Origin of the sequence: Klebsiella sp. 64 (assembly GCF_018223915.1) — a bacterium.
In the GTDB taxonomy this organism is placed as follows: Bacteria; Pseudomonadota; Gammaproteobacteria; order Enterobacterales; family Enterobacteriaceae; genus Klebsiella; species Klebsiella pneumoniae.
The window spans coordinates 1-57318 of record NZ_JAGRQZ010000007.1; the positions used below are offsets into that span (position 1 = coordinate 1).

Below are 57318 nucleotides of genomic sequence, written 5' to 3' on the forward strand. Positions count from 1 at the left end.
TTTATATAATATTTACCCCATAATTAAATACGGGCATACAGAGAAACATTTAGTTACAAAGTCAGTGCTGATATAAGAATTGGCTTAATCTTTTATGATGAACCGTTAAATGCATCAATAACAAAAACAGGGAATAGCCGATAGCTATTCCTCTCCTCAATATTTATTAACATTCACTCTGGCGATAATGTTAAAACAGCAGCCAGCGGACGACCGGCGCAGCCAGCACCACTACTACGCCTGACAGCATCATCACCAGGCTGGCCACCACGCCCTCCTGCTGGCCCAGCTCATACGAGCGCGCCGTTCCCGCACCATGGGAAGCCGCGCCGAACCCGGCTCCTTTCGCCATCCCCTCCCGGATAGCAAGACGTAAGAACAGCATATCTCCCACCGCCATGCCAAACACGCCGGTGATCACCACAAACAGCGCCACCAGATCGGGTTGTCCGCCGAGCGGTTTCGCCGCCGCCAGCGCAAAGGGCGTGGTCACCGAGCGCACCGCCAGGCTACGCTGAATTTCATCAGACAACATAAACCCGCGCGCCAGCCATACGGAACTGGTGACAGCCACCACTACCGCCGTCACCACCCCGGCGCTGAGCGACATCCAGTGGCGTTTAATCACCGCGACATTTTCATACACCGGAACGGCAAAGGCGATGGTCGCCGGGCCCAGCAGCCACAGCAGCCAGTGGGTCTCTCCCATATAGCTCTGATAAGAGATGTGGCCTACCACCAGAATCAGCACCAGCAGGATCGGCGTGAACACCAGCGGCATCAGAGGGAGTTTATGAAAACGGCGATACAGTTTTTTGTTGGCGTAATAGAGGACCAGCGTCGCCACCAGGCACAGGATACTCAGTACGGCATCGCTCATTTTTTTAACCTGCCCACTTCGTAACGATAGACCTTGTCAACGACCCAGGCGGTGGCGCCTAGCACCATCAGCGTGCTTAAGGCAATCACCAGAAAAATCCGCCAACCATCGACCATCAACAGCTGGGCGTAGTTCACCACCGCGACCACTGCCGGGACGAAAAACAGCAGCATCTCCGCCAGCAGCCAGCGGGCGCCGGCGCGCACCCAGCTTACCGGTATCACCCGGCAGACGATCAGCAGCAGGAGCATCACCATGCCGACCAGGTTAGCCGGCAGCGGTACCTGCCACCTGTTCACCAGATATTGTGCGAAGATGAATAACCCGACGTAGAGAAGTACCTGTACCGGGATCTGAAGTCGTTGCGCCACGGCGGGGGCAACGCGAGCTGGCGCGAAGGCCATGTGCGATAGTCCTGAAAAAAAGAAGTCAGGCGAGCAGTATAGAGAGCCGCCGAAGCGGACAGAAATGAATTAAAATCATCGCAGGTATAGTCTCAGGGAATAATTATGGATATCCGAACGCTGCGCTATTTCGTTGAAGTGGTTCGTCAGCAGAGTTTTACTCGCGCGGCGGAAAAGCTGTTTGTCACACAGCCCACCATCAGCAAGATGCTCAAGAATCTCGAAGATGAGCTGAACTGCACGCTGTTGATCCGCGACGGCCGCAAACTACTGCTCACCGATACCGGGCGCGTCGTTTTTGAACGCGGCCAGGCGATCTTGGGCGAGTTCAGCCAGCTGGAGTCAGAGCTGAGCGATATCAACCACCTGCATAAAGGGGTGCTGCGGCTTGGCATTCCGCCGATGGTCGGGATGCTGATGGCCGAGCCGATCAGTCGCTTCCGCCAGCGCTATCCGGGCGTCGAGCTGAAGATCGCCGAGTTTGGCGGCCTGACGGTCCAGCAGGCGGTCAGCAATGGCGAACTTGATATGGCGATGACCGCCCTGCCTGTCGAGGAGGATAGCAGCCTCACCATTCTGCCGTTGTTCAATCACCCGCTGTGCGTCCTGACGCCAAGGACCGCGGAGTGGGAAGGTAAAACCTCGCTCTCGCCGGCCGAGCTGGCGTCGCATCCGCTGGTTATCTACAACGAGGAATTTGCCCTTAGCCAGCAGCTGATGCGGCTGTTTGCCGAGCATGACGTGAAGCCACGTATCGCGGTGCGCAGCGGCCAGTGGGATTTTCTCGCCGCCATGGTGCAGGCGGGCATTGGCGTAGCGATCCTGCCGGAACCGATTTGCCAGCGTCTCGACCGGCAGAATTTTTGCTGGATCCCGTTGCAAAGCGAGCTGCGCTGGGAGCTGGGGATGATTTGGCGGGAAGGCGTATATATGTCGCGCAGCGCTGAGGCCTGGCTGGCGTGCAGCAAAGCGTTCTGGCTGGAATAATTCCCTGGTGACAACGCGTTCCGCAAGGGAAGGGGTAGCCCGGGTCAGGCGCTTGCGCCGCTGCCCGGGTTTCCCCCGGTCGCGCTAACGCTTACCGGGGCTACACATTTACTGCAGTCTCGCCAGTAGTCCGAATAAGCGTCGCGCTATCCGGATTACAGGTTATTGATCTTCGATTAACAGCGCTTCCAGCAGGTCGAGATCGTGGAGCAGCTTCTGTAGCGTCTCGTTACTGATCTGCCGGGTGGCGCGCAGATGATACAGCTCGCCGCGCTCAGAGCGCAGCGCCGCCAGGCGGAAGCGGCGTTCCAGACTCTCTTCGAGCATAGAGGTTTCCACGTCGTTACGCCCATCGGCGCGCCGGCGCAGGTTACCGATCACCCGCGAACTGACTTCGGTCAGCAGCTGGGTATCGATATTCTCTTTGGTATCCGCCGCCAGACGCTCTTCCATCTTCTGGATCGCCACAATCGCCACGTCAGCCGTTGCCGCGCGCGCCAGACGCTCCTCTTTCCGCTGCTGCACATTATCGCTCGATTCAATGTGACGTAGCAGGATCGGCAGCGCAATCACCCCGACGAACAGCGAGAACAGGATCACCCCGGCGGCGAGGAAAATCAGCTCATAGCGCGCCGGAAAGACATTCCCGTCAGGCAGCAGCAGAGGAATGGAGAGCACACCGGCGAGGGTAATCGCCCCGCGCACCCCGGCAACGGAGGAGATCAGCAGCTCGCGCGTAGTCCAGGAGCCAAACTCCATCGGCTTCTTCTTCAGGAAGCGCTGACTGAGCTTACGCATCGACCACAGCCAGCCAAAACGCACCAGCATCAGCGCGGCATAGATCAGGATAATGTCGGTAAACAGCATCCAGGTCTCAACGTTGGGGTCGGCCTCCGCCGCCACCAGCGAACTGGAGAGGATATCCGGCAGCTGCAGGCCCAACAACAGGAAGACCATGCCGTTGAAGACAAACTCCAACATTGCCCAGGTGCTGTTGGCGCGCAGGCGCATGGCCAAGGGCGCGGTGCGCATCACGCCGGAACGGGTGATGGTCATCCCCGCCGCCACCGCCGCCAGGATGCCGGAGACACCGATATGTTCGGCAATCAGATAGGAGGCAAACGGCAGCAGGAACAGCAGGACAATCTGCGTGGCGGGTTCATCCCCGCCCCAGCGGCTGAGGAAGCGCATCGAGCGGCCATACGACCAGCTCACCACAAACCCGGCCAGCACGCCGCCAATCGCCACCTTCAGAAATTCTACGGTGGCGCCGCCAACGGTAAAGACCATGGTGCCCATCGCCACCGCGACGGCAAACTTGAGCGAGACCAGGCCGGAGGCGTCGTTCATTAGCGCCTCCCCCTGCAGAATGCCCATGATTTTCTTCGGTATCCGCCCTTCCCCAACGATGCCCGAAAGCGCCACGGCGTCGGTCGGCGACAGCACGGCCGCCAGCGCGAACGCCGGGATCAGCGGAATGCCCGGTACAATCCAGTAGATCAGAAAGCCGATGCCGACCACCGTCACGACCACCAGCGCTAGCGCCAGGCCGAGGATCTCGCGCCCGTGTTCAATAAATTCGCGGGTTGGCGTTTTCCAGCCGTCGGCGAATAGCAGCGGCGGGATAAACAGTACCAGAAACAGCTCTGGATCAAATTCAACGTGCAAACCAAAGGTCGGCCACGCCAGAAGCGCGCCAATGGCGATTTGCATCAGTGGAAGTGGAACCTGAAAGGGCAGTACGCGCGTCACTACCCCGGAGAGTGAGACCACAAGGGTCATGATGAGGATGGTAAAGAATATTTCCATGTGTTCCCTGTTTGCTGCGTTTTCTTTTATACCTGTAAGGCGTCGTGCCTGTGAATCATACGCTACCCAGATTAACGCAAATGGAAACAGGATGTGGCTTAAAAATAAAACGGGCGGCCTGAGCCGCCCGTGAGGAGCACGAAGGGTTTAAATCGCCCAGCCGCCGGCGTAGAACACCACCAGCGCCACAGCGATAATCACCGTGCCGAGGTTCAGTTTGCGCCACTCGCCGGAGACCAGACGGCCAATAACCAGGGTCGCGAAACCGATCATGATGCCCGTCACGATGTTACAGGTCAGCACGATAAACACCGCGGTGATCAGGCCAGCCATCGCGTCAACAAAGTCATTGAAATCGATTTTCGCCACGTTGCTCAGCATCAGCAGGCCAACGTACATCAGCGCCGGCGCGGTCGCGTAGGCCGGCACCAGATAAGAGAGCGGGGAGAGGAACAGGATCAGCAGGAACAGGACACCGACCGTCACCGCGGTCAGACCGGTTTTACCACCGGCCGCGGTACCCGCCGCCGATTCGATATAAACCGCCGCCGGCGCCGCCCCGACTAAACCGGAGAAGACGCTGCTCAGGGAGTCGGTGGTCAGCGCTTTACCGCCGTTGATGATCTGTCCGTCCTTATCCAGCAGGTTCGCCTGGCCAGCCACCGCGCGGATGGTACCGGTGGCGTCAAAGACCGCCGTCATCACCAGCGCCAGCACGCTTGGCAGCACGACCGGGTTGAGCGCGCCGACGATATCCAGGCTGCCGATCAGGGAATTACCCTGGCCATCGCTCAGGGATGGCATAGCGAAAATGCCGGAGAAATGGACGTTGGGATCGAAAATCAGGCCGACAATCGACACGCCGATAATGGTCAGCAGAATGCCGCCCGGCACCTTCATTTTTTCCAGACCAATGATCACCGCGAGGCCAATCAGCGACATCACCACCGGGAAACTGTCAAAGTTGCCCAACGCCACCGGCAAACCGTCCAGCGGGTTTTTGATCACCAGACCAACGCCGTTGGCGGCGATCAGCAGCAGGAACAGGCCAATGCCGATCCCGGTACCGTGCGCCACGCCCTGCGGCAGGTTACGCAAGATCCAGCTGCGGATGCCGGTTGCCGAGATCACCGTAAACAGGACCCCCATCAGGAATACTGCGCCGAGGGCTACCGGAATACTGATCTGCTGCCCCAGCACCAGGCTGAAGGCGGTGAAGGCGGTCAACGAGATAGCGCAACCGATCGCCATCGGCAGATTCGCCCATAATCCCATCGCCAGCGAGCCAACGCCCGCTACCAGACAGGTCGAGACAAACACCGCGGCCGGCGGGAAGCCCGCTTTACCGAGCATGCCCGGCACCACGATGACGGAGTACACCATCGCCAGAAAGGTAGTAAGACCTGCAACAATCTCCTGACGCACGGTGCTGCCGCGCGCCGAAATTTTAAACCAGGCGTCCAATGAACCGCCGGTACGCGCTGAAGGCGTAGACATAGAAAACTTCCCCTGAAAATTTTTATCGTTCGTTGATATGCGTGGTGGACCGTCCACTGCCAGTTAAACGCGATCTCCATGTACCGAATCGCAGCGCCAGGGGGGCCGCAAAAAAGCAAACGTTTAACTCCGCGCATACACTACGGTGGTCAACCTTATCGCCTCCCCCGGACAGCAGAAAAAAGGGGGAGCGAAACAGAAAGGCAAACGATTATCCGGCCTTTAGATAACCCTTTTCAACCGATGTTTATCGTATTTCGCTAAATTTCGCTTATGACGAACAGAAAATAACCAGACGATGCGCAAACGTTATCGTCCATGCGCAATCCGCTAACAATTTTTTAGTGAGTTGCTTTCATTTATTGACGTCATCGGATCCGCTGATATCTCAGGCGCCGGGTAAGGTGAAGGGGCCGCCGCGCTCGATGGCGCGTTGCCAGGCCGGTCGCTGTTCCACTCGCTGACGCCAGGCCTCGATATGGACAAGGTCATGCATGCCGCCGCGCGCCAACAATGCCATCACCGGGAAGCTCATCTGGATATCGGCCATGCTCAGCCGCTCGCCAGCGAACCATGGCCGCGCGGCAAGATGGTCGTCAATGAACCGCGCATGGGTGGCCAGCTGCGGATCGAGCCACGTTTTCTGTATCCCCTTGCCCAGCAGCGAACCCAGCGAGCGAATGCCAAAGGGCACAGGGGGTTTGCCAAGGCTGGCGAACACCAGCTTCATTAACAACAGCGGCATCAGCGAGCCTTCGGCATAGTGCAGCCAGAAGCGGTACTGCAGTTTGTCGTCAATTCCCTGCGGCTTCAACAACCCGCCGCTGTCCCAGGTTTCCTGCAAATACTCGAGGATCGCCCCGGACTCCGCCAGCACATAGCCGTTGTCTTCCAGTACCGGTGATTTGCCCAACGGATGGATTTTTTTCAGCGCCGCCGGCGCCAGCATCGTTTTCTCCCGCTGATAGCGGACTATCTGATAAGGCAGCTGCAGCTCTTCCAGTGCCCACAGTACGCGTTGCGATCGTGATTGATTAAGATGATGAACCGTCAGCATGAGCCTCTCCCGTAGTTTGTTCAAATTAACTATAGGAACAGGCGCTCATTGCCGGGAAAATTTCAGCAAAATAGTGAGGAAAAAGCGACGGCAGATGCCATAGTTAAAGTGTCGACGCAAACCGGAACCTCCATCAACAGATTGCGCAATACTGAGGGACGTCGACGTCGGGGGAAACCCTCTCGCGAACCAGCGAGATAATGCGAAAGACCAAGACCGGAAAACAACTAAAGCGCCCAGTTGTGGCGCTTTAGTTTTATCACTCGTCTTCCAGCAACCGGGCGCCGGTTCCCTCTTCCCCCAGTTTATCGCCCGGGTTGCGCAGCGGGCAGTCGCGTCGCGATAAACAGCCGCAGCCGATACAGCCGTCGAGCTGGTCGCGTAGCGCCGTCAGGGTATGAATGCGCCGATCCAGCTCCTCACGCCACTGCGATGACAGCATCTTCCACTCTTTTGCGCTGAGATTGTGCCCTTCCGGCAGCACGCCAAACGCGTCGCCGATAGTGGCCAGCGGGATGCCAATACGTTGCGCAATTTTGATAATCGCCACCGCGCGCAGAACGTCACGCCGGTAGCGCCGCTGATTGCCGGCATTCCGCTGACTGTGGATCAATCCTTTACTCTCATAAAAATGGAGGGCCGAGACCGCCACGCCGGTTCGTTTTGCCACTTCTCCAGGCGTCAACAGCATTTTGATGCGGGGTGATTTCTTTTCCATAAAGCGCTTTACCTCAAGTTAACTTGAGGAATTATACTCGCCTGCAGACAAAACGACGAATCGAGAATTGAGAGAGGCCGCTTTATGTCCCATCAGGATATTATTCAAACTTTGATTGAATGGATTGATGAACATATCGATCAACCACTTAACATTGATATAGTCGCCAGAAAGTCAGGATACTCGAAGTGGTACCTGCAGCGGATGTTCCGTACCGTGATGCATCAGACGCTGGGGGACTATATTCGCCAGCGCCGCCTGCTGCTGGCGGCGGAAGCGTTGCGAACCACCCAGCGGCCGATCTTTGATATCGCCATGGATCTGGGCTACGTCTCGCAGCAAACCTTCTCCCGAGTGTTCCGCCGCGAGTTTGACCGCACTCCCAGCGACTATCGCCATCAGATCTCCGCGTGACGCGGCGGCTGAGGCACGTTCGCGGGCGCGGGAGCATTGGCTAACCACTGCATAAACTCCCGCGCCGGCATCGCTTTCGCAAACAGCCAGCCCTGGCAATACTGTACGCCGCGCTTGTAGAGCCAGCTTACCTGCTCTGGCGTCTCCACGCCTTCTGCAATCGTCTTTAACCGCAACCCGCGCGCCATCTCGATGATATGTTCAGCAATCAGGTGGCTGGTGTTGTTGGTGGTGAGCGTATCGACGAAGGTTTTATCGATTTTAAGGATATCGACGTTCAGCGCGTGCAGATTATGCAGATTCGAGTAGCCGGTGCCGAAATCGTCGATGGCAATTTCATAGCCTGCTTCGCGGAACGCCTGGATCACCGGCGTGGTCTTCGGTACGTCGATAAACCCGCGCTCGGTCACTTCGATTTTGATTTGTCCGATACAGACCGCGTAGCTGTGCGCTTTCTCACTGATCTGTGAAATCAGCCGCGCCGAATGGAAATCCGACGCAGAGAGATTGATGGCTATATACAACTGTGGATGGCTGGCCAGAAACTCACCCATTTCATAAAACAGTTCATCCACCACGTAGTCCGTGACCTGGGCAATCATGCCTTCATTTTCCGCCAGCGGAATAAACTCCGCCGGGTTCATCACCGGACCGTCAAACCCAGGCCAGCGCAGCAGCGCTTCCGCCCCAACGCAGCGGTTATTTTTAATATCGATAATCGGCTGGTAGTGCAGGCGCAGTTGGCGGCAGCTCAGAGCCCGCTGCAGCATATTGCGCGGCGAGTGATACTGTCGGCGGGTGCGCGACCACACCAGCACCAGTAAAATACTGCAAATTATCCCCAGCGGCAGCGTCAGACTGGCCTGGTCACAAAAGTTGTGATAGTAGCTGGCCCGCGAGGTGGACATAATGACGGCGATGGGGCGAATAGCGGAGCGGGCGATCGTATACACCCGGCCATTCTGATTAAAAAAGGTATCGCCTTCGCGAATTAACGCATGGAGTTCCGCGGGCTCGACATTGTTACTTACCGAGAAAAAGAGGTTGGTTTTGGTATCGAAAACGCCATAGGCTAAATCGCGGTCGCTGGCGATCACCGAGCTGTACGAGAAGGGATTAACCACCACAACATAGGGCCCCTTCTGCATATAATTCATGGCAAAGCCCGGATAAAACGGCGTGTCCCGGTAATAGTAAATCGCGACATCCGGCTTTTTGGTGTAATTAGCCGCCGGCATCCGCCAGCCGGTTTGCTGATGAACGGACGTTGAACAGATAAAGCGCTGGCCGTTAGCGTAGATCAGATCTTCCACATACAGCAGGCCGCGCACAATATGCAGTAAATAACGCTGGTGCTCCGCTGAACACAACTCACCGCGATACTGGCTGGCTTTAGCCCGAGCCTGATCCGCTTCCCGGATGACCATTTCCGTTTTTTGCAGCGCCAACTGCGAAAATGAGTGTAATTGATCAATGGTTTCGGCTTTAGCCCGCAGCTGGGCAAACCACAATGCCAGCACCACTGGCAATAAAATAACCAAACCTGTTCCGATGAGTCTTAGCGCCTTATGCGGCGCACTGTCACCCATTTACGCTTACATCCATGCGATATGCCTTAATTAAGGTAGCCCGAACACGTTAGCAATCGCGATTGCGATAGACATCAGCTGACATCCGACAGCCCTCACGAGCGTCAGTTTTACCTCTGATGGTGATGAATAATACTTATTTATCAGGTATTCGGAAGATATTCCGGCAAGATTAAGAATAGACGCGCATCTGACTCGGTTTCTCCGTGTAATAAACAAGAACAGGTAATAAAACCCGCAGAATAATAATCATTAGGCAGTGAATGAAAATATGCTTCCCGGGGTTGCCCACCAATATCCACACAAACTTCATAGTTATTAAACGCAGCAAAAGCTCATTTTTTGACTGGTGAATAAAGCGCCAAGTGTGATATAGTTCACACAAGTTGATGAAACAGAAATGGCGTTTCATCACTCTCTAGTACGCCAGTTGAGACCAGAGCGCTATGCCATCGTCAGTCGCGCCAGGTCGTCCATGGCTCCCGACTTTCTTTGAGGATAGGTTAATGGCTTCCATTACTACCAGTGTCGTATTATTGCGCTGGCCCCTGGTGAGCGCGGTGCTGATGTTTCTCGCCAGCTCACTGAATATTCAGCTTCGCAAAAGCGATTACGCCGGTCTGGCGGTGATCTGCAGCTGCCTCGGCCTGGCCGCCGCCTGCTGGTTCGCCACCGGTTTGCTCGGTATCACCCTGCTTGATATGGCCAAAATCTGGGGCAATATCAAAGATGTGATGATTGAAGTCATGAGTCAGACACCGCCAGAATGGCCAATGATGATGACCTGAGGTTAAAAAGCTTCCCGACGGGAAGCTTTTTCGTTTTCTGCAGCCCTTATTTCCCTAATTTGGCCATCATCTCCGGACGCATAAATTTATGGATCACCACCATAAAGAGCAGCGATGGGGCCAGCAAAATCAGCGCGGTAATCGACGAGACCTGATAGTTACCCGACATGCTGGCGTTATAGAGCAGCAGCGGCAGCGTGGTGATATCCGGCGCCCCGACGAAGAAAGTGCCGGTAAACTCATCCAGCGACTCCAGAAAAACAAAGATGCTGGCGGCAACGATCCCCGGCGCCGCCTGCGGCAGCACAATGTGCCAGAAGGTATACACCGGCCCGGCGCCAAGGTTACGCGATGCCCGCGCCAGCAGCGGGTCGATGGCTGAAAACGCGGCCACACAGATCCACACCGAGTACATCAGACCGTGGACGCTATGCACCAGCACCACCCCTGCGATACTGCCGTTCAATCCCCACTGATAAAACAATCGGGCAACATTCATGTATACCGTCAGGTTAGGAAAGGCCTGCGGGATAAGAAATAGCAGCATGAACAGCATCCGTAATGGCATTTTCCGCCGGGAAAGCGCATAGCCGGCGGGTACGGAAATCAGCAAACAGACCCCCACCGATAACAGAGCGATCAGCACGCTGGTTAACAGCGAGCTGGAGACATCGCTGTATGGATTGAAAACCTGATACCAGTACTTCAGCCCCCACCGGCTGGGCAGCGAATGGGGAAAATACCAGCTTTCCGCTACGGTCCAGATCAACAGGTTCAGCAGCGGACCAAACATCGCCAGCAGCATAAACAGCAGCAGCAGGGTCTGTAGCACCGGACTGGCGCGCACTTTACGGCGCCCTTTCACCCACCATGCCGAGGTTGATACGAGGGCCAGCGCTTTCATGATTCACCGCCTTTTTGCTGCAGGCTGTGGCGCAGGTAAAACCACGACAGCGCGCCGCAGATCGCCAGCGACACCACGCCAAGCGCATTCGCTACCGCGTAATCACCATAGGAATTGACGCGAAATGCCATATCCACGGTTAGCATCGTCGGGGTCCCCACGCCGATCATCAACGGTACCGACAGCACCGACATCATGGTCACCGTCGACAGCACCAGCGCCACGCCGATAGTCGGCAGGACCTGCGGCAGCATGATATCGAACAGGATCCGCGGCCGGGAGGCGCCAAGATTACGTGCAGCAAGGATCTGCGACGACTCCAGCGCCGCCATCGCCCCGCAGATCAGCAGCGTGGCAAAGGCCAGTTGCTTCCAGACAAAGGTGATCACTATCCCTTTCCATCCCAGCCAGGAGAGCGTCTCCAGCGGCGTGACCAGGTCGGCCGCCACCAGCGCATTGTTCATCAGGCCATTTTTGGCGAGAAAAGTGCGCATCATCTGGGCAACAACGATAAAAGGAATAAACAGCGGCAGGCGATACAAAAAACCCAGCAAACGCACAACGGGTCGGCAGGGTGACAGCGCAATCACTGCCGACAGGGTAATGGCGAGCAGCGCTAACAGCGCCACTGAGATCAGCACGATAAGCAGCGAAAAGAGCACATCGCTGGCGTAGAGCGCATAGACCTTGCGGAAGTGATCGAGGGTGAACGGCTGTCCCGGCGCGGTAAACGCCGAGACCAGCGAAAACCCCAGCGGATACAAAAACAGGATCGCGATCATCAGCGCCGCCGGGGCAACCAGCAGCAGATATTTTAATGAACTGGACATAATAAACCTGGCGTCAGCACAAGCAAGCGCCCGGGACGGCGGCCCGGGCTGGAAAAAGGTTTAATTAGCCACCTGGCTTTCGTAACCCTCTTTGATATCGTCAAAGTAGGGGGCGATCGGGAAGCTTTTGCCATACTTCGCCAGCGCTTCCGGCGAGATTTCGGCAAACAGCTTTTGCCAGGTCGCCGCATCCAGCTTCGGCTTCACCTGCCCGGCGTCGATGCCCGGATACCAGTTGAACTGCTTGACGATCCCCTGCGCCTGCACTTCCGGGCTGGTGGCCAGCGCGATAAAGTCGCGCGCCAGCTGCGGATTCGCCGCCTTCGCCGGGATGACGTAATACATCGGCTGGCCCGGCATGCCCGGCGCCAGTAAAGCAAGCTTGATCGACGGCGGCAGCTTGCCCTGATCTTTCCAGCTATAGAACATATCGACCCACACCGGGCCCATGGCGATTTCCCCCCGGCTCAGCATATCGAGCGTCCCGGCGTTGCCCGGGGTGAAAGTTACGTTTTTATTGAACGCCTTTAGCTTCTCATAGGCCTGCTGCCAGCCTTTTTCGACGCTTTTATCATAGGGCCCGGCGGAGAGACGCTGGGCGTCGGTCCCGTAGGCGTAGATCCAGCCCACCACAAAGCTGACGCCGGACATGCCGTTCTTGATGCCGTTATAGCCAAAAGCCTGCGGGTGTTTCTGCGTCCAGGCCACCAGCTCGTCATACGACGTCGGCGGGGTAGTGACCAGATCGCTGTTCCAGGCGATAGCGGTCTGGCTTAAGAACATCGGCATCACGTATCCGTCAACGTTAACGCCCAGCGCCTGGATGGCGCTCGGCGAACTCACCATGCCGCCGGTCTGAATATCCTGACGGTATTTTTGCAGCAATCCCTTTGCCACCTGCTCACCGCCCGCCTTCTGGTGCACTACCGCGACGTCGATATCCCACCGCTGCGCGCCGCTCTCCTGCTGGGCCGTTAGCTTCTCGCTAATTTTATTCGACCCGGCGTCGCCGGGGCCGGTACCGATCACCCGCACCTTGACGCCGGGATGAGCGGCTTCAAATTTTGGCCCCAGCCAGGTTTTTACATAATCCACCATATTCTGATCGCCCGCGGTGGCGACGTTGAGAATGGTGTCGGCCTGTGCGCCAAGGCTCAGGAAGAGGGTCGTTACGATCGCTGCTTTCGTCTTAGTCAACATGGATTGTCCCCAGAATGAACACGCTGATATCACTGTGATAGTGGTAAAGGAAAAATATGCAGGGCCGGCGTTGGCACATGGAGCCGAACGCGGCTTTTTGTCGGCCAGCACTGCGCGGCATCCGCCAGCAGCAGGCGGTCATGGCAGCGCACGCTGTGACGATACAGATTGCCCAGAAACGCGCTTTGCTCCACCACGCCTTCCAGAGCCAGTCCCTCCTGCGGCGCAGGCTGCGTTAATTCAGCGAGCGCGGCATCGGCGCTGCGAAAATAAATAACGTTGTCACCCTGCTGAGCGGCAGATAAACCGGATATTGCGGCAGCGGATAATTCACCGGAAATTATTTTATTATCGGCCCCCATAAAATCAGCGACGAAGGGCGTCGCGGGGCGTTGATATATTTCTTCCGGCGTGCCGGTTTGTTCAATACGCCCCTGATTTAATACCGCAATGCGGTCCGCCATCACTAAGGCTTCCTGCTGATCGTGGGTGACAATTAATGACGTGAACCCCAGTCTCTTTTGCAGAGATTTAATTTCATGGCGCACATTCAGGCGCACTTTGGCATCCAGATTAGATAACGGCTCATCCAACACCAGCACCTGGGGCTCTATGGCCAGGGCTCTCGCCAGCGCCACCCGCTGCCGCTGGCCGCCCGACAGTTCGGTCACTTTCACCTCGCCAAGCCCTTCGAGATTGACTATTCGCAGCAGCTCCGCCACCCGCCGCGCGATATCCGCCCCCCGCCATTTGCGCAGCTTCAGGCCATAGCCGATATTGCGCGCTACCGTCAGGTGCGGCCACAGGGCGTAGCTTTGAAATACCATGGTGATATTGCGCTGCTCCGGCGCAAGATGAGTGATCGTTCGGCTGGCAATAGCCACCTCGCCGCTTTGCACCGGAATAAAGCCGCAGAGGGCGTTCAGCAGCGTGGTTTTTCCGCATCCCGACGGGCCCAGTAGAGCAATCATCTCTCCCTGCTCTACCGCCAGATCGATATTATGTAAAACCACCTTATCGCCATAACTAATTTTAAGGCCGGAGATCTGTAAATAACTCATATTCGCTACCTGAAAGCGCTGCTGCGGCATTTTTTTTAGCAAGGTGAACACGTGTTCATTTGGCTGTAAAAAAAATGCAACGTTGAATCGACATGATGTGAGCCTACTTTGTCGGGTATTTATGACAATTTAATTAAGCGGCAAAAAATTTTGGCGAGGGTAAATGAAAATAGATGTGCTTGGCTGCGGGAGCGCCTTTTCCTGCACGCAAAATACCTCCGCGCTGCGGGTGATCGATGCGGACAACAAACAGTGGTTAATCGACTGCGGCCCCACCGTTCCCCGCGCGCTCTGGCAGCGCGGCGGCGAGGTCAACGATATCGACGCGATCTACTTCACCCACGTTCACCCGGACCACTGCACCGGCCTGACGGCGCTACTGAACCACTGGAAAAGTTATTCCCGTCAGAAGCCAGTCATTATCTACTGCCAGCCGGCGCAGCAGCCGGTGCTCATGCAGCTGGCCGCGCTGGCGAACTGGCCGCAGGCGGACCTTGGTTTCACCATCGACTGGCAGGAATGCCGCGAAGCCTGGACGTGGCAGGACTGGCAGATCCGCACTGCCCCCACCCAGCATGAGCTGAGTAATCGCGCCATCCGCATCACCATTGCCGGGCAGACGCTGTTTTACAGCGGCGATGGCCGACCGACCGCCGACTCGATAGCCCTGATGGCCGGCGCCGGGCTGGCGTTTCAGGAGTGCGCCTCGGTAGCAGCCCTGGACGATGACGCCTCGCATGGCGATTTCCCCTCCTGCCTGATGCTGTTCAGAACGCTGCAGCTCCCGGCGCTGGGGCTCTGTCACTGCGAGGATGCTTCCCTGTCGGCGCTAAAGCAGGCCTGTCAGCCGTGGCCGGGCTTATTCGTTTCCCGGGATGGACTCACCTTAACGCTGCCGCGTCCCACGCCCACTGACGAGACGTACCTCCTATGAACCCACGCAAACCCAGCGTCACCGCCCAGGATGTTGCCCGGCGAGCGGGCGTCTCCCGGGCAGTGGTGTCCCGGGCGTTGAGCAACAACGGCAGCATCTCTCCCGACGCCCGGGCGCGGGTACTGCGCGCCGCCGAAGAGCTGGGGTATCAGGTTAACTTCCTCGCCCAGGGGCTGAACCGTCAGCGCAGCCACTTAATCGGCGTGATCGTCTCGCGCATCAGCGATCCTTTTCGCAGTACCCTGCTTGATGCGCTGCTTAACGAGATCCAGCGCCAGGGCTTTCAGGCGCTGGTGAGCGAGATCCACAGCGAGCAGGATCTGGCGCAGACCTTGCGCCGTTTCGCTCAGTTTCGCGTCTCCGGCGTTATCGTCACCTCCGGCCAGCCGCCGGAGGCGCTGGTGAACGAGTGCGTCCAGCAGCATATTCCGGTCGTGGGCATTAATCGTCAGCCGACGATCCCCGGTGTGGATTACGTTTGTTCTGACAACGCCGCCGGCGCCGAACTGGCCGCCGACCAGCTGCTGCGCAGCGGCTGTCAGCGCTTTGGCTGGCTCAACCACCATCCTTCCACCTGGGCCGGCCGCATGCGCGGGGAAGCGTTCGGCCGGGCGCTGCAAACGCGCGGAGTGGACGTCGAACGCCACCTGGCGATCCTCGCCTGTCAGCAAGAAGGTTACGCGGGCGGGTTACAGGCTGCGGCGCTCGCCGACGAGGCGCTGGAGGGGATCTTCTGCGCCAACGCCCAGCTTGCCTGTGGCTTTCTCGATGGAATGCGCCAGCGCGGCAGAGAGGCTCCGGCGGATTTTCAGCTGATTGGTTTTGATAACACGCCGACGACCGCGCAATATAGCTATCAGCTCACCACGCTACATCAGGATGTGGCGGCGATCGCCCGCCAGGCGCTCGCCCGGCTTCTGGAGCGCGCCGCCGACCCTTCGCAACCTTCACGCACCACCTGGGTGGAGGTAACCTTAATTCACCGGCGCACGTCGCCCTTTGTTATCTGAGAGCAGGACTATGACGGAAGCACAACGAGAGTCATTATGCGCCTTGGTTCGCCAGGCAGGCGCCCACGCCCAGGCGCTGCGCGATGCGGGATTACAGGTCGATAAAAAAGCGCGCCAGGACTTTGTGTCGCAGGCGGATCTCGCGGTAGAACAAGAGATTAAAGGCTGGCTGCAGGCCCACTTTCCCGAGGAGGGTTTCCTCGGCGAGGAGAGCGGTTTTGAAGGCGACGACCAGACCGTCTGGGTGCTGGATCCTGTCGATGGCACCACCAACTTTATCCTCGGCATGGATTACTGGTGCATCTCACTGGCGCGAGTGTGCCAGGGCGAGCTGTCGCTCGGCATCATTTACGCCCCCGATCGCGATGAATTTTTCTTCGCCGCCCGCGGCGAAGGCGCGTATCTCAACGGTCGGCGCCTGACGCTACGCGAGCCGGAGCCCGATGCGGTGGTGATCGGCATGGGGCGCTCCAGCCGGGCCCCGGCCAGCGACTACGCCCGGGCCATCGACACGCTGCTCGACGCCGGTCTGGAGTATCGCCGTTTTGGCGCGGGCGCCCTGATGCTGGCGCATGTCGCCGCCGGTCAGCTCCACGCCTATTATGAAGCGCATATGAACAGCTGGGATGCGCTGGCAGGCATGCTATTGATTGAGGAGGCGGGCGGAACGTGCAATGCGTTTCTCGCCAATGCGGGCCTGCGGCGAGGCAACCTCGTGCTGGCCGGCTGCGCAAGCGTCCAGCCTCGACTGGCCGCCCTGCTGGCGAAATGACGTCACGCCGCCGGTGTCTGACCGGCGGCGTGGACTGGCTAACGCCAGGGTTCACTGCGGGGAATATTATTCGGGCAACGCTTAATCGTGCAAAAGGACTGGTAAAAACAGGAGTCAGACCGCTCGCCACCGGCATGGTAAGGGCACGATGGTCGCTCACGTAATTTTTCCCACTGCGCCTCGTCGTACACCGTAATATTATAGATTTTTAATGAATGATACTGGTCATTAATTAAAACTCTCGAGGAATAGAGTCTTATCGACTCACCGGGCAACAGGATTACATCAGCCTCGTACCACATGATAAATTTCAAGAAACGCAGACTGGATATAGCCGAGAAGGCGATACCAGATTGCGGGCAGATCAGGGTATTAAGAATAGTCCATTTCATATTCCTTCCTTATAAAGATGCTACAAATTATTGCAATATATAGTGATAGCATTCATTGTTATAAATCGCAAGCGCCCCTGGCAATTATGTGACTTAAGACAATTCCTAACGACATACTCCATTATTAGTAACGTTTCATTTCCCTCTCTAAATTTATGGTTAGGCCTGATGAAAAACAGCCAAATTACCCTTAAAAAAGAAAATATAATAAAAAATAAGATAATATAAACTTAATTTACAATACGTCTTAGTCCCTCTGGATGAGGCCTCAGTCATTGGTATTAGATGATGCAGCACTGAGTATTACCCGCGGTTTGGCAAGAAGAGAGGATAGTAGCAGGCAGCTATTTATTGCGCGGTTACCTCGTCGTACGCCACCAGGTCCGCGAGGCCCTCAGACCGCGCTCGGGTAAATGTCGCGGGTGTCCCGCCAGATCGTATTCCTTAGCGATAATATCGACATAGCGGTTGAGTATATTCTGCTCAATCGCTATGTCGGAGGACAGTCCACAGAATATAGCCACGCCGGTCTATCAGGCCCCGTTGGAGCCCTACCAGGTTTTGCCGATATTAAACTGAAACTGTTCTGCTTTATCACCATCGTACTTTTTAAACGGCTCTGCCCAGGAGAAGACCAGTGGACCGAGGGGAGACATCCACTGCACGGCAATCCCCGCGGAGAGACGAATATGACTCGGATCGCCGTAGTCAGGGATCCCTGCCGCCAGCGTCTGCGCGGTGTTGTGCCAGGATGTACTCCAGACCGTCCCCGCGTCAACAAACAGCGAGGTTCGCAGACTATCGGCGTACTTATCATTCACAAAGGGGGTTGGAATGATAAATTCGCTGTTCAGCACCGCCATGGCATTCCCGCCGACCGCATCAGACGAGGCGTCCAGCGGGCAGGCGCTATAGCTGCTTTCGCTACCGTTACAGCGGTAATAGGCCGCTTTAGGCCCAATGGTGTTAGAAGAAAATCCGCGCACTGACGACGAACCGCCAGCGTAAAAGTTATCGTAGAACGGCACACTTTTGCCGTCTAACCCGCCGGCATAGCCTGCGCGCAGGCGTTCCATCCAGACCCAGCGCTTGTTCTCGCTCAGCGGCAGATACTGGGCGGTGTCAAAAGAGAGTTTGTAGTAGCTATTATCCGAACCGGGGAGCGTCACTTTACCGCTCAGGCTGCTCTTGTTTCCCGCACGCGGGAAGAAGCCGCGATCGAGATCGTTGTAGCCCCATCCAAGACTCACAAAATAATCGTTGGCGCTATATTTTGCGCCGCTGTCGCCATCTTTCGTCACCACGCTGGGCTCGATTCCCCGAGAGCTGAGGTAGCGCCAGGTCGTCAGCTCCGGATCCATATTGGTCAGGCGATTATGGACATAATCCAGTCCCAGGTTCAGGGAGTTATTTTCGCTAATGGGAAACCCTAGCGTACTACCTAAACCATAGCTCTGCTGGTTATAGCTCCCGGCATCCGCATCAGAAGCATCATAGCTGTTATAAAAAATCTTTCCGCCCAGGCTGATGCCATCTACGGTAAACCACGGGTTCGTCGCCCCCAGTTCAAGATAAGACTGGTAGCTGTTGCGCGTCCCGTTGAAGCTAACGCTATTACCCGTTCCCAGCCAGTTATCCTGCGTCACGCCAAGCTGATAGCTCACGCCGCTGTCCGTACCAAATCCCAGGCCCACATTGAATGAGCCGGTGTTGCGCTCCTTCACCTTGTAGACCACATCGACCTGATCCGCCGTTCCATTGACCGGAACGATCTGCTGTTCAACGTTCTCAAAAAAACCCGTTCGATCAAGACGTACCTTCCCTTGATCGACTTTTTCGTTGTTGAGCCACGCCCCTTCCATTTGGCGCATTTCACGACGCAGCACCGCGTCCCGGGAGGTGTCGTTACCGGAAAAGCGGATCTGGCGTACCGAGTAGCGGCGGCCCGCGTTGACCTGAATATGCAGCACCACGCGGTGATGCGCATCATCGATTTCCGGCGTGGACGTCACCTGCGGCCAGGCATAACCATACTTACCAAAGTGCTTTTTGATCTCATTTTCAACCGTGGTGACTTGCGCCCCGCTATACCATGCCCCCGCCAGCGGCTGGGCAAGCGCCTCGATCTCCGGCCCATGCTGAGCCAGATCGCCTGTCACCTGAGTTCGGTCGACCCGATAACGTTCGCCTTCATTGAGGGCGATAGTGATATACAGGGATTTTTTATCTGGCGTCATACTGACCTGCGTGGACTCGATAGCAAAGCGCGCATAGCCGCGATCGAGATAAAAACTGCGCAGCGTTTCCAGATCGGCTTCCAGCTTCTGCTTCTGGTATTTTTTATCGGCTACCACGTTCCACCACGGCACATTATCACGTAGCTGAAGCTGGTCCAGGAGCGTCTCTTCCCGAAACGCCTGATTACCGATAATGTTTATTTGTGCGATTTTCGCCGAGATGCCTTCCTGAAAAACGAACGTTAAGTCAACGCGATTACGCGGTAACGGGGTCACCACCGCGTGAACCTGCGCACTGTATTTCCCCGCGCTGTAATAGAAATCCTGTAACCCTTTTTCTATTTCGCTAAGCGAATTTCTGTCCAGTGCGCTACCTGCAGAAATACCGGACGCGGTGAGATTTTCCTTTAGCGCATCATCCTTCACTGCCTTATTCCCGGAAAAACTGACGCTGGCAATAGTGGGCCGTTCCTTAACCTGCACCACCAGCGTTTTCCCATCGCGCAGCATCTGCACATTTTCGAAATTGCCGCTCGCATACAGCGCGCGCACTGCCTCGCTGACATCTTCTGGCGTTACCGCATCTCCCGCGTGCAATGGCATACTTAATAGCGCCGCCCCGACGGTCACGCGCTGTAGCCCTTCAAAACGGATATCATCAACTTGATATGATGTTGCGGCATATAACGTTAAAGGGGTGATCAATAATCCGCTGATGATATGAGTCTTTTTTAACATGAATGTGTCGTCTACGAGATAATGAGCAATAGCAGTGTCCTGCTGGCGTTGAGCTTATTTGTTCAGGATGCATCTCTAAAATATGCGACAGAAAATAACCTGAGCGAGGCGCAGAATTACATGCAATTATGGCGACAAAATGGAGAAAAAATGGATATTAAAGCATCTTTAAAAATATATTTAATGATGGAACTTTTTCTGAAGCGCATTGTTCTAATGGCCAACACCAGTACTATATTTAGATTTGCCTGAACGTTTTATTAATAAAAAGCCCCCTTTCTTATTAATGGAAAGGGAGAAGGATCTCGTTAGGAATGATGCTCTCTGGGATCACCAGGAACAGGGAGAAAAATAACCTGCAACCCAGCAGATTTAATGAAGAGAAATTGAATAAATTATGCAACTGATATCACAACATTCTACCCCGAATTCACCGCCAGACGCCGTTGGCAAACATCTCCATATTTTCCTCAAAATAGCAGAATACAGTAGGGTCGCCTTATCAAGGCATCAAGGAAAGTCTATCGTTATCTACAATAGCCAAGCAGTGGCGCCTCGCCAGGGAAGGTGAGGCATAGGTTTCGCCATCCTGCCGCCTCCCATCATCAGCCACAGGGAACTGCGTATGACACGCTTACTCAAGACAATCTTGCCCATCATCCTCTGCGCCCTCTTCGGGTTATCGTTCGCTTCACCCACACAGGCTGTCGCCAGTCTGCCGATCGTTCTTCCCGCGCTGACATGCGATGCGCTAAGCGCTACCGACTTCAGCGCGGCCGTTGGCGCAAAGGTCACTATCAATCACACTGAAATGCAGACCTCCGCGCAGGGAAGCTGGTGCAAGGTGAGCGCCACTATCGCCCCTGAGATTGGCGTGCAGATTGCCCTGCCGACTCAACGCTGGAGTCAACGTTTTTTGCAGGTCGGCTGTGGCGGACTGTGCGGGAGTATTAACCTGAGTCTGTCGAATGCCAGCGGCTGCCTGCCGGCAATGAACGGCGAGTTTGTGGTGGCAGCAACCGATATGGGGCACCATGGCAGTATGATGGATGCGTCATGGGCCGAAGATCCGCAAAAGCGCATCGATTTTGCCTGGCGCGCCAACCACCTGACCGCCGTGCTGGCCAAAGCGGTGATGCAGACGCTTTACCGCCAGCCGCCAAAGTATGCCTACTTTATGGGCTGCTCAGACGGCGGTCGCGAAGCATTGATGGAAGCGCAGCGCTTTCCGCAGGATTTTGACGGTATCAGCGCTGGCGCGCCAGCGGCCTTTTTCCAGTTTCAGAACTCCTTCTTCCACGGCTGGAATGTGGCCGCCAATCAGCGCCCGGACGGTACCGCTATCCTGCTGAAAAATCGCCTTCCTCTGATTCACCAGGCCGTGCTGGCTCACTGCCCGACGCTTTCCGGCGTGCAGGATGGTATCCTGCAAAATCCGTATGCCTGTCAGTTCTCTGAGTCATGGCTCCCCCGCTGTCCTGCCGATGCTCGGGACCGTTCTACCTGCCTGACGCAGGAAGAGATCGAGGTGGTGAAAAAGCTCTACCGCGGCGCTTACGACAGCCACGGCGCCCAGTTCGTCGCGGGCGGTCTGCCGCTGGGTTCCGAGCTACGCTGGCCGGTGCCCGAGACGCCGACCGGCCACTCAATGTCGGAAATGATGGTACTACCGGCTCTGCAATCCGTGCTCCTGCCAGGAGAAAAACAGAAGATCCAATCGATGCGGGATTTCCCGCTTAACCAGCAGAATTTTGACGCCGTCGCCCAACTGGCGCCGCTCTATAACGCGGCAAATACCAATCTTCATGCCTATCAACAGCGCGGCGGCAAGCTTATCCTCTGGCACGGTCTGGCCGATGACTCCGTCAGCCCGGCCTTTTCTATCGCCTATTATCGCGGCGTAGAAGCAGAAATGGGCCATGCCGCAACGGATACCTTCCTGCGGTTATTCCTGCTGCCTGGGGTAGCCCATTGCGGTAATGGCGAAGGTTACGATCAAATTGATCTCCTTACCCCGCTGATGCGCTGGACCGAGGAAGGCATCGCCCCGCAGGAGATCATGGCCGGCAAACGGGCAACAGCCGCTGCCGACCTGCCGCCGATGACAGAAAAACCAGATGCGCAAACGCAGTTTCACGGCGTGCAGAAAGTCAGTCAGCCTTACGCTGACGCCGCTCCAGCTGTTATCGCGACTCGTCCGGTGTATCCCTTCCCGGCCATTGCCCGTTATAACGGGCGCGGCGACGTGAATGACGGCGAAAATTATCATGCAGAGCAAACAACCGCCTTTGGTCATCTGCAGCTGGCAAAACCCGCCAGCGACTATATTGGCCCTGATAATCAAAAAAATTATCAGGTTCGCCACGGCACACTCACTGTTCAATAAACCCCAGGGCTCCTCATTGGGGAGCCCTGCGTTATGGGATTGGCCGCAATTATGCGTAGCAAAACGCTCCAGCAATCGGTATTAAGCGACCTGCTCTTGTGGATCGATAATAATCTGGATAAGAAACTGACCGTCGACGATCTGAGCGATATCTCTGGTTATTCCCCCTGGCATTTGTTTCGGCTCTTCCGTCATTATTTTGATCGTTCGCCAATGGAATATATCCGCCAGCAGCGCATGTCGCTGTGTTGCCGTTTATTACTGACAACGCCTGGTTACCGAATCGTCGATATTTGTATGATGGTCGGTTATGACGATCTCAGTGCGTTTAATCGTACCTTCAAAAAATATCATGCGCTCACGCCCACTCAGTATCGCTATCAGATCACGCGGCAAAAATAAGGAGGTCCCCCTCCTCCGCATCGCTGCGGTTGGGAATGGAAGGGGGACAGGGGATATTACAGAAGGGAAATAGCAGGATGCTATTATCGAACCCGGTCGGGATCAACGACCTTGCGCGACGGAAATCAGTATAAAAGGATATGTTGAGCTAATAATGTAGAGGGCGTGAAGATTTTGTCACGATTTATAACCGCCTCCTCCGCTCTCATCTGAAATAAAAAAACCGGGTCGCGTTGCACCCGGTTTACTCCTTATCAGGATCATCAGAAATGAGTATTAACGCTCATAAAGAAGGTCCGCCCCGATTCGTTATAGGTCTCGGCACCCGCGCCATACAGATAAGCTCCCGTCGTCGCGTTGCCGGTCGTTTGCGCATTCCCTGCCCGGTAGTGGCGAATATCAAACAGGTTATCTATCCCGCTGGTGAAGCTCAGATTTTTGTTCACATCCCAGGTCGCACTGAGGCCGACAATGCTGTATGGGCTGACTTCGTTTAGTTCGCTGCCGCTGACCGCCTCGCCCTTATAATTGAAGCGTTTTGGTTTCTGTCGGCCATACCAGGTAAAGGTGCTCTGCAGGGAGAGATCTTCACGAACCTGCCAGCTTAGGGTCGAGTTCAGGGTAAACTGCGGGATCACTGACAGCCGGTCGCCTGTCGTCTTATTCTTGCTCTGCAGCATCCAGGTCAGGTTATTGCTCCAGTTAACCGCCTCCCCCACCGGCAGATTCAGCGTTCCTTCCAGGCCTTCCACTAACGCCTTTGGTACGTTTTCCCACTGATAGATATTGGTGGTGCCGTTGCTGGCGGTACCCACCGCCGCATACCCTGACTCAATCTTATTGTGATAGTCGTTACGGAACCAGGTGATCCCCGCCTGATAGCCATCATGCTTGTACTCAAGACCAATCTCTTTATTAACGCTGGTCTCCGCTTTCAGATCGCTATTCCCCATCAGATAGCAGGCGGAACTACTGGCGTAACAGCCTTGACCGTTGCTGTAGAGAATATAGTTCGGGTTCAACTGGTAGAGGTTAGGCGCCTTGTAAGCACGGGCAATGCCCAGCTTCAGCGTCCAGTCGTCTGTCAGCTCTTGGGACAGGTTCAGTGAGGGACTCCAGTTATTGCCGACGATGCTGTGGTGATCGAAGCGCAGAGCGGGTGTCAGCATGGTGCTGTCCGTTAGCGCCATATTATCTTCGGTAAACAGCGAGAAGATCTCGGCGCTGGTGTACGGGCTACGACCGGTAGCCGATACGCCATCGATAGTGCCGTAAGAGAGCGCCTGGGTTGTCGATACGCCATCTTTCATCCGCTGCTGATTCCATTCTGTCCCCAGCGTCAGATTCTGATCGACCCCCAGCGTAAACGGAATATTCACTTCACTATGTAGCAGGACATCGGCCAGATCGATATCTGAAAACTCGCTACTGGAGAAGATCCCTTCCGTACCGCCCGCCAGCCCTTCATCCATTCGCGAGTTACGGGTGTGTTCGTACTGGGCATAGCTGTTGCTGGTCACGCCATTATCCCAGCCGCCGGTCCATGTTACGCCGTAAGTTTGCCGGTAGAGACGGTTGGTCTCTTTCCCGTACATACTCTTCACCAGCGTACTGGTATTGGTGTTTTGTGTGTCGCCGGCATAGAGATTACCCTGGCGGCTGTAACCGGCCTCAAACTCCAGGGCCTGCATCGGGGCAAACTCCCAGCGCAGCTTACTGTGAATATCTTTGTTCACCACCCCTTCACGTCCGGCGGGATAAGAACCGGCGTAGGAACCGGTACGTTCCGCTTCATGCCCGGCGTTAATATCCTGTGCATCGGCCTGGGTTTTACTCAGATTACCCCAGAGATTGAAGCTGACACTGTCCGACAGCGGACCATTGAGGCTAAAGTTAGTACGTTTCGTCGCCCCTTCTTTACGGTGCTGCGGAGCATTCATATAGGTATTCCACGACCCGTGCCATTCTCGCGTGGTCGGTTTGGTCACGATGTTGACGACCCCGCCCATCGCGCCATTACCATAGCGCGCCGCCGCCGGGCCGCGGATCACATCGATATGATCGATCATCTCCGCTGGCACCCAACTGGTATCGCCGCGGGAGTCACGATCGCCGCGCCAGCCATACCGCACCGAGTTACGGCTGGTCACCGGTTTACCATCGACCAGCACCAGCGTATTCTCGGGCCCCATGCCACGGATATCAATTTGCCGGTTGTTGCCGCGCTGCCCGCTGGTGGAGTTGCCGGTCAGGTTTACCCCGGGCTGCGTACGAATTAACTCCGACACATCGCGGGCGGGGGGATGTTTGCGGATCTCTTCTGCGGTGATGGTCGACACGCCCGGCGCCTGCAGGTTCTGCCTGGCGGCGGTTATGACCATCGTCTCCTCGTGATTTTCGGCAGTGGCGGCGCTCTCGTCAGGCGTCGATTGTTCGGTCATGTTCTCTGCCGCCTGCAGCGGCACGCTACAGGCGAGCAGAGGAATGACGATCCCCAGCGGGAAGTGAGACGTGTATTTCATAGAATATGCCCTGTTTTCTGTTGCTGTCGGGCATAACGCCTTCCCCAATTGAAAAAACAATGGGATAAAATACTTGCCTCAGCGCGTCGCCAGATTTTGGCGCAGGTCAGCGCCTTCCCGGCATTAATGGGAATAAAAAAAAGCGTGAGGCATAATAAAATTAAGTACCCTGTTTCATCATTAGAGAAAAAGCGCTGCGCGCTATTCTTTGATAGCGTAATCCAGACAGCGTGTCATTAGAGTAATGTGCCGTGTTACGGTAATAAAAATGAGATTCATTATCAAGATGATAATAATCAATATCGGAGAAAAATAAAATAAACACCAACAATCAAAAGGTTACAACAAAACAGATGGGGAGAAATAAAATAAAAACATCATCATTATTTTCTATTTATCATTAAAAACACACATTTTTTCCATATTATCTCCATAGTTAAATTAAAGATAAAAACACATTAATAGTAAGCGATAAAATGGGAGAAAACTATTTGTCGGCATCGTTATGTTTTTTACGCCCTTGTCGTGCCCGGCTAACGGCGGCCGTTCTGCTAAAATAATCACATCCCCTGCGGAGTATTCCTCCATGAACGCCTACTCGCTATCACGTCTGTTTATCGCCTGGCTCACCTGCCTCGCGACACTGTTATTCGCTCCTCTGCTGCCGGCAGTAGAGGCGGAAAAAGCGCCGCCGGCAGCAGCCGAAGACAACACGCTATCGATTCATATCGACGATATGCTACGGCCATGGAGAGGCGATTTGCCTGGCATGATCGACCGTCGTACCATTCGGGTATTAACCACCTACAGCAAGACCTTCTTTTTTATTGATAAAGGCACCCAGCGCGGGGCGACGCACGACATTTTTATCGCGCTGGAAAACGAGCTGAATAAACAGCTAGCGAAGGATAAAAAGCTCAAACAGCGCCACCTGAAGCTGCATATCGTTTTTGTGCCGGTCAGTCGGGACAATCTCTTTATCGCGCTTAATGAAGGTAAAGGCGATATTGCGGCTGCCAATCTGACTATCACGCCCTCGCGGGAAGCACAGGTCGATTTCGCCCAGCCGCTCTACAGCAACGTGAAAGAATTACTGATCTCCGGCCCGGCTTCACCGAAGGTCGACAGCCTGGAGCAACTCTCTGGTCAAACCGTCTTTGTTCGCCGCTCCTCCAGCTATTACGACAGCCTGCAAGCGCTGAACGCCCGATTTGCCGGTGAGTCGCGCCCACCGGTGATACTGGAGGCGGCGCCGGAAGCGCTGGAGGATGAAGATCTGCTGGAAATGCTCAACGCCGGGCTGATTCCGCTGATCGTCGTCGATCAGCATAAAGCGTTGTTCTGGAAACAGGTGTTTCCAAAAATTCAGGTCCATGACAATGTGGTGCTGCGCGACGGCGGCGACATTGCCTGGGCGGTACGCAAAGACAGCCCGCAGCTGCTGACGGTACTGAACAACTTCGTCAAAAAGAATCGTCAGGGCACCACGCTGGGCAATACTCTCCTGCTGCGTTACCTGAAAAATGCTAAATATGTCAAAAATGCCGCGGCGAGTAAGGAACGACGCAAATTCCTCGCGATGGTAGATGTCTTCCGCAAGTACGGCGATCGTTACGACGTCGACTGGCTGCTGATGGCGGCCCAGGGATACCAGGAGTCGCGGCTGAATCAGTCGGTACGGAGCCACGTCGGCGCCATCGGCGTTATGCAGGTGATGCCCAGCACTGGAAAAGAGCTGAAGGTGGGCGATATTAAACAGCTGGATCCCAATATCCATGCCGGCGTGAAATACATGCGCTGGATGATGGATCGGTACTATGCCGATGAGCCCATGACCCGGCTCGATAAAGCGCTGTTTACCTTTGCCTCCTATAACGCGGGTCCGGCGCGTATCGCCCGCCTGCGCACCATGACTAAACAGCGAGGATTTGACCCGAACGTCTGGTTCGGTAACGTCGAAAATATGGCGGCAGAAAAAATTGGCGCCGAGACGGTAACCTACGTCAGCAATATCTATAAGTATTACATCGCCTATCGGCTGATCGTCGATGACATGGCCCGCAAACAGAAAGCGACGGCCGTACCGCGGCAGGAGCCGGTAGCGCAGCCAGCCAAACCGCAGCCCAGCGTGGCGACAGCCGCCACCGCTCAGGTGCCCGTCATCTGAATCGCTCGTTACCGTAGGTCAAATTCCATCCTGAAATGACGGTGCAGGAATAACAAAGAAAAAGCCCCGGCGAAACCGGGGCTTTCTGCTTTCGACTGCGCAGACAGTGCGCCTAAGGCAAGCCTTAGAACGGGATGTCGTCGTCGAAGTCCATCGGCGGTTCGTTGGAAGGCGCTGCCGGGGCCTGCTGCTGCGGACGGGACTGCGCGCCGCCGCTGAACTGGTTGCCGCCCTGCGGCTGCTGCGGCTGACCCCAACCGCCCTGCTGCTGGCCGCCGCCTGCCGGTGCGCCGCCGCCCTGACGGCCGCCCAGCATCTGCATGGTGCCGCCCACGTTCACCACCACTTCGGTGGTGTATTTGTCCTGACCGGATTGATCGGTCCACTTGCGGGTACGCAGCTGGCCTTCAATGTACACCTGTGAGCCTTTACGCAGATACTCACCAGCGACTTCCGCCAGTTTGCCGAACAGCACAACGCGGTGCCACTCGGTCTGCTCTTTCATTTCGCCGGTCTGCTTGTCACGCCAGGATTCGGAAGTTGCCAGCGTGAAGTTGGCGACAGCGCCGCCACTTGGCATGTAGCGTACTTCCGGGTCCTGCCCCAGATTACCGACGAGAATCACCTTGTTTACGCCTCTGCTGGCCATGTTCGTGTCTCCTGAATACGTTTCTTAATAGTGTAAACGCGCGAGTGTACCATTTCCACGTAGCATTTTAATAGCTGCGAGGCTGATTCCAGAGATAGTACCCGGCTACGACATTGTTGCACACTCGACCCGAATTTGCATTCCGATACTGTATATTCATTCAGGTTAAATTGTGTCATAATTAGCCGTTTCTGCCGTTTGTCCTTCAAGCAAACCAGGCAATCCGTGTATCTACCTACCGGGAAAGGTGAATGGATAAGATCGAAGTTCGGGGCGCCCGCACCCATAATCTCAAAAACATCAACCTCGTTATCCCGCGCGACAAACTCATTGTCGTCACCGGGCTTTCCGGGTCTGGCAAATCTTCACTCGCTTTCGACACCCTGTATGCCGAAGGCCAGCGTCGCTACGTCGAATCGCTCTCCGCCTATGCGCGACAGTTCCTGTCGCTGATGGAGAAGCCGGACGTCGACCATATCGAAGGGCTGTCGCCGGCGATTTCCATCGAACAGAAATCAACCTCTCACAACCCCCGCTCGACGGTGGGTACTATTACCGAAATTCACGACTATCTGCGTCTGCTGTACGCCCGCGTCGGCGAACCGCGCTGTCCGGATCACGACGTGCCGCTGGCGGCGCAAACCGTCAGTCAGATGGTCGATAATGTCCTCGCCCAGCCGGAAGGCCTGCGCCTGATGCTGCTGGCGCCCATTATTAAAGAGCGCAAAGGCGAGCACACTAAAACCCTGGAAAACCTCGCCAGTCAGGGCTACATCCGCGCGCGGATCGACGGCGAGGTCTGCGATCTGTCGGATCCGCCGAAGCTGGAGCTGCAGAAGAAGCACACCATTGAGGTAGTCATCGACCGCTTCAAGGTGCGCGACGATCTGGCGCAGCGCCTGGCCGAGTCGTTTGAAACCGCGCTGGAGCTCTCCGGCGGGACCGCCATTGTGGCTAATATGGATGATGAGAAAGCGGAAGAACTGCTGTTTTCCGCCAACTTCGCCTGCCCGATCTGCGGCTACAGCATGCGCGAGCTGGAGCCGCGTCTGTTCTCCTTTAACAACCCGGCGGGCGCCTGCCCGACCTGCGACGGCCTCGGCGTGCAGCAATATTTCGATCCCGATCGCGTGGTGCAAAATCCCGAGCTGTCGCTGGCGGGCGGCGCCATCCGCGGCTGGGATCGGCGTAACTTCTACTACTTCCAGATGTTGAAGTCGCTGGCGGAGCACTATAAATTCGACGTCGAAGCGCCATGGGGCACCCTCAGCGCCAACGTGCAGAAAGTGGTGCTGTACGGTTCAGGTAAAGAAAGTATTGAATTCAAATACATGAATGACCGCGGGGATACCTCGGTGCGCCGCCATCCGTTCGAAGGCGTGCTGCATAACATGGAGCGCCGTTACAAAGAGACGGAATCCAGCGCGGTGCGCGAAGAGCTGGCGAAGTTCATCAGCAACCGTCCGTGCGCCAGCTGCGACGGCACGCGTCTGCGTCGCGAGGCGCGCCACGTGTTTGTGGAAAACACCCCGCTGCCGACCATTTCCGATATGAGCATCGGCCATGCGATGGATTTCTTCAACAATCTGAAGCTCTCCGGACAGCGGGCGAAAATCGCCGAAAAAGTGCTGAAAGAGATTGGCGATCGTCTGAAATTCCTCGTCAACGTCGGCCTCAACTACCTGACGCTCTCCCGCTCGGCGGAAACGCTCTCCGGCGGCGAAGCCCAGCGTATCCGTCTGGCAAGCCAGATTGGCGCCGGGCTGGTTGGCGTGATGTACGTGCTGGATGAACCCTCTATCGGCCTGCACCAGCGCGATAACGAACGCCTGCTCGGCACCCTGATCCACCTGCGTAATTTAGGCAACACGGTGATCGTCGTTGAGCACGACGAAGACGCCATTCGCGCCGCCGACCATGTGATCGATATCGGTCCCGGCGCTGGCGTTCACGGCGGCCAGGTAGTAGCGGAAGGGCCGTTGGAGGCCATTATGGCGGTCCCGGAATCCCTGACCGGGCAGTTCATGAGCGGTAAACGCAAAATTGAAGTGCCGAAGCAGCGCGTGCCCGCCAACCCGGAGAAAGTCCTCAAGCTGACCGGCGCGCGCGGCAACAACCTGAAGGATGTAACGCTCACCCTGCCAGTGGGCCTGTTTACCTGCATCACCGGCGTCTCCGGCTCGGGTAAATCCACGCTGATCAACGATACCCTGTTCCCGATTGCCCAGCGCCAGCTCAACGGCGCGACCATCGCCGAACCAGCGCCGTATCGCGATATCCAGGGGCTGGAACATTTCGATAAAGTGATCGATATCGACCAGAGCCCGATCGGCCGGACGCCGCGCTCCAACCCGGCAACCTATACCGGGGTGTTTACCCCGGTGCGCGAGCTGTTCGCCGGCGTACCGGAGTCTCGCTCACGCGGCTATACGCCGGGGCGCTTTAGCTTTAACGTTCGCGGTGGGCGCTGCGAAGCCTGCCAGGGCGATGGAGTGATCAAGGTCGAAATGCACTTCCTGCCGGATATCTACGTGCCGTGCGACCAGTGCAAAGGCAAACGCTATAACCGCGAAACGCTGGAGATTAAGTACAAGGGTAAGACCATCCACGAAGTGCTGGATATGACCATTGAAGAGGCGCGTGAATTCTTTGATGCCGTGCCGGCGCTGGCGCGTAAGCTGCAAACCCTGATGGACGTCGGCCTGACCTATATCCGCCTTGGCCAGTCGGCGACGACCCTGTCCGGCGGCGAGGCGCAGCGCGTGAAGCTGGCGCGCGAGTTGTCCAAGCGCGGTACCGGCCAGACGCTGTATATCCTCGATGAGCCGACCACCGGTCTGCACTTCGCCGATATCCAGCAGTTGCTGGAAGTGCTGCACCAGCTGCGCGATCAGGGCAATACCATCGTGGTGATTGAGCACAACCTCGATGTGATTAAAACTGCCGACTGGATTGTCGATCTCGGCCCGGAAGGCGGCAGCGGCGGCGGCGAAATCCTGGTCTCCGGTACGCCGGAAACCGTCGCCGAGTGCGAAGCCTCGCACACCGCGCGCTTCCTCAAGCCCATGCTGAAATAATTAGCGGGTAAGCTGCTGCCGGACCGGCTCCGGCAGCATTTTCACCGCCTGCTGATAAGACGCATCGACCAGGTAGTAGATTTGCGAATCCGGCAGCGAGCCATCCAGATAGACGGTGCTCCAGTGCGCTTTATTGAGATGCTGGCTGGGCCGGACATCGCGATGCTGCTGACGCAGCAGCTCAGCCAGCTCCGGACTCGCCTTCAGCGCGACCGCCGGCCGCTGGTCCTCAACCTCCTTCACCATGGCAAACAGCACATCTGAGACCTTAATCTGCGTGGCTTTCCAGTCGCTGTGGACGCTCTGCTCTGCTCCCGGTTTCGCCATGCAGTACTGTAATAACTCCGAAATTGTCATCTTTTATTCCCCCATGAGCGTCGCAACGATGCGCCGCGAACCGCCGTGTATCCGATGCTCCCCCAGCCAGATGCCCTGCCAGGTTCCCAGCCTGACGCGCCCGTCCTCGACCGGCAGCATTAGCGACACGCCAAGCATCGATGATTTGATGTGCGACGGCATATCGTCAGGGCCTTCATAGTCATGTTCATACGGCGCATTGTCCGGTACGGCGTTGAGAAAATACTGCTCCATGTCATAGCGGACGGTGGGATCGCAGTTTTCGTTGAGCGTCAGGGAAGCGGAAGTATGCTGGAGCAGGAGGTGCAGCAGGCCAACCTTCACCCCGGACAGCCCGCGGATCTGGCCAAGGATTTCGTCGGTGACCAGATGAAAACCGCGGGATTTTGGCCCAAGCGTCAGGGTTTGCTGATACCACATCATTGACTCCTTTTGCGAATGAATCCTTCTAAGTGTGCAGCAATACGTGAAAAGGTAAAACCTTCCACCCCTGATTTTGCATAAAAAAACGGCAGCGCCGTCGCTGCCGTTTATCGCGTTCAGGCGGTCATCAGTATTCGGAATTGACGATTACTTCCTCGCCCAGCGCGCCAGCCATCGGCAACGGCTTATAGGAGGAGTTGGCGGCCCGCAGCACGCGGATGCCACGGGCGCCCGCTTCGCGGGCGGCGGTGATATCGTTATCCGAATCGCCGTAGAAAACCTTTATCTGCTTCGCCTGCAGCCACTGGGTCTTGGTGTTTTGGCCAGGCTTATCGCCAGCGAAAATCACCGGATTCATATTGGCGGCCGGGATGAGAAAATCATCCTGCAGGGTTTTAGAAACGGTTTCGGTTTTGGTCTGGCTGCGGCCGGTGACGAACCAGATGCTGTCCCCGCGCTTCACATGCATCGCAATCAGCTGGCGCGCCACCTCTTTCGGCATGCTGAATTCATCCCAGCCGTTGTTCATTTTTTCCCAGAACTGCGGGTTTTTCAGGTAATCTTCGCTGCCGGGAGAGAAGGTTTTTTGCCCGCGCCAGAAACCCGGACTGGAGAAGAGGACGGTGTCATCGATATCAAAGCCGACGGCCATCGGCGGCCGCCCCAGCAGGCTGTTCTCAATTTGCGCCACCGAAACCCAGTGGATCGGCGCCTGCTCGGCCAGCTGGGCCACGTTGGTGCCGACCCACAGCGGCTGCGGCGTGGAGGCGCGCGCCACAACGGCGCTGTTCAGCGTGAACAGGAGAGAAGCCGCCGCAAGGGCGAGAGTAAGTTTGCGCATATTTATCCCTAAATCTATCAATCATTATTGTTTTCAATAATGTGCATGCTTATCAACGTCCCGACCTTACCCGCCGGCGGCATGGATGAAAAGCCTTTTTCGCGCAGATGTCATAGAAAAAGAGGATGATCACATCCGAGGGGGGGTTGCCCCTGCCCGTTGACCGGCAGAGACAACCTGCTGGAGAGCGGCTTACATTACCGCGGCAAAAGCTTTCGCTACCTGCTGAACATTACGTGAGTTTAACCCCGCCACGCACATGCGTCCGCTGGCAATCAGGTAGACGCCAAACTCGTCGCGCAGACGATCCACCTGCGCCGCGCTAAATCCGGTATAGCTGAACATCCCGCGCTGCTTGAGCAGGTAATCCACTTTGCTGCCAGGGGCAACCTGCTGCAGCGCGTCGACCAGCGCCTGGCGCATGGTCAGGATGTGCGCGCGCATGGCGTCCACTTCCGCCTGCCACGTGGCTTTCAGCCCGGCATCGTTCAGCACCGTCGCCACCACCTGCGCGCCAAAGCTCGGCGGGCTGGAGTAGTTGCGGCGCACGGTGGCCTTCAGCTGCCCCAGCACGCGGCCCGCGGTTTCGCTGTCTTCACAGACCACGGACAGACCGCCGACGCGCTCCCCGTACAGCGAGAAAATTTTGGAGAACGAGTTGCTGACCAGCATCGGCATCCCGGCGCTGGCGATGGCGCGAATGGCGTAGGCATCCTCTTCCAGCCCCCCGCCAAAGCCCTGGTAGGCGATGTCGAGGAAGGGGATCAGCTGACGCGCTTTCAATACCTCAACCACGCGGTCCCACTGGGCTGGCGTCAGGTCGGCGCCGGTCGGGTTGTGGCAGCAAGGGTGCAGCAGCACAATATCGCGGGCCGGCAGCGTTTGCAGCGTCGCCAGCAGGTCCTCAAAGCGCACGCCGTTGGTGGCTTTATCAAACCAGGGGTAAGTACTTACTTCGAAGCCAGCCCCTTCAAAAATGGCGATGTGGTTTTCCCAGGTCGGATCGCTGACCCAGACATGAGACTCAGGAAAGTAACGTTTGAGGAAGTCGGCCCCGACCTTCAGCGCGCCCGAACCGCCGACCGTCTGAATAGAGGCAATGCGATTTTGCTTAAGCGCGGTATGCTCTGCGCCAAACAGCAGCGGCGCAATCGCCTGACGGTAGCCGCTCAACCCTTCCATTGGCAGATACAGCGAGGCGCCATGCGGCTCGGCGTTCAGGCGTGCTTCCGCTTCCGCCACCGCCTGCAGCTGCGGGATAATGCCGTCATCGTTGTAGTAAAGCCCGATACTCAGGTTGACTTTGTCGCTTCGCGGGTCTTCTTTGAAGCGTTCCATCAGAGAAAGAATAGGGTCGCCGGCGTAGGCGTCAACTTTTTGAAACACGCGATGTATCTCCAGGTTTACATGGGGCAGGTTCTTACACAATAAACCGGATATGACGGCAGGTCGAGAGGATGTTGAGGGGAAAGTGACCGCGCAGCGGTATAAACCGCTTTTTTGAGCGCCGCAGGCCTGGTGCGTACCGGATCAGCCTCTGTGCTATCCGGTACGCCAGAGGCTTAGTCGAAGTATTTCATGGCGACGCGGGAGGTCAGTCGCGTAATAAGTTCGTAAGCACTCACTTTCGTTATCTCGGCGATGCGCTCTACCGGGAGCCCCTCTCCCCACAGCACTACCGCATCGCCGGCCTTATCCTGGGCCTGCGGTCCGAGGTCAACGCAGATCATATCCATCGCCACCCGGCCGACAATCGGCACTTCCCGGCCATTGACCAGCACCGGCGTGCCCGACGGCGCCGCGCGCGGATAACCGTCGCCATAGCCCATCGCCACCACGCCGAGACGGGTATCGCGTTCGCTGATCCAGGTGCCGCCGTACCCGACGGGCTCCCCTGCTTTATGCTCGCGCACCGCAATCAGGCTGGACGTCAGGGTCATCACCGGCTGGCAGCCGAAATCTTTCCCGGTGGAGCGATCGTCCAGCGGCGACACGCCATACAGGATAATTCCGGGGCGCACCCAGTCGTAATGCGATTGCGGCCACAGCAGAATGCCGCCCGAGGCGGCGATAGAGCGCAGCCCCGGTTTGCCTTCGGTAAAGGTGGTGAAGATATCCAGCTGGCGTTCGGTGGCGCCGCAGGTCGGCTCATCGGCGCGCGCGAAGTGGCTCACCACGTTCACCGGCTGGCGGACGTTTTTACACTGGCTCAGACGCTGATAAAACGCCTCGGCTTCCTCCGGGCGCACCCCTAAGCGATGCATGCCGGTATCCAGCTTCATCCACACGGTCACCGGCTCGGGGAGATCGGCTTGCTCCAGCGCCGCCAGCTGTTCGGGGCTATGCACCGCCGTATGCAGGCGCTGGGCGGCGATCACCGCCAGGTCTTCCGCAGCAAAAAAGCCTTCCAGCAGGAGGATCGGCTGGGCGATGCCCCCCGCTCGCAGGCGCAGCGCCTCTTCCAGGCGGGCTACGCCAAAGGCGTCGGCGTCGGTCAGCGTTCGCGCGGTCTCGAGAAGACCGTGTCCGTAGGCGTTCGCTTTCACTACCGCAACCAGTTTGCTGGCGGGCGCCAGTTCACGCAGACGTTGCAGGTTGTGTCGCAGAGCGCGGCGGTTGATAACTACAGTTGCCGCTTGCATTTGAATTCCTTAATAAAAGAAGGCGGAAGGATTACTCATCATCATACTGAGGACCGGCATAATTATCGAAACGCGACCACTGGCCGTTAAAGGTCAGTCGCACGGTGCCGATCGGACCGTTACGTTGTTTACCAATGATAATTTCCGCGATGCCTTTAAGATCGCTGTTCTCGTGATAGACCTCATCACGGTAAATGAACATGATTAAGTCGGCATCCTGTTCGATAGAGCCGGACTCACGCAGGTCGGAGTTGACCGGGCGCTTATCGGCGCGCTGCTCCAGCGAGCGGTTAAGCTGCGACAGCGCCACCACCGGCACCTGCAGCTCTTTCGCCAGCGCCTTCAGCGAGCGGGAGATTTCGGCAATCTCAAGGGTACGGTTGTCGGAGAGCGACGGCACGCGCATCAGCTGCAGGTAGTCGATCATAATCAGTCCGATGCCGCCGTGCTCGCGGGCGATACGCCGCGCGCGGGAGCGCACCTCCGTCGGCGTCAGGCCGGAGGAGTCATCGATATAGATATTGCGCTTTTCCAGCAGGATGCCCATGGTGCCGGAGATCCGCGCCCAGTCTTCGTCGTCCAGTTGACCGGTACGAATGCGGGTCTGATCGACGCGCGACAGCGAGGCCAGAGAACGCATCATGATCTGTTCCGAGGGCATCTCGAGACTGAAGATTAATACCGGTTTGTCCTGCAGCATCGCCGCGTTTTCCACGAGGTTCATCGCGAAGGTCGTTTTACCCATCGATGGACGGGCGGCGACGATAATCAGATCCGACGGCTGCAGGCCGGCGGTCTTTTTGTTGAGGTCGTCGTAGCCGGTATTGACCCCGGTGACGCCGTCATGGGGCTGCTGGAACAGCTGTTCGATACGGGCGACAGTGGCATCGAGGACATCGGCGATGTTCTTCGGCCCTTCGTCTTTGTTGGCCCGGCTTTCGGCGATTTTGAAAACCCGGGATTCGGCGAGGTCGAGCAGATCTTCGCTGGTTCGCCCCTGCGGGTCGAAGCCGGCTTCGGCGATCTCGTTGGCCACCGAAATCATTTCGCGCACCACCGCGCGTTCGCGCACGATGTCGGCATAGGCGCTGATGTTAGCCGCGCTGGGCGTGTTTTTGGACAGTTCGGCCAGATAGGCGAAGCCGCCCACGCTGTCCAGCTGCCCCTGACGCTCCAGCGACTCGGCGAGCGTAATCAGGTCAATCGGGCTGCCGGACTCCTGCAGGCGCGCCATCTCGGTAAAAATATGACGGTGCGGACGGGTATAAAAGTCGTCGGCAACGACGCGTTCGGCGACGTCGTCCCAGCGCTCGTTATCCAGCATTAAACCGCCCAACACCGACTGCTCCGCTTCAATCGAGTGCGGCGGGACTTTCAGCCCGGCGAGCTGCGGATCGCGTTCGCGGGTTTCTGTCTGTGGTTTGTTGAAGGGTTTATTTCCTGCCATAGCCTAACATTTCACCGATCCGGAAAAGAGCGTGACAGTATAGCGAGAAAGCCATTGCCGCTAAAGAACCCATTAAGCGTGGCAGGCCTGAGGCGGGTAAGAAAATCCGTCGCCGCCGGCGCAGGCTGTTAAGCTTACTGAATAATCTCGGAACAACACAGGAGCGAACATGGCAACACGCATCGAATTTTCGAAACACGGGGGACCGGAGGTGCTTCAGGCGGTTGAGTTCACGCCACGCGATCCCGCAGAACATGAGATTCAGGTCGAAAACAAAGCCATCGGCATCAACTATATCGACACCTATGTTCGCAGCGGCCTCTATCCGCCGCCGTCGCTGCCGAGCGGCCTGGGCACCGAGGCGGCCGGCATCGTCAGTAAAGTTGGCCATGGGGTCACGCATATTAAGGTAGGCGATCGGGTGGTGTACGCCCAGTCGGCGCTCGGCGCCTACAGCACGGTACACAATGTGCTGGCCGACAAAGCGGCGGTCCTGCCGGACGCTATCTCCTTCGAACAGGCCGCCGCGTCGTTCCTCAAAGGATTAACGGTCTGGTATCTGCTGCGCAAAACCTATGAAATTAAGCCTGATGAGATGTTCCTGTTTCACGCGGCCGCTGGCGGCGTGGGGCTGATAGCCTGTCAGTGGGCGAAAGCGCTGGGGGCGAAACTTATCGGTACCGTCGGCAGCGCGCAGAAAGCGCAGCGCGCCAAAGAGGCGGGCGCCTGGCAGGTGATTAACTATCGCGAGGAGTCTATCGTGGAGCGGCTCAAGGCGCTCACCGACGGTAAGAAAGTGGCCGTCGTCTACGACTCGGTGGGGAAAGATACCTGGGAGGCCTCTTTGGACTGTCTGCAGCGCCGCGGCCTGATGGTCAGCTTTGGTAACTCCTCCGGTCCGGTGACCGGCGTTAATCTGGGGATCCTGAATCAAAAAGGCTCCCTGTACGTCACTCGCCCATCGCTGCAGGGCTATATCACCAACCGGGAAGAACTGGAGGAAGCCTGCAGTGAATTGTTTTCGCTGATCGCCAGCGGGGTGATTAAAGTGGACGTGGCTGAAAGTCAGATCTATCCGCTGAGCGAAGCGCGGCGGGCGCATGAAGTTCTGGAGAGCCGGGTGACGCAGGGTTCGAGTTTGCTGCTGCCATAAGTTGGCAGAAGGGGCAAAAGTTTAGGGCTTCCACCTGGGAAGCCCTTACTTTTTTTTAGTTCGGCTGTATGTAGGGTACAGCGCGATGAATTCGTTAACGCGCTAATAGTGACAGATTTGCGCAGCAATGCCTACGCGGTTGTCTGCAAAATTGTTCAGGTTGTGACGCACCCCTCAATACCTTAGTAACGCCAACGGTTATTGTCGCGAAAAGCGTTTCCGTTCGGGGATTTCAGCGCCCGAATAACCCACACCGCCGCCACCGCCAGCAGCAGCCACGGCAGTAATTTGATCATCAAGGCGAACAACCCGCCGACGAACATCAGCGCCGTCGCCACCACGATTGCCGCGATAATCCCCAGCAGCGATACGCCGGTGACCAGCAGCATGACAAAAAATCCAATGACAAATAGCAGTTCCAGCATGGTTCTCTCCCCAAAGAATGAATACTTCACTCTGCAGGTATTACAAAAAGCATGCCAACCATAAGCTTTTGACTTTAAAACAAAACGCCCCGCGTCAGTGCGCGAGGCGTGGTCAATTTCACCAGGTTTTGGTCAGAAATTAACGTTTATCGGCCACCAGCTTCAGGGCATGCTCCAGCACCGCAATATCGGCGCCGGCTTTATGCGCATTTTCGCTCAGGTAGCGACGCCACTGGCGAGCGCCGGGGATCCCCTGAAACAGCCCCAGCATATGGCGGGTAATATGGCCCAGATAGGTGCCCTTGCTGAGCTCGCGCTCAATATAGGGGTACATGGCTCGCACCACCGCTACCGGATCGGCATCCGCGCCGGCGACGCCGAAAATTTCGCGGTCGACCGAGGCCAGAATGCCCGGGTTCTGATAGGCCTCACGCCCGACCATCACCCCATCCATATGCTCAAGCTGTACTCTGGCTTCGTCCAGCGATTTGATGCCGCCGTTGATCGCCATCGTAAGGTGGGGGAAATCGCGCTTCAGCTGCCAGACGCGGGGGTAATCCAGCGGCGGGATCTCGCGGTTCTCTTTTGGACTCAGGCCGGAGAGCCAGGCTTTGCGGGCGTGAATAATAAACATCTCACACTCGCCCTTGCCGGAGACTGTCTCAATGAAATCGCACAGAAACTCATAGCTATCCTGGTCGTCAATGCCGATACGGGTTTTCACCGTGACCGGAATCGACACCACATCGCGCATCGCCTTGATGCAGTCGGCCACCAGTGGCGCATTGCCCATCAGGCAAGCGCCAAACATCCCGTTCTGCACGCGGTCGGAGGGGCAGCCGACGTTGAGGTTGATCTCATCATAGCCGCGCGCCTCGGCCAGCTTCGCGCACTGCGCCAGGGCCTGGGGATCGCTGCCGCCGAGCTGCAGAGCAACCGGGTGCTCTTCTTCGCTATAGGCCAGATAGTCCCCTTTGCCGTGAATAATCGCCCCGGTGGTCACCATTTCGGTATACAGCAGCGTATGCCGCGACAGCAGCCGCAGGAAGTAGCGGCAGTGTCGGTCGGTCCAGTCGAGCATCGGCGCGATGGAGAAGCGGTGAGCAGGGAAAACAGGTGACGTTGATTCAGGCATCATGGCGAATAAATAAGCATCCGGGTAAAAAGGGGCGCTACTATAGCATAAAGATACACCACAGGCGCATAGTGCGCCGCGCTTCGCCCCTCACCTGAAATGATTACTTTTTCCGCGGCTTACCGTCGTGTGGACCGAAGAACTGCGGCGGATGGTCAACCCAACGATCCTGGCGCGTCGCGGCATAGCCGGGATTGAGCGGGTAATAAATGCGGTTGTACTTCTTGTTGGCCTCGCCCACCACCAGCAGACGAACTTCCTGCTCGGTGTTATTGAGAAAGGTGTGGCAGATGCCGGTACCAGCGGGAAAACCCACGCTGTCGCCGGGCTCCAGCTTCCAGAGATAGCCGTTTATCCACACTTCCGGATAGCCCTCCAGCACGTAGATGAACTCTTCCTCATCGCTCTCCGCGTGTGGATAAGAGGTGCGCCGCCCGGGCGGCAGCCGCTCGTGGTGGATCCCCAGCCGGTTGAGACGTAAACCTCGCCCCAGCGGCGCTCCGATTGAAAAACGCTCCGGGCTGTCGGGATAAGTAGCATCGTCGGGCCCTTCCAGTTCGCGCCAGTGGCGAATGCAATCAGGTCGTTTCATCGTTTTCTCCCGAAAATGAGACACTTCAGATATAGCATACCCAGGGTCGGGCGTGTTGTGATTAAATCGGACATGGTGGTTTTAGCGAGCGGCTAAGGCGTAGTCTGCTCGAGAATAAGCGGCCAGCGCTCGGGACGGGCGCCGGTGCCGACAACCTGAAGTATGACCCGTATCACCTGCCGGCTCTCGGTGTTTTCTGAGGAACGTGATAAAGTAACAGATTCAAATTCACGCAACCCGAGGATGCTCATGGATAAGACCCCTTCGCAAGAGATGTTAGCGCATGCTGAAAAGCTTTGCGCACAGCGCGGCGTACGCCTGACTCCACAGCGTCTGGAAGTGTTGCGCCTGATGAGCCTGCAGCAAGGGGCAATCAGCGCCTACGATCTGCTGGACTTGCTACGTGAGAAAGAGCCGCAGGCGAAGCCGCCGACGGTTTACCGTGCGCTGGAGTTTTTACTCGAGCAGGGTTTTGTCCATAAGGTAGAGTCAACCAATAGCTATGTGCTGTGCCATCTGTTCGACCAGCCGACCCATAGCTCGGCCATGTTTATCTGCGACCGCTGCGGCGTGGTAAAAGAAGAAGCGGCGGAAGGGGTGGAAGATATCATGCATACGCTGGCGGCCCGCATGGGGTTTGCCCTGCGCCACAATGTGATAGAAGCTCACGGGCTTTGCGCGGGCTGCGTGGAAGTCGAAGCCTGCAGCACCCCGGGACATTGCCAGCACGATCATACTATTCAGCTCAAAAAGAAAGCCCGCTGAGCGGCTGCCGCAGCGGGAAAAAGGGTTAACGGCGCGTCCCTGCGCCATTCAGACAGGCACTAACACAAATGCTTCATTCTTCGGATCAAGGAACGCTACCAGCGATAGTCGTTCTTATGCTCCCAGTCTGAGACTTCTTTCTCAGCCTGATCTTTCTCATAACCGTAACGCTCCTGAATTTTGCCGACCAGCTGGTCGCGCTTCCCTTCGATTACGGTCATATCATCATCGGTAAGTTTGCCCCACTGTTCCTTGGCTTTACCTTTAAACTGTTTCCAGTTACCGCCGATTTCGTCTTTATTCATAATAACGTCCTCATCATTCGGTGGGTTTACAGCCCGTTTTGTGCCGGACATGGTATTAACTATAGATGAGAATGCTGGCGTCGATTCGTTATTCGGAATTTTTAACCATCGCACCGCGGGATAACGCGAAGAGGATGTTCCCGGCCTGCGCCACGCTGAGCCGGGCTATTGAATCGCCCTGTAAACGTAGCGCGACCGGGGAAGGTCACGGCTAGCGGCAATGACGGGAGATGACTAACTAAACCATGTGCCGCGTCGCCAGTGACGACGCCAGATCAGCGCCAGCGACAGGCCGCGCAGGGCGAGGAACACCGCCAGCGCCAGCCACAGACCATGGTTGCCAAGCACCGGTAGCGTAAGCAGCGTCACAGCAAACCCCGCCGCGGCGACCGCCATACTGTTCCTCATCTCAGCGCCGCGCGTCGCGCCGATAAACATGCCGTCCAGCAGATAGCACCAGACGCCGACCACCGGCAGGATCGTCTGCCAGATCAGATAGCGATCGGCCAGCTGCTGCAGGGAAGGCAGTGAGGTTAACAACGCGATAATGTACTGCCCCGCCAGGCTGTAAATCAGGGCAAACGCCAGCGCCACCATGCCGGACTGCCGGCAGGCCGCCCGCCACACCTCCAGCAACTGGCTACCGTCGCGCGCGCCGTAAGCCTGGCCGGAGTGAGCCTCCACGGCATAGGCAAAGCCATCCAGCGCGTAGGCGGTAAAGGTCAGCATGGTCATCAGTACGGCGTTAACCGCCACGATGTCGCTGCCCAGACGGGCGCCGAATACGGTCAGCGCGCCAAAGCACAGCTGCAGCAGCAGAGAGCGCAGCATGATGTCCCGATTCAACGCCAATAAACGGCGCAGATCCCCGCGCCAGGCGTTTTTCAGCATCGCCAGCGACACGCCGCGCAGCGTCAGCACCCGCTTCGCCATCAGCAGGCCAATAATGAGGGTGGCGTACTCCGCGGTGACCGTGGCCAGCGCCGCTCCCTGGACGTTCATCCGCAGGCCCATCACCAGCCACAGATCGAGCACAATATTCAACAGATTACCCACCACCAGCAGAATAACCGGCGCCCGGGCGTACTGGACGCCCAGCAGCCAGCCGAGCAGCACCAGGTTGGCCAGCGAGGCGGGGGCGCTGAGCCAGCGAATTTCGAGAAACCGTCTCGCCTGCTCAAGCACCGCCTCGCTGCCGCCGACAATATGCAGAGCGAGGTCAATTAGCGGCAGGCGAAGCAGGATAATCAGCACCCCGGCGCCCAGCGCCAGGGCCAGCGGCTGCACCAGCGCCCGCGCCAGGCGCTGCGGATCTTTGGCGCCCCAGGCCTGAGCGGTGAGCCCGGTGGTGCTCATGCGCAGGAACAGCAGCAGCATGAAGAGGAAACTGGTGGCCGTCGCCCCGACCGCTACGCCGCCGAGGTATACCGGGCTGTCCAGGTGGCCGATCACCGCCGTATCCACCAGCCCCAGCAGCGGGACGGTGATGTTGGAGAAAATCATAGGGAGGGCAAGACGCCACAGCGCTTTATCGGCAGCGTTGAGCAGCATGTTTGAGGACCTGATTGAGGAAAAACGTCGCAGCGTCACGCAACAGATGACGCTGCGCAGAGGCAGGCGCTACAGCCATTCTCCATTACGGATCACGCCAACGGCCAGACCCTCAATGGTAAAACTCTGCTGGCGCAGATCGACGACGATCGGGGAAAACTCGCTGTTTTCCGGCAACAGTTCAACGACATTGCCCTGCTTTTTCAGGCGCTTCACCGTCACTTCTTCATCGATACGCGCGACAACCACCTGGCCGTTACGCACATCCTGGGTTTTGTGGACCGCCAGCAAATCGCCATCCAGAATACCGATGTCTTTCATCGACATCCCACTGACGCGCAGCAGGAAATCGGCGTTGGGCTTAAACATCGACGGGTCGACCTGATAGTGGCCTTCAATATGCTGCTGCGCCAGCAGCGGCTCACCGGCGGCGACGCGGCCGATCAGCGGCAGGCCTTGCTCTTCTTCCGTCAGCAGGCGAATACCGCGAGAAGCGCCGGAGACGATCTCGATCGCGCCTTTACGCGCCAGCGCTTTCAGGTGTTCTTCCGCCGCGTTTGGGGAACGGAACCCCAAGCGCTGAGCAATTTCCGCACGCGTCGGCGGCATGCCCGTCTGGCTGATATGATCCCTAATGAGATCAAACACCTCTTGCTGCCTGGTCGTTAACGCTTTCATTCCGCCCCCTGGGTGTATATACAGTTATGCTGTGAGTATATACAGCTAACGGTGATTTTGGAACCACATGGCACACAAAAATCGGCGGATTGTTCATATTTTGCGAGGGTTAGCGAAGAACGTTAGTGATAATGGCTCCACAGCAGCGTTCCCCAGGTGATCAGCGCGATGATAATCGCCAGCAGAACCGCCGCCGACCCCATATCTTTGGCGCGCCCTGAAAGCTCGTGAAAATCCGAGCCGATACGGTCCACAACCGCTTCAATCGCGCTGTTGAGAATTTCGACTATCATCACTAGCAGGACCGAGCCAATCAGCAATACGCGGGTGATGGCGTCGACGTCCAGCCAGCAGGCTACCGCGACGGCCACGATAGCGGCGACGCCTTCCTGACGAAACGCAGCCTCGTTGATCCACGCCGCGCGAAATCCTTTCCAGGAGTAACCTGCCGCCTTAATGATCCGGGTTAACCCGGTGGTATTATTGGCCATCACAAAACCTTTTTACGTAAATGACGTCGATGAGTGTGCGCGTTTGCCGCGTGGTAACGGAAATTTTGCCCACTTTCTGTTATTCTTGCCGCGCATTTGCATGATTAACCAGAGGCTTCACATCGTTTATGTCCGGCTGGCAACGAATTTACTATAAATTACTGAATTTACCATTACAGGTGCTGGTAAAAAGCAAGTCTATTCCGGCAGAGCCTGCCCAGGAATTAGGACTCGATACCTCGCGTCCGGTCATGTACGTCCTGCCCTATAATTCGAAGGCGGACCTGCTGACGCTGCGCGCCCAATGCCTGGCGCATGATTTACCTGACCCGCTTGAACCGCTGGAAATCGACGGCGCCCTGCTGCCGCGTTACGTATTCATCCACGGTGGGCCGCGCGTATTTACTTATTACACGCCAAAAGAAGAGTCCATCAAGCTGTTCCACGATTACCTCGATCTGCACCGCAACCATCCGGACCTCGATGTGCAAATGGTGCCGGTTTCGGTCATGTTCGGCCGTTCGCCGGGTCGCGAGAAAGGAGAAGTCAATCCGCCGCTGCGGATGCTGAACGGTATTCAGAAATTTTTCGCCGTCTCCTGGCTCGGCCGCGACAGCTTCGTGCGCTTCTCGCCGTCCGTTTCGCTGCGCCGCATGGCGGATGAGCACGGTACCGATAAGATCATCGCCCAGAAGCTGGCTCGCGTCGCTCGCATGCATTTTGCCCGCCAGCGGCTGGCCGCCGTCGGCCCGCGTTTGCCGGCCCGCCAGGATCTGTTTAATAAACTGCTGGCCTCGAAAGCGATTGCCCGCGCGGTGGAAGACGAAGCGCGCAGCAAGAAAATTTCGCACGAGAAGGCACAGCAGAACGCTATCGCGCTGATGGAAGAGATTGCGGCGAACTTCTCATACGAGATGATCCGCCTGACCGACCGCATTCTCGGCTTCACCTGGAACCGCCTGTACCAGGGCATCAACGTGCATAACGCCGAGCGCGTACGCCAGCTGGCGCACGACGGCCATGAAATTGTCTATGTCCCCTGCCACCGCAGCCACATGGACTATCTGCTGCTCTCCTACGTCCTGTACCATCAGGGGCTGGTCCCTCCGCATATCGCGGCGGGCATCAACCTCAACTTCTGGCCGGCCGGACCGATCTTCCGCCGCCTCGGCGCTTTCTTTATTCGCCGCACCTTTAAGGGCAACAAGCTCTATTCCACCGTGTTCCGCGAATACCTTGGCGAACTGTTCAGCCGCGGCTATTCCGTGGAGTATTTCGTCGAAGGCGGCCGCTCCCGTACCGGCCGCCTGCTCGATCCGAAGACCGGTACGCTGTCGATGACCATCCAGGCGATGCTGCGCGGCGGAACCCGACCGATCACCCTGGTGCCGATTTACATCGGCTATGAGCACGTGATGGAGGTGGGAACCTACGCCAAAGAGCTGCGCGGCGCCACTAAAGAGAAAGAGAGTCTGCCGCAGATGGTGCGCGGTTTAAGCAAGCTGCGCAACCTGGGCCAGGGTTACGTTAACTTCGGCGAACCGCTGCCGCTGATGACCTATCTTAACCAGCATGTGCCGGATTGGCGGGAAGCGATCGACCCGATCGAAGCGGTTCGCCCCTCCTGGCTGACGCCGACGGTGAATAGCATCGCCGCTGACCTGATGGTGCGCATCAATAACGCCGGCGCGGCCAACGCCATGAACCTGTGCTGTACGGCGCTACTGGCCTCCCGCCAGCGTTCGCTGACCCGTGAGCAGCTCACCCAGCAGTTAGAGTGCTACCTCGCGCTGCTGCGCAATGTGCCCTATTCTCCGGATGCGACCGCCCCATCCGCTTCGGCCAGCGAGCTCATCGATCATGCACTGCAGATGAACAAGTTCGAAGTGGAGAAGGACACCATTGGCGACATCATCATCCTGCCGCGCGAGCAGGCGGTGCTGATGACCTACTATCGCAACAATATCGCCCATATGCTGGTGATGCCGTCGCTGTTAGCCGCTCTGGTGACTCAGCATCGTCATCTCAGCCGCGCCGAAGTGCTGCGTCATGTGGAAACACTCTATCCGTTCCTCAAGGCCGAGCTGTTCCTGCGCTGGGAAAAAGCGGAGCTGGCCGGAGTGGTGGATGCGCTGATTGCCGAGATGCTGCGTCAGGAGCTGATCGTCGTCGATGGCGATGTCATGAGCCTCAACCCGTCGCACTCTCGCTCCCTGCAGCTGCTGGCCGCTGGCGCCCGCGAGACGCTGCAGCGCTATGCCATCACCTTCTGGCTGCTGAGCGCTAACCCGGCGATCAACCGCAGCTCGCTGGAAAAAGAGAGTCGCACCGTGGCCCAGCGTCTGTCGGTGCTACACGGCATCAATGCGCCGGAGTTCTTCGACAAAGCGGTGTTCAGCACCCTGGTGTTGACCCTGCGCGATGAAGGCTATATCAGCGACACCGGCGACGCCGAGCCGGAAGAGACCCTGAAGGTTTATCGGATGCTGGCGGATTTGATTACGTCGGATGTCCGACTGACCATTGAGAGCGTCACGCAGGACGACGCGTAACGCGGCGTTTGCTGCCCCCCGGAATGCCGGGGGGCAGCGGACAGGAGGTTACAGATAGCTCATCGCCAGGCCGAGGAACAGCACCAGCCCGACGTAGTTATTGTTCATAAACGCTTTGAAGCAGTTATCGCGGTCGCGATTGAAGATAAGCTTCTGCTGCCAGCCAAACAGACCCGCCGCCACGAACAGCGACCAGTAATATTCCCAGCCCAGCCCATTCAGCCAACCCACCGCGCCCATCAGCGCCAGTACGGCCACCTGCAGGATACCGATAATCAGACGATCGTTTTCGCCAAACAGGATCGCCGTCGACTTGATACCGATCTTAACGTCGTCATCGCGATCCACCATCGCATACTGGGTATCGTAGGCCACCGCCCACAGAATATTGGCGAGGAACATCAGCCAGCAGCTCAGCGGCAGCGATTCGCTGACGGCCGAGAAGGCCATCGGGATCGACCAGCCAAAGGCCGCGCCCAGCACCACCTGCGGCAGATGAGTGTAGCGCTTCATAAACGGATAGACCCACGCCAGCGCCAGCGCCGCCACCGACAGCAGAATGGTCATGGTGTTGAGGGTGAGCACCAACAGGAAAGAGAGCAGCACCAGCACGATAAACAGCGTTCGCGCCTCTTTCTCGGTAACATCGCCGCTCGGCAGCGGACGGCGGGCGGTACGCTTTACGTGACCATCAAATTTTCGGTCGGCATAGTCATTCACCACGCAGCCGGCGGCGCGCATCAGCCAGACGCCGGCGACGAATACCGCCAGGATCCACAGCGGCGGGACGCCCGGCGAGGCCACCCATAGCGCCCACAGCGTCGGCCACAGCAGCAGCAAAGCGCCGATCGGTTTGTCAGTGCGCATCAGGCGATGAAACGCCAACAGCTTATTCTGCGACAGACTCCACTCCATTTTTTCTTCCTCTTAGTACAACGGCGACGCAGGCAAAAAAAGCTCGGTCAGCAGCAGGGGTTTGCCGCTCAGCCGCAGGCGGGAACGACGCCCCCACAGCGCTGCATCGCGACCAATTTCAATAAAATCGCGGGTTAATGTCGACGACGTAAACAGGTATCGGCCCAGCGGAGTTTGCCCGAGCTGCTGTAGCGCCAGTTCCGGACCACACAGCGTCGACTCCGGCGCCACCGTGCGCCCGGCCAGCCAGGGCTCGCCATCGGCATTGAGTATAATCTCCCGCAGCCAGTAGCGCGGCTCGTCGGGCAGCAGCGCCGCTTCGTCAGTCAGCGCGTCACGGCCGATATACCCTTCGTTAACCAGGGTCACGGTGACCTGCTTTCCTTGTTGTTCAAAGCGCTGGGTCATTGAGTCCTCCAGCAGCAGCCAGTCACTTAGCGGCGGCGGCAGGGATGGCATAACGGCAAAATAGCGCAGCGCACGCAGTCGCGTAAGCGCAGGATGGGACATGCCTGATTCTCCGGTACATAACGTGAAAGCATTGTATCGCAGAATAGGCGGTTGGTGGCGGGCAAACGTCAATATACGATCATTCACGCAACAGCCATGCAACAGGCTGCCGCGCGTGCAAAAAAAGGTGCATCCCGGAGGATGCACCTAAAGGCTGTGCCTAAACATCAGCATTGTGGGGAGACGATTACCCCTTGCCTTTTACACTGCTGATAAAGGTGGAACGAGCGGATTTCGAGCCGAGGCGCTCAGCTTCGTTCATCAATTTCAGGGCTTTGTCGATGTCACCTTGTTTCACCGCCTGCTTAATACCATTGTTGAAGTAGGTTTCGGTATCGCTGAGCATCGGTTCGCTTTTGGCGGCCGGCGCCGCGGCGGCGGCTGGCGCGGCTACCGGCGCCGCGGTGTTGCCGACGGTTACCGGACCCGGGCCGGAGGAGCCGAACAGCGGCCCCACCAGCACGCTGGAAGTGCTATTAGTTTTCACTTTCAGCTTCAGCACGCCATCGGTGGTATGTTTAGCGATCGGATCCGGGATATCCGGGGCCGCATTGCCGGCGCCTTTGGCATAGGCTTTCGCCGGATCCAGCAGGGTCGTGGTCTGCTGGAGATCTTTTTCAGTGGTAAACACCAGCACATAGAGCTTTTGCTGGCCCAGCGCCGGGGTCAGGCGCATCACGCCGCCCAGGCGGTCAGCGGTCATCACGCCCGGCTGCTGATAGGTAAAGTAATTGCTGGGGAAGAACGCCGCGGGCGTCATGTTCTGGTCGAGAATCAGCACGTTCGGCGCAAAAATCTGCTTATGTTTGTTCAGTTCGCTGTCGAGCGTCAGGGTCAGCTCACCGATATTGGCCGGCACGCTCCAGGCGGCGACCGGTCCGACGATCCCCGGGACATCCAGGCGTTGACCGCCGGTAGTTAAATCAACGCTCTGCGTCTTTGATTGATCGGCAGGCGTCCAGATCAGCTGCTGCAGCGCGCTGGCTGGAATAGCCGGCGCGGCGCTGGTGTTCTGCGGTACAAAGTTAACATCGGCAAGGCTCATCCCCGGCACGCATGCCAACATCCCTGCGGATAAACACAGAGCGACGAGAGTTTTCTTCATTTTCATTCTTCTCACCTTGGATAGCATCGGTTTAGCGGTAGCCAGGCAATAGCGCGCTAACCCTGAATAATCAGGAGGGGCTGACGCCCCTCCCAGGTTACACCCGTCCTGCGGACGGTATTACCACCACACTTCCATCTGGGCACCGAAGGTAACTTCGCTGTCGTCACCGCGGCTGGAGGTGAAAGCGCCGCTTCCGCTGCTGTCTTTCGTCTGCAGACCGGAGGTGTTGCTGTAGCCCCAGTTTTCATCCCACTTCGCGTAGGTTGCGAAGATACGGATAGCCGGACGAGACCAGACGCTGTTGCCTGCCTGCCACTGTTGAGCCAGAGTAATTTTGTACTGGTTGTTGTTTTCGCTGGTACGCTGGGATTTCACGTTGTCGTAACCGATTTCCAGCTGGGTGCTCATGATCGGCGTCCATTTGTACATCGGACGGACACCCACGGTGTACCAGGTAGAACCGTTCTTGCTGTCCAGATCCACGTCCTGGTACATTGCCACGTACATCAGGCCCCAGTCATCGTTGAAGTCCATCGCGCCGTGATCCAGAACGCGGATCATGCTGCCGTTGTTATCGATGCTGGTCCCCTGAGAGTGGCCGCTGTTCCAGGAGGTCATTGCGTCAGTGGCGTACTGAACCACAAACTTGTTGAAGCCGCCCCAGATAGACTGAGTATGTTCACCGGTCCACATCCAGCCGTCTTTCGACGCGCCGTCTTCCAGGCGATAGTCATCCTGCGGGTTAGCACGGCCGTAATCGACCCCTAACTCCAGCACGCCGCCCGGGTTGGTTTCCAGACCCGCCAGACGGATATCAAAGACGTCGTTGGCAGTTTTCGCAGCATATTTTTTGGTGTCATCGCTGGAGAAAGTATAAGAGCCGCCGCTTTCTGAGTTACGGGTAGCGGCCAGAGAGAGCTTACCGAAGCCAAGGTCAACGTTTTCCAGACCTGCACCCGGGCCGGAGATATCCCAGTAGTAGAAGTCGATCATGTGAACGTCATGACGCTGATAGAAGCGTTTACCCGCCCACAGCGTGGAGCCCGGCAGCCAGTCGATCAGGTTTTTACCCTGGATGTTGGCTTCACGGAACGCCGGAGAGGTGCTTTCCCAGTCATCTTCCTGATTCACGGAATAGGCAACGTTAGTATCGAAATAAAAACTCTTATCCCCTTCCTTCCACAGCTCCTGGCCCAGCTTCAGTTCCGCATAGGTTTCACATTCGTTACCAAGACGGTATTTACTTTGAGCGCCGGTCGCTTTGAAGCACTGTTGCTCGCCGCCGCTGCCGGTCCAGCCAATGCCGGAACGCGCGTAGCCATGGAAATCGACAGCCAGCGCCTGAGCAGACATCACGCCTGCTGCGACGGCGACCGCCAGAGGAAGTTTGCGCAGAGTAATCATCATTCTATCTCCTGAGATCATTGCTTTTCTTTGCACGCTTCGCCGGTATATCGCCAGCCGGGTTCGCGCTTTTTTAATGGGAAGCCTTACACGCCCGGCTCTTTATGCAGCCGACGACAAGCGGTGCCATCCTCACGGAATAAATGGCAACGTTCTGGCGGCAAACCGATAGCGAATGTGGCTCCCTCTTCTACCAACACCACGTCGTTCTGGCGGTAAACCAGGTTCTGACGGATGGCGGGGATCTGGATATGAATTTGCGTTTCGTGACCGAGCTGTTCGACGACCTGGACCTCGCCTTCAAGGGTTACATCGGCGATATCGCTGGGCAGTAAATGCTCCGGTCGAATACCTAAGGACATATTGGCGCCCGCCTGCACGTTGGCGCTGTCCACCGGTAACCAGATTTGCTGACGGTTCGGCAGTTCAACCTGCACCTGATCGATAGCCGTCGCGGTGACTTTGACCGGCAGGAAGTTCATCTTCGGTGAACCAATGAAGCCGGCAACGAAGCGGTCAGCCGGATAGTGATAGAGCTCCAGCGGTTTCCCAACCTGCGCCACACGGCCGGCGTCGAGGACCACGATCTTGTCGGCGAGGGTCATCGCTTCCACCTGATCGTGGGTGACATAGATCATGGTGCGGCCCAGTCGCTTATGCAGACGGGAGATTTCGATACGCATCTGGACGCGCAGGGCGGCATCGAGGTTGGAAAGCGGCTCATCCAGCAGGAAAACGCTTGGCTCTGCCACCAGCGTACGACCAATCGCCACGCGCTGGCGCTGACCGCCGGAGAGGGCTTTCGGTTTACGCTCCAGCAGATGGGCCAGCTGCAGCACTTCCGCAACCTGAGTCACCCGCTGGTTAATCAGATCTTTTTTCGCGCCGGCCAGCTTCAGGCCAAACGACATATTTTCCGCAACGGAAAGGTGGGGATAGAGTGCATAAGACTGGAATACCATCCCAACGCCGCGTTCTGCCGGTGGGATCTCGTTCATGCGGGTGTCACCGATAAACAGGTCCCCGCTGGTAATAGTTTCTAACCCGGCAATCATACGCAGCAGGGTAGATTTGCCGCAGCCCGATGGCCCGACAAACACGACGAATTCCCCTTCGTGGATATCGAGATTGATATCTTTCGATACCACCACGTCACCCCAGGCTTTCGTTACATTTCGCAGCTGTACGCTCGCCATGCCCTTCTCCCTTCGTTACAACCTGTCACTAACAGTCACATTCAAGATGGGTCGACTATGCGGCATTCATTACGCAGGCAAATCCTCCACCCCCCGGCTTTTTTATGGGGGAGGAGATGGGAGGATGAGAGATTGGCTCTCGCCGCGGGGGATGGCGGGCGGAGCGTGATTTCGTGATGGAGGCGACAAAATTGGGCGCTTTTTTCTGTGCTCCAGGACGCAATACGGCCGTTTTTGCAATGGAGATCACACAACCAGCGGGTGGGGCGTAGACCTGGGGAGGATGGAAAGGGGTTGTTAAAAAAGGAAACTCATCATCGTTAAGCCACCGAAGTGTATCCACGAGTACAACACCAAAAAGGACGGGTATATGAAAATCAAAACTGGCGCTCGCATCCTCGCGCTGTCGGCACTGACCACGATGATGTTTTCCGCCTCTGCCCTCGCAAAAATTGAAGAAGGTAAGCTGGTTATCTGGATTAACGGCGACAAAGGCTACAACGGCCTCGCTGAAGTGGGTAAAAAGTTTGAAAAAGACACCGGCATTAAAGTTTCCGTAGAACACCCGGACAAGCTGGAAGAGAAATTCCCGCAGGTTGCGGCGACCGGCGACGGCCCGGACATCATCTTCTGGGCGCATGACCGTTTCGGCGGCTACGCGCAGTCGGGCCTGCTGGCGGAAATCACCCCGGACAAAGCGTTCCAGGACAAACTCTATCCGTTCACCTGGGATGCGGTTCGCTATAACGGCAAACTGATCGCCTACCCGATCGCAGTCGAAGCCCTGTCCCTGATTTACAACAAAGACCTGGTGCCGAACCCGCCGAAGACCTGGGAAGAGATCCCGGCGCTGGATAAAGAACTGAAAGCGAAAGGTAAGAGCGCGCTGATGTTCAACCTGCAGGAACCGTACTTCACCTGGCCGCTGATCGCTGCCGACGGCGGATACGCGTTCAAGTTTGAAAACGGCAAGTACGATGTGAAAGACGTCGGCGTGGACAGCGCAGGCGCGAAAGCGGGCCTGACCTTCCTGGTTGACCTGATCAAGAACAAGCACATGAATGCCGATACCGATTACTCCATCGCGGAAGCGGCCTTCAACAAAGGCGAAACCGCGATGACCATCAACGGTCCGTGGGCGTGGTCTAACATCGATAAGAGCAAGGTTAACTACGGCGTGACCCTGCTGCCAACCTTTAAAGGCAAACCATCGAAACCGTTCGTTGGCGTGCTGAGCGCGGGGATCAACGCCGCCAGCCCGAACAAAGAGCTGGCCAAAGAGTTCCTCGAAAACTACCTGATGACCGATCAGGGTCTGGAAGCCGTTAACAACGACAAACCGCTGGGTGCCGTGGCGCTGAAATCCTTCCAGGAAAAACTGGAAAAAGATCCGCGCATCGCTGCCACCATGGCGAACGCCCAGAAAGGCGAAATCATGCCTAACATCCCGCAGATGTCTGCCTTCTGGTATGCCGTTCGTACCGCGGTTATCAACGCCGCCAGCGGTCGCCAGACTGTCGATGCTGCGCTGAAAGATGCACAGAGCCGTATCACTAAGTAAGAAAACGGCGGGTGGCGCGTGCGCTTACCCGCCCTACCACTACGGCTCGGACCGTAGGTCAGGCAAGCGAAGCGCCACCTGACAAATAAGTTTTCACCGCTGTAGAGGATGATCCCCATGGATGCCGTTAAAAAGAGACACTGGTGGCAAAGCCCGCAACTCACATGGTCTGTGATTGGCTTACTGTGCCTGCTGGTGGGTTACCTTGTTGTTTTGATGTACGCCCAGGGGGAGTACCTGTTCGCCATCATGACGCTGATTTTAAGCTCAGTTGGCATGTATATTTTCGCTAATCGCAAGGCTTATGCCTGGCGCTATGTTTATCCCGGCCTCGCCGGCATGGGCCTGTTTGTCCTGTTTCCGCTGATCTGCACTATCGCTATCGCGTTTACCAACTACAGCAGCACCAACCAGCTGACCTTTGAGCGTGCGCAGCAGGTGCTGATGGATCGTTCCTTCCAGGCCGGCAAAGCCTATAATTTCACGCTGATCCCTGCGGGTGACGAGTGGAAGCTGGCGCTGACCGACGGCGAAAGCGGTAAAAACTACCTTTCTGACGCCTTTAAATTTGGCGGCGAGCAGAAGCTGGCGTTAAAAGAAACCGACGCCCTGCCGGAAGGCGAGCGCGCCAACCTGCGCGTGATTACCCAGAATCGCACCGCGCTGAACCAGCTGACCGCTGTGCTGCCGGATGACAGCAAAGTCATCATGAGCTCCCTGCGCCAGTTCTCCGGTACCCAGCCTCTGTATACCCTCGGCGAAGACGGGGTACTGACCAACAATCAGACCCACGTTAAATACCGCCCGAACAACGACGTCGGCTTCTACCAGTCAATTAACGCCGACGGCAGCTGGGGCAATGAGAAGCTGAGCCCGGGCTACACTGTGACTATCGGCTGGGACAACTTTACCCGCGTCTTCCACGATGAAGGCATTCAGAAACCGTTCTTCGCGATCTTCGTCTGGACGGTGGTGTTCTCGGTGCTGACCGTGGTGCTGACCGTCGCGGTGGGGATGATCCTCGCCTGCCTGGTGCAGTGGGAAGCGCTGAAAGGCAAAGCGATTTATCGCGTCCTGCTGATTCTGCCGTACGCCGTACCGTCGTTTATTTCGATTCTGATTTTCAAAGGGCTGTTCAACCAGAGCTTTGGTGAAATCAACATGATGCTCAGCACGCTGTTCGGCATTAAGCCGGCCTGGTTTAGCGACCCGACCACCGCGCGCACCATGATCATCATCGTCAACACCTGGCTGGGCTACCCGTACATGATGATCCTGTGCATGGGGCTGCTGAAGGCGATTCCGGACGATCTGTACGAAGCGTCGGCAATGGATGGCGCCGGCCCGTTCCAGAACTTCTTTAAAATTACCTTCCCGCTGCTGATTAAGCCGCTAACGCCGCTGATGATCGCCAGCTTCGCCTTTAACTTTAACAACTTCGTCCTGATTCAATTGTTGACCAACGGCGGTCCGGACCGTCTCGGCACCACCACCCCGGCCGGTTATACCGACCTGCTGGTGAGCTACACCTATCGCATCGCCTTTGAAGGCGGCGGCGGTCAGGACTTCGGCCTGGCGGCGGCTATCGCAACGCTTATCTTCCTGCTGGTTGGCGCGTTAGCGATTGTGAATCTGAAAGCCACGCGCATGAAGTTTGATTAAGGGAGATAACGATAATGGCTATGGTCCAACCCAAATCGCAGAAGCTACGTTTATTTACCACGCATCTCCTGCTACTGATTTTTATCGCAGCGATTATGTTTCCGCTGCTGATGGTTATCGCCATCTCGCTGCGCGAAGGCAACTTCGCCACCGGCAGCCTGATCCCGGATACCATCTCCTGGGAGCACTGGCGTCTGGCGTTAGGCTTCAGCGTCGAACACGCCGATGGCCGCGTCACGCCGCCGCCGTTCCCGGTCCTGCTGTGGCTGTGGAACTCGATTAAGGTCGCCGGGATCACCGCGATCGGTATCGTCGCTCTCTCCACCACCTGCGCCTACGCTTTCGCCCGTATGCGCTTCCCGGGGAAAGCGACCCTGCTGAAAGGGATGCTGATTTTCCAGATGTTCCCGGCGGTGCTGTCGCTGGTTGCCCTGTACGCGTTGTTTGACCGCCTGGGCCAGTACATCCCGTTCGTCGGCCTCAACACCCACGGCGGCGTCATCTTTGCCTACATGGGCGGTATCGCGCTGCACGTCTGGACGATTAAAGGCTACTTCGAAACCATCGATGGCTCGCTGGAAGAAGCGGCGGCGCTGGATGGCGCGACCCCATGGCAGGCTTTCCGTCTGGTGCTGCTGCCGCTGTCGGTGCCGATTCTGGCAGTCGTGTTTATTCTGTCGTTCATCGCGGCCATCACCGAAGTGCCGGTCGCCTCGCTGCTGCTGCGCGATGTGAACAGCTATACCCTGGCGGTAGGTATGCAACAGTATCTCAACCCGCAGAACTATCTGTGGGGCGACTTTGCCGCCGCGGCGGTGCTCTCCGCCATTCCGATCACGGTTGTCTTCCTGCTGGCGCAGCGCTGGCTGGTTAATGGCCTGACGGCGGGTGGAGTGAAAGGTTAATTTTTTTGTAACACCGGCCCCAAATTTCAGAGGAGGGCCGACGGTCTAGCCGCAATACACGACCCCAACCGGGTATTGTCGCCGTCGCCCTCAGCTGAAAAAGTAAGGTCAATGCCACTGCTATCCTCAACTGGACCCTACATAAATTCTATTTGTGACTGTTGGTCAGCGGCCCTGGAGGCCGCTTTTTTTATTCGCGTTTCAGGCGATTGGAGTTACACAGCCAGAGCGTAATCACCAGGATCAGGATCGCCGCGGAGTAAATGAGCACCGCCAGCGGCGACTCATGATCGACGATAATAAGCCGCACAATTGCGGTAATACCGATATAGACGAAATAGCGCAGTGGAAAGTGAAAACCGGATTCAAAATATTTAACAATCAGCGCGATAAACTCAAAGTAGAGAAAATAGACCACCAGCCCTTCGACCAGCTTGTACTTACTCACCGGCTCCGGCGTAAACAGTACGTGCGCCAGATGCAGGGTCTCCTTTCCCAGGAACACCACCAGAATAATTCCCAGGCACAGCAGTGCCAGATTCAGCACGGCCTGCATGGCCTTCGCAACGAAATTAACCAGCGGACGATATACCGACGGCATAGTGACACCTCAAATGCATGAACGTTGTCGATCTGTATAGCGCAAAAGTGTGATCCAGATCTACCTATGATTCCTTCGTCTTACGCTATCTCCGGGCTATTGATTCGAAAAGTACGAACAAGAGAAAATTGTCCTTCCAGCAACGCTGTGAGCAGATTAACAAAATCATCCATTACGCTTAGAACGAATCAGCCCAACTAACTGAAATATAAAAAGTTTACTTTTTGAAACAGGTATATCTTAAAACCTCCCGTAAGATAAAATTTTTCTCCAAACCACAGTCTTTTTATGGTTATTAGGGTAAGTTTTTTCTTATCTTTTGTCTTAGCATTATCGCAGCTGAATAAAATTTAATTTTGGACATTAAATCATTATGAACACCGATAACGCTTCCCTGTACGTAAAATGGCTCAAACAAGAGGTCGCCCCGGCTTTAGGTTGTACTGAACCCGTCGCTATTTCCTTCGCGGCCGCCTACGCCGCACAATATCTGGATCAGCCTTGCACTAAAATTAGCGGTTTTATTTCCGCCAATCTTTATAAAAACGCGATGGGTGTCACCATACCCGGCACCACCGTTTGCGGTGTACCGCTGGCAGCCGCAATTGGCGCATTTGGCGGCGACCCGCAAAAGGGATTAAAAACGCTGGAAGATATCACTTCGCGACACGTTGA

General features: G+C 56.9%; 53 protein-coding genes (1 of these 53 only partly in view). 19 read left to right on the forward strand and 34 right to left on the reverse strand.

The features are described from left to right. Window positions 1-190 precede the first annotated feature (190 nt). Complete coding sequence (locus tag KHQ23_RS07320) at window positions 191-880, reverse strand: LrgB family protein (protein ID WP_002885088.1); 690 nt, start codon at window positions 878-880, stop codon at window positions 191-193. Beyond that, entirely contained in the window at window positions 877-1284 is a 408-nt protein-coding gene (locus tag KHQ23_RS07325; protein ID WP_002885086.1) for a CidA/LrgA family protein, read from the reverse strand. The genes KHQ23_RS07320 and KHQ23_RS07325 overlap by 4 nt, the downstream gene beginning before the upstream one ends. Window positions 1285-1389: 105 nt before the next feature. Between KHQ23_RS07325 and KHQ23_RS07330 the strand changes: the two genes are divergently transcribed. Then, window positions 1390-2271: a LysR family transcriptional regulator gene (locus KHQ23_RS07330; protein WP_004177821.1), complete on the forward strand. Its 882-nt coding sequence runs from the start codon at window positions 1390-1392 to the stop codon at window positions 2269-2271. Window positions 2272-2433: 162 nt separating this feature from the next. On the opposite strand, the gene KHQ23_RS07335 is transcribed toward KHQ23_RS07330, so the two are convergent. From KHQ23_RS07335 to soxR, 4 genes are all read right to left on the reverse strand, one after another. Then, complete coding sequence (locus tag KHQ23_RS07335) at window positions 2434-4080, reverse strand: Na+/H+ antiporter (RefSeq protein WP_002885082.1); 1647 nt, start codon at window positions 4078-4080, stop codon at window positions 2434-2436. A gap of 147 nt (window positions 4081-4227) precedes the next feature. Then, window positions 4228-5577, reverse strand: coding sequence for an NCS2 family permease (locus KHQ23_RS07340; protein WP_002885079.1), 1350 nt, complete (start codon window positions 5575-5577; stop codon window positions 4228-4230). Between the two features lie 388 nt (window positions 5578-5965). Beyond that, window positions 5966-6634: a glutathione S-transferase family protein gene (locus KHQ23_RS07345; RefSeq protein WP_021314569.1), complete on the reverse strand. Its 669-nt coding sequence runs from the start codon at window positions 6632-6634 to the stop codon at window positions 5966-5968. A 259-nt stretch (window positions 6635-6893) separates the two neighbouring features. Then, window positions 6894-7352, reverse strand: coding sequence for a redox-sensitive transcriptional activator SoxR (gene soxR / locus KHQ23_RS07350; RefSeq protein ID WP_002885077.1), 459 nt, complete (start codon window positions 7350-7352; stop codon window positions 6894-6896). Between the two features lie 84 nt (window positions 7353-7436). On the opposite strand from soxR, the gene soxS reads away from it, so the two are divergent. Then, window positions 7437-7766: a superoxide response transcriptional regulator SoxS gene (soxS, locus tag KHQ23_RS07355; RefSeq protein ID WP_004151738.1), complete on the forward strand. Its 330-nt coding sequence runs from the start codon at window positions 7437-7439 to the stop codon at window positions 7764-7766. Here the strand turns inward: soxS and KHQ23_RS07360 are convergent. Then, on the reverse strand, window positions 7751-9355 hold the full coding sequence (locus KHQ23_RS07360) for an EAL domain-containing protein (protein ID WP_009485611.1): 1605 nt from the start codon (window positions 9353-9355) through the stop codon (window positions 7751-7753). The genes soxS and KHQ23_RS07360 overlap by 16 nt on opposite strands. A 506-nt stretch (window positions 9356-9861) precedes the next feature. On the opposite strand from KHQ23_RS07360, the gene KHQ23_RS07365 reads away from it, so the two are divergent. Then, complete coding sequence (locus KHQ23_RS07365; RefSeq protein ID WP_004177826.1) at window positions 9862-10143, forward strand: YjcB family protein; 282 nt, start codon at window positions 9862-9864, stop codon at window positions 10141-10143. A gap of 46 nt (window positions 10144-10189) precedes the next feature. On the opposite strand, the gene KHQ23_RS07370 is transcribed toward KHQ23_RS07365, so the two are convergent. From KHQ23_RS07370 to KHQ23_RS07385, 4 genes are read right to left on the reverse strand one after another with little or no spacing between them, the layout of a single operon-like run. Then, window positions 10190-11047: an ABC transporter permease gene (locus tag KHQ23_RS07370; RefSeq protein ID WP_004872930.1), complete on the reverse strand. Its 858-nt coding sequence runs from the start codon at window positions 11045-11047 to the stop codon at window positions 10190-10192. Then, complete coding sequence (locus KHQ23_RS07375) at window positions 11044-11877, reverse strand: ABC transporter permease (protein ID WP_004177833.1); 834 nt, start codon at window positions 11875-11877, stop codon at window positions 11044-11046. The genes KHQ23_RS07370 and KHQ23_RS07375 overlap by 4 nt, the downstream gene beginning before the upstream one ends. A 60-nt stretch (window positions 11878-11937) precedes the next feature. Continuing rightward, window positions 11938-13077 (reverse strand): extracellular solute-binding protein, encoded by a 1140-nt coding sequence (locus tag KHQ23_RS07380; RefSeq protein ID WP_002885055.1) that lies wholly within the window; start codon window positions 13075-13077, stop codon window positions 11938-11940. A 29-nt stretch (window positions 13078-13106) separates the two neighbouring features. Then, window positions 13107-14138, reverse strand: a complete 1032-nt coding sequence (locus tag KHQ23_RS07385) for an ABC transporter ATP-binding protein (RefSeq protein WP_004177837.1) — start codon at window positions 14136-14138, stop codon at window positions 13107-13109. A 163-nt stretch (window positions 14139-14301) separates the two neighbouring features. Between KHQ23_RS07385 and KHQ23_RS07390 the strand changes: the two genes are divergently transcribed. Genes KHQ23_RS07390 through KHQ23_RS07400 form a run of 3 tightly spaced genes read left to right on the forward strand, consistent with a single transcriptional unit; the run spans window position 14302 to window position 16854 of the window. Beyond that, window positions 14302-15072 carry an MBL fold metallo-hydrolase gene (locus tag KHQ23_RS07390; RefSeq protein WP_032435445.1) on the forward strand — a complete coding sequence of 257 codons (771 nt, stop codon included), beginning with the start codon at window positions 14302-14304 and terminating at the stop codon, window positions 15070-15072. Then, complete coding sequence (locus tag KHQ23_RS07395; RefSeq protein WP_002885046.1) at window positions 15069-16082, forward strand: LacI family DNA-binding transcriptional regulator; 1014 nt, start codon at window positions 15069-15071, stop codon at window positions 16080-16082. The genes KHQ23_RS07390 and KHQ23_RS07395 overlap by 4 nt, the downstream gene beginning before the upstream one ends. Window positions 16083-16092: 10 nt before the next feature. Next, the gene (locus KHQ23_RS07400; RefSeq protein WP_032435443.1) at window positions 16093-16854 is read left to right on the forward strand and encodes an inositol monophosphatase; all 762 of its coding nucleotides are present in this window, start codon (window positions 16093-16095) and stop codon (window positions 16852-16854) included. Window positions 16855-16892: 38 nt separating this feature from the next. Here KHQ23_RS07400 and iraM read toward each other — a convergent pair whose 3' ends face one another. Both iraM and bamA read right to left on the reverse strand, forming a co-directional pair. Further along, window positions 16893-17246: an anti-adapter protein IraM gene (iraM, locus tag KHQ23_RS07405; protein WP_002885039.1), complete on the reverse strand. Its 354-nt coding sequence runs from the start codon at window positions 17244-17246 to the stop codon at window positions 16893-16895. A gap of 551 nt (window positions 17247-17797) precedes the next feature. Then, complete coding sequence (gene bamA / locus KHQ23_RS07410) at window positions 17798-20221, reverse strand: outer membrane protein assembly factor BamA (protein WP_004177842.1); 2424 nt, start codon at window positions 20219-20221, stop codon at window positions 17798-17800. A 21-nt stretch (window positions 20222-20242) separates the two neighbouring features. Between bamA and KHQ23_RS07415 the strand changes: the two genes are divergently transcribed. The 3 genes from KHQ23_RS07415 (at window position 20243) to KHQ23_RS07425 (ending at window position 23009) form a co-directional block, all read left to right on the forward strand. Further along, window positions 20243-20473 (forward strand): potassium:proton antiporter, encoded by a 231-nt coding sequence (locus tag KHQ23_RS07415; RefSeq protein ID WP_004146634.1) that lies wholly within the window; start codon window positions 20243-20245, stop codon window positions 20471-20473. Window positions 20474-20846: 373 nt separating this feature from the next. Next, on the forward strand, window positions 20847-22607 hold the full coding sequence (locus tag KHQ23_RS07420; RefSeq protein WP_004152934.1) for a tannase/feruloyl esterase family alpha/beta hydrolase: 1761 nt from the start codon (window positions 20847-20849) through the stop codon (window positions 22605-22607). Window positions 22608-22640: 33 nt separating this feature from the next. Then, window positions 22641-23009: a helix-turn-helix transcriptional regulator gene (locus KHQ23_RS07425; protein ID WP_002885023.1), complete on the forward strand. Its 369-nt coding sequence runs from the start codon at window positions 22641-22643 to the stop codon at window positions 23007-23009. 263 nt (window positions 23010-23272) lie between these two features. Here the strand turns inward: KHQ23_RS07425 and KHQ23_RS07430 are convergent, their stop codons facing one another. Beyond that, window positions 23273-25531 (reverse strand): TonB-dependent siderophore receptor, encoded by a 2259-nt coding sequence (locus tag KHQ23_RS07430; protein ID WP_032433349.1) that lies wholly within the window; start codon window positions 25529-25531, stop codon window positions 23273-23275. A gap of 586 nt (window positions 25532-26117) precedes the next feature. Here KHQ23_RS07430 and KHQ23_RS07435 point away from each other — a divergent pair. Then, on the forward strand, window positions 26118-27698 hold the full coding sequence (locus KHQ23_RS07435; protein ID WP_002885017.1) for a lytic transglycosylase F: 1581 nt from the start codon (window positions 26118-26120) through the stop codon (window positions 27696-27698). 124 nt (window positions 27699-27822) lie between these two features. Here the strand turns inward: KHQ23_RS07435 and ssb1 are convergent, their stop codons facing one another. Then, a complete protein-coding gene (ssb1, locus tag KHQ23_RS07440; RefSeq protein ID WP_004151744.1) occupies window positions 27823-28347 on the reverse strand; it encodes a single-stranded DNA-binding protein SSB1 in 525 nt (174 codons plus the stop codon). Between the two features lie 251 nt (window positions 28348-28598). Here ssb1 and uvrA point away from each other — a divergent pair, with 251 nt between their 5' ends. Continuing rightward, window positions 28599-31424: an excinuclease ABC subunit UvrA gene (uvrA, locus tag KHQ23_RS07445; protein WP_004146620.1), complete on the forward strand. Its 2826-nt coding sequence runs from the start codon at window positions 28599-28601 to the stop codon at window positions 31422-31424. Here the strand turns inward: uvrA and KHQ23_RS07450 are convergent, their stop codons facing one another. The 6 genes from KHQ23_RS07450 to dnaB form a co-directional block, all read right to left on the reverse strand. After that, entirely contained in the window at window positions 31425-31781 is a 357-nt protein-coding gene (locus KHQ23_RS07450; protein ID WP_002884953.1) for an MmcQ/YjbR family DNA-binding protein, read from the reverse strand. 3 nt (window positions 31782-31784) lie between these two features. Beyond that, on the reverse strand, window positions 31785-32201 hold the full coding sequence (locus KHQ23_RS07455) for a secondary thiamine-phosphate synthase enzyme YjbQ (RefSeq protein WP_002884951.1): 417 nt from the start codon (window positions 32199-32201) through the stop codon (window positions 31785-31787). Window positions 32202-32331: 130 nt separating this feature from the next. Beyond that, on the reverse strand, window positions 32332-33045 hold the full coding sequence (gene aphA, locus KHQ23_RS07460) for an acid phosphatase AphA (protein WP_004151745.1): 714 nt from the start codon (window positions 33043-33045) through the stop codon (window positions 32332-32334). Between the two features lie 192 nt (window positions 33046-33237). Further along, window positions 33238-34431 (reverse strand): aromatic amino acid transaminase, encoded by a 1194-nt coding sequence (gene tyrB, locus KHQ23_RS07465; protein WP_009485000.1) that lies wholly within the window; start codon window positions 34429-34431, stop codon window positions 33238-33240. A gap of 176 nt (window positions 34432-34607) precedes the next feature. After that, window positions 34608-35687 (reverse strand): alanine racemase, encoded by a 1080-nt coding sequence (alr, locus tag KHQ23_RS07470; protein ID WP_004214117.1) that lies wholly within the window; start codon window positions 35685-35687, stop codon window positions 34608-34610. Between the two features lie 31 nt (window positions 35688-35718). After that, complete coding sequence (dnaB, locus tag KHQ23_RS07475; protein WP_002884942.1) at window positions 35719-37134, reverse strand: replicative DNA helicase; 1416 nt, start codon at window positions 37132-37134, stop codon at window positions 35719-35721. Between the two features lie 169 nt (window positions 37135-37303). Here dnaB and KHQ23_RS07480 point away from each other — a divergent pair, with 169 nt between their 5' ends. Continuing rightward, a complete protein-coding gene (locus KHQ23_RS07480; RefSeq protein WP_002884941.1) occupies window positions 37304-38287 on the forward strand; it encodes a quinone oxidoreductase in 984 nt (327 codons plus the stop codon). A 182-nt stretch (window positions 38288-38469) separates the two neighbouring features. Here the strand turns inward: KHQ23_RS07480 and pspG are convergent, their stop codons facing one another. The 3 genes from pspG to KHQ23_RS07495 all read right to left on the reverse strand — a co-directional run bounded on the left by pspG (window position 38470) and on the right by KHQ23_RS07495 (window position 40439). Beyond that, complete coding sequence (pspG, locus tag KHQ23_RS07485; protein WP_009484997.1) at window positions 38470-38712, reverse strand: envelope stress response protein PspG; 243 nt, start codon at window positions 38710-38712, stop codon at window positions 38470-38472. Window positions 38713-38851: 139 nt separating this feature from the next. Next, complete coding sequence (dusA, locus tag KHQ23_RS07490; RefSeq protein WP_002884937.1) at window positions 38852-39850, reverse strand: tRNA dihydrouridine(20/20a) synthase DusA; 999 nt, start codon at window positions 39848-39850, stop codon at window positions 38852-38854. 100 nt (window positions 39851-39950) lie between these two features. Then, complete coding sequence (locus KHQ23_RS07495; RefSeq protein ID WP_002884935.1) at window positions 39951-40439, reverse strand: cupin domain-containing protein; 489 nt, start codon at window positions 40437-40439, stop codon at window positions 39951-39953. Between the two features lie 249 nt (window positions 40440-40688). On the opposite strand from KHQ23_RS07495, the gene zur reads away from it, so the two are divergent. After that, window positions 40689-41204, forward strand: coding sequence for a zinc uptake transcriptional repressor Zur (gene zur, locus KHQ23_RS07500; protein WP_002884931.1), 516 nt, complete (start codon window positions 40689-40691; stop codon window positions 41202-41204). A 95-nt stretch (window positions 41205-41299) separates the two neighbouring features. Here zur and KHQ23_RS07505 read toward each other — a convergent pair whose 3' ends face one another. Next, on the reverse strand, window positions 41300-41509 hold the full coding sequence (locus KHQ23_RS07505; RefSeq protein ID WP_004151747.1) for a CsbD family protein: 210 nt from the start codon (window positions 41507-41509) through the stop codon (window positions 41300-41302). A gap of 65 nt (window positions 41510-41574) precedes the next feature. On the opposite strand from KHQ23_RS07505, the gene KHQ23_RS07510 reads away from it, so the two are divergent. After that, window positions 41575-41724 carry a hypothetical protein gene (locus tag KHQ23_RS07510; protein ID WP_004219133.1) on the forward strand — a complete coding sequence of 50 codons (150 nt, stop codon included), beginning with the start codon at window positions 41575-41577 and terminating at the stop codon, window positions 41722-41724. Between the two features lie 19 nt (window positions 41725-41743). Here the strand turns inward: KHQ23_RS07510 and dinF are convergent, their stop codons facing one another. From dinF to KHQ23_RS07525, 3 genes are all read right to left on the reverse strand, one after another. Continuing rightward, on the reverse strand, window positions 41744-43060 hold the full coding sequence (dinF, locus tag KHQ23_RS07515) for an MATE family efflux transporter DinF (protein ID WP_004151748.1): 1317 nt from the start codon (window positions 43058-43060) through the stop codon (window positions 41744-41746). Between the two features lie 69 nt (window positions 43061-43129). Continuing rightward, the gene (gene lexA, locus KHQ23_RS07520) at window positions 43130-43738 is read right to left on the reverse strand and encodes a transcriptional repressor LexA (protein WP_002884822.1); all 609 of its coding nucleotides are present in this window, start codon (window positions 43736-43738) and stop codon (window positions 43130-43132) included. Between the two features lie 122 nt (window positions 43739-43860). Continuing rightward, the gene (locus KHQ23_RS07525; RefSeq protein ID WP_002884819.1) at window positions 43861-44229 is read right to left on the reverse strand and encodes a diacylglycerol kinase; all 369 of its coding nucleotides are present in this window, start codon (window positions 44227-44229) and stop codon (window positions 43861-43863) included. Window positions 44230-44357: 128 nt separating this feature from the next. Between KHQ23_RS07525 and plsB the strand changes: the two genes are divergently transcribed. Further along, window positions 44358-46781 (forward strand): glycerol-3-phosphate 1-O-acyltransferase PlsB, encoded by a 2424-nt coding sequence (gene plsB / locus KHQ23_RS07530; protein WP_004178269.1) that lies wholly within the window; start codon window positions 44358-44360, stop codon window positions 46779-46781. A gap of 48 nt (window positions 46782-46829) precedes the next feature. Here the strand turns inward: plsB and ubiA are convergent, their stop codons facing one another. The 5 genes from ubiA to malK form a co-directional block, all read right to left on the reverse strand. Further along, window positions 46830-47696, reverse strand: coding sequence for a 4-hydroxybenzoate octaprenyltransferase (gene ubiA, locus KHQ23_RS07535; RefSeq protein WP_002884808.1), 867 nt, complete (start codon window positions 47694-47696; stop codon window positions 46830-46832). A gap of 12 nt (window positions 47697-47708) precedes the next feature. Then, window positions 47709-48206, reverse strand: a complete 498-nt coding sequence (gene ubiC / locus KHQ23_RS07540) for a chorismate lyase (protein WP_002884807.1) — start codon at window positions 48204-48206, stop codon at window positions 47709-47711. A gap of 187 nt (window positions 48207-48393) precedes the next feature. Next, window positions 48394-49317, reverse strand: a complete 924-nt coding sequence (malM, locus tag KHQ23_RS07545) for a maltose operon protein MalM (protein ID WP_004151749.1) — start codon at window positions 49315-49317, stop codon at window positions 48394-48396. Between the two features lie 114 nt (window positions 49318-49431). Continuing rightward, window positions 49432-50721 (reverse strand): maltoporin, encoded by a 1290-nt coding sequence (locus tag KHQ23_RS07550; RefSeq protein WP_002884747.1) that lies wholly within the window; start codon window positions 50719-50721, stop codon window positions 49432-49434. 83 nt (window positions 50722-50804) lie between these two features. After that, a complete protein-coding gene (malK, locus tag KHQ23_RS07555; RefSeq protein ID WP_002884743.1) occupies window positions 50805-51914 on the reverse strand; it encodes a maltose/maltodextrin ABC transporter ATP-binding protein MalK in 1110 nt (369 codons plus the stop codon). Between the two features lie 370 nt (window positions 51915-52284). Here malK and malE point away from each other — a divergent pair, with 370 nt between their 5' ends. From malE to malG, 3 genes are all read left to right on the forward strand, one after another. Next, a complete protein-coding gene (gene malE / locus KHQ23_RS07560) occupies window positions 52285-53475 on the forward strand; it encodes a maltose/maltodextrin ABC transporter substrate-binding protein MalE (protein WP_002884740.1) in 1191 nt (396 codons plus the stop codon). Between the two features lie 117 nt (window positions 53476-53592). Then, a complete protein-coding gene (gene malF, locus KHQ23_RS07565) occupies window positions 53593-55137 on the forward strand; it encodes a maltose ABC transporter permease MalF (RefSeq protein WP_032435433.1) in 1545 nt (514 codons plus the stop codon). A gap of 14 nt (window positions 55138-55151) precedes the next feature. Beyond that, entirely contained in the window at window positions 55152-56042 is an 891-nt protein-coding gene (gene malG, locus KHQ23_RS07570) for a maltose ABC transporter permease MalG (protein WP_002884725.1), read from the forward strand. Between the two features lie 190 nt (window positions 56043-56232). On the opposite strand, the gene psiE is transcribed toward malG, so the two are convergent. Beyond that, window positions 56233-56643 (reverse strand): phosphate-starvation-inducible protein PsiE, encoded by a 411-nt coding sequence (gene psiE, locus KHQ23_RS07575; protein ID WP_002884721.1) that lies wholly within the window; start codon window positions 56641-56643, stop codon window positions 56233-56235. 373 nt (window positions 56644-57016) lie between these two features. Between psiE and KHQ23_RS07580 the strand changes: the two genes are divergently transcribed. After that, window positions 57017-57318, forward strand: partial view of a serine dehydratase subunit alpha family protein gene (locus KHQ23_RS07580; protein ID WP_047694036.1) — the beginning only. It continues 976 nt past the right edge of the window; only the first 302 of its 1278 coding nucleotides appear in the window; the start codon lies at window positions 57017-57019; the stop codon falls past the right edge of the window.

Bases quoted from the DNA above. Each gene is read 5' to 3' on its own strand.
- KHQ23_RS07365 (WP_004177826.1), top strand. From the start codon at position 9,862: ATGGCTTCCATTACTACCAGTGTCGTATTATTGCGCTGGCCCCTGGTG.
- KHQ23_RS07420 (WP_004152934.1), top strand. From the start codon at position 20,847: ATGACACGCTTACTCAAGACAATCTTGCCCATCATCCTCTGCGCCCTC.
- dnaB (WP_002884942.1), bottom strand. From the start codon at position 37,134: ATGGCAGGAAATAAACCCTTCAACAAACCACAGACAGAAACCCGCGAA.
- KHQ23_RS07510 (WP_004219133.1), top strand. From the start codon at position 41,575: ATGAGAATGCTGGCGTCGATTCGTTATTCGGAATTTTTAACCATCGCA.
- malK (WP_002884743.1), bottom strand. From the start codon at position 51,914: ATGGCGAGCGTACAGCTGCGAAATGTAACGAAAGCCTGGGGTGACGTG.
- uvrA (WP_004146620.1), top strand. From the start codon at position 28,599: ATGGATAAGATCGAAGTTCGGGGCGCCCGCACCCATAATCTCAAAAAC.
- KHQ23_RS07425 (WP_002885023.1), top strand. From the start codon at position 22,641: ATGGGATTGGCCGCAATTATGCGTAGCAAAACGCTCCAGCAATCGGTA.
- ssb1 (WP_004151744.1), bottom strand. From the start codon at position 28,347: ATGGCCAGCAGAGGCGTAAACAAGGTGATTCTCGTCGGTAATCTGGGG.
- KHQ23_RS07370 (WP_004872930.1), bottom strand. From the start codon at position 11,047: ATGAAAGCGCTGGCCCTCGTATCAACCTCGGCATGGTGGGTGAAAGGG.
- soxR (WP_002885077.1), bottom strand. From the start codon at position 7,352: ATGGAAAAGAAATCACCCCGCATCAAAATGCTGTTGACGCCTGGAGAA.
- KHQ23_RS07505 (WP_004151747.1), bottom strand. From the start codon at position 41,509: ATGAATAAAGACGAAATCGGCGGTAACTGGAAACAGTTTAAAGGTAAA.
- zur (WP_002884931.1), top strand. From the start codon at position 40,689: ATGGATAAGACCCCTTCGCAAGAGATGTTAGCGCATGCTGAAAAGCTT.
- KHQ23_RS07380 (WP_002885055.1), bottom strand. From the start codon at position 13,077: ATGTTGACTAAGACGAAAGCAGCGATCGTAACGACCCTCTTCCTGAGC.
- KHQ23_RS07430 (WP_032433349.1), bottom strand. From the start codon at position 25,531: ATGAAATACACGTCTCACTTCCCGCTGGGGATCGTCATTCCTCTGCTC.
- malF (WP_032435433.1), top strand. From the start codon at position 53,593: ATGGATGCCGTTAAAAAGAGACACTGGTGGCAAAGCCCGCAACTCACA.
- KHQ23_RS07395 (WP_002885046.1), top strand. From the start codon at position 15,069: ATGAACCCACGCAAACCCAGCGTCACCGCCCAGGATGTTGCCCGGCGA.
- dinF (WP_004151748.1), bottom strand. From the start codon at position 43,060: ATGCTGCTCAACGCTGCCGATAAAGCGCTGTGGCGTCTTGCCCTCCCT.
- KHQ23_RS07450 (WP_002884953.1), bottom strand. From the start codon at position 31,781: ATGACAATTTCGGAGTTATTACAGTACTGCATGGCGAAACCGGGAGCA.
- bamA (WP_004177842.1), bottom strand. From the start codon at position 20,221: ATGTTAAAAAAGACTCATATCATCAGCGGATTATTGATCACCCCTTTA.
- malG (WP_002884725.1), top strand. From the start codon at position 55,152: ATGGCTATGGTCCAACCCAAATCGCAGAAGCTACGTTTATTTACCACG.
- KHQ23_RS07330 (WP_004177821.1), top strand. From the start codon at position 1,390: ATGGATATCCGAACGCTGCGCTATTTCGTTGAAGTGGTTCGTCAGCAG.
- KHQ23_RS07390 (WP_032435445.1), top strand. From the start codon at position 14,302: ATGAAAATAGATGTGCTTGGCTGCGGGAGCGCCTTTTCCTGCACGCAA.
- KHQ23_RS07525 (WP_002884819.1), bottom strand. From the start codon at position 44,229: ATGGCCAATAATACCACCGGGTTAACCCGGATCATTAAGGCGGCAGGT.
- soxS (WP_004151738.1), top strand. From the start codon at position 7,437: ATGTCCCATCAGGATATTATTCAAACTTTGATTGAATGGATTGATGAA.
- malE (WP_002884740.1), top strand. From the start codon at position 52,285: ATGAAAATCAAAACTGGCGCTCGCATCCTCGCGCTGTCGGCACTGACC.
- KHQ23_RS07550 (WP_002884747.1), bottom strand. From the start codon at position 50,721: ATGATGATTACTCTGCGCAAACTTCCTCTGGCGGTCGCCGTCGCAGCA.
- KHQ23_RS07385 (WP_004177837.1), bottom strand. From the start codon at position 14,138: ATGAGTTATTTACAGATCTCCGGCCTTAAAATTAGTTATGGCGATAAG.
- ubiC (WP_002884807.1), bottom strand. From the start codon at position 48,206: ATGTCCCATCCTGCGCTTACGCGACTGCGTGCGCTGCGCTATTTTGCC.
- lexA (WP_002884822.1), bottom strand. From the start codon at position 43,738: ATGAAAGCGTTAACGACCAGGCAGCAAGAGGTGTTTGATCTCATTAGG.
- KHQ23_RS07415 (WP_004146634.1), top strand. From the start codon at position 20,243: ATGAGCAATAGCAGTGTCCTGCTGGCGTTGAGCTTATTTGTTCAGGAT.
- alr (WP_004214117.1), bottom strand. From the start codon at position 35,687: ATGCAAGCGGCAACTGTAGTTATCAACCGCCGCGCTCTGCGACACAAC.
- ubiA (WP_002884808.1), bottom strand. From the start codon at position 47,696: ATGGAGTGGAGTCTGTCGCAGAATAAGCTGTTGGCGTTTCATCGCCTG.
- iraM (WP_002885039.1), bottom strand. From the start codon at position 17,246: ATGAAATGGACTATTCTTAATACCCTGATCTGCCCGCAATCTGGTATC.
- pspG (WP_009484997.1), bottom strand. From the start codon at position 38,712: ATGCTGGAACTGCTATTTGTCATTGGATTTTTTGTCATGCTGCTGGTC.
- KHQ23_RS07340 (WP_002885079.1), bottom strand. From the start codon at position 5,577: ATGTCTACGCCTTCAGCGCGTACCGGCGGTTCATTGGACGCCTGGTTT.
- KHQ23_RS07375 (WP_004177833.1), bottom strand. From the start codon at position 11,877: ATGTCCAGTTCATTAAAATATCTGCTGCTGGTTGCCCCGGCGGCGCTG.
- plsB (WP_004178269.1), top strand. From the start codon at position 44,358: ATGTCCGGCTGGCAACGAATTTACTATAAATTACTGAATTTACCATTA.
- KHQ23_RS07335 (WP_002885082.1), bottom strand. From the start codon at position 4,080: ATGGAAATATTCTTTACCATCCTCATCATGACCCTTGTGGTCTCACTC.
- psiE (WP_002884721.1), bottom strand. From the start codon at position 56,643: ATGCCGTCGGTATATCGTCCGCTGGTTAATTTCGTTGCGAAGGCCATG.
- KHQ23_RS07345 (WP_021314569.1), bottom strand. From the start codon at position 6,634: ATGCTGACGGTTCATCATCTTAATCAATCACGATCGCAACGCGTACTG.
- KHQ23_RS07360 (WP_009485611.1), bottom strand. From the start codon at position 9,355: ATGGGTGACAGTGCGCCGCATAAGGCGCTAAGACTCATCGGAACAGGT.
- malM (WP_004151749.1), bottom strand. From the start codon at position 49,317: ATGAAAATGAAGAAAACTCTCGTCGCTCTGTGTTTATCCGCAGGGATG.
- KHQ23_RS07325 (WP_002885086.1), bottom strand. From the start codon at position 1,284: ATGGCCTTCGCGCCAGCTCGCGTTGCCCCCGCCGTGGCGCAACGACTT.
- KHQ23_RS07400 (WP_032435443.1), top strand. From the start codon at position 16,093: ATGACGGAAGCACAACGAGAGTCATTATGCGCCTTGGTTCGCCAGGCA.
- KHQ23_RS07495 (WP_002884935.1), bottom strand. From the start codon at position 40,439: ATGAAACGACCTGATTGCATTCGCCACTGGCGCGAACTGGAAGGGCCC.
- KHQ23_RS07435 (WP_002885017.1), top strand. From the start codon at position 26,118: ATGAACGCCTACTCGCTATCACGTCTGTTTATCGCCTGGCTCACCTGC.
- aphA (WP_004151745.1), bottom strand. From the start codon at position 33,045: ATGCGCAAACTTACTCTCGCCCTTGCGGCGGCTTCTCTCCTGTTCACG.
- dusA (WP_002884937.1), bottom strand. From the start codon at position 39,850: ATGATGCCTGAATCAACGTCACCTGTTTTCCCTGCTCACCGCTTCTCC.
- KHQ23_RS07455 (WP_002884951.1), bottom strand. From the start codon at position 32,201: ATGTGGTATCAGCAAACCCTGACGCTTGGGCCAAAATCCCGCGGTTTT.
- KHQ23_RS07320 (WP_002885088.1), bottom strand. From the start codon at position 880: ATGAGCGATGCCGTACTGAGTATCCTGTGCCTGGTGGCGACGCTGGTC.
- KHQ23_RS07480 (WP_002884941.1), top strand. From the start codon at position 37,304: ATGGCAACACGCATCGAATTTTCGAAACACGGGGGACCGGAGGTGCTT.